52 protein-coding genes, 1 pseudogene and 1 riboswitch (1 of these 54 running past the window's edge) are annotated in these 57671 nt (G+C 41.3%); of the genes and pseudogenes, 16 read left to right on the top strand and 37 right to left on the bottom strand.

What is annotated here, in order from left to right:
- The 9 genes and pseudogenes from EDD57_RS00245 to fadH all read right to left on the bottom strand — a co-directional run.
- Nucleotides 1-256 carry the beginning of a metallophosphoesterase gene (locus EDD57_RS00245; protein WP_131847174.1) on the bottom strand. 485 nt of this gene lie to the left of the window's left edge, so only the first 256 of its 741 coding nucleotides appear in the window; its start codon is at nt 254-256; the stop codon falls past the left edge of the window.
- Nucleotides 257-353: 97 nt separating this feature from the next.
- Nucleotides 354-2108 carry a serine/threonine-protein kinase gene (locus tag EDD57_RS00240; RefSeq protein ID WP_131847172.1) on the bottom strand — a complete coding sequence of 585 codons (1755 nt, stop codon included), beginning with the start codon at nt 2106-2108 and terminating at the stop codon, nt 354-356.
- A gap of 198 nt (nt 2109-2306) precedes the next feature.
- Nucleotides 2307-3125 carry a lipoate--protein ligase family protein gene (locus tag EDD57_RS00235; RefSeq protein ID WP_131847170.1) on the bottom strand — a complete coding sequence of 273 codons (819 nt, stop codon included), beginning with the start codon at nt 3123-3125 and terminating at the stop codon, nt 2307-2309.
- Between the two features lie 264 nt (nt 3126-3389).
- Nucleotides 3390-4004 (bottom strand): annotated as a pseudogene (locus EDD57_RS00230) (nuclease/transposase family protein); the annotation flags it as partial.
- Between the two features lie 4 nt (nt 4005-4008).
- Complete coding sequence (gene tnpA, locus EDD57_RS00225) at nt 4009-4407, bottom strand: IS200/IS605 family transposase (RefSeq protein WP_131847168.1); 399 nt, start codon at nt 4405-4407, stop codon at nt 4009-4011.
- Nucleotides 4408-4553: 146 nt separating this feature from the next.
- Nucleotides 4554-4769 carry a hypothetical protein gene (locus EDD57_RS00220; protein ID WP_131847166.1) on the bottom strand — a complete coding sequence of 72 codons (216 nt, stop codon included), beginning with the start codon at nt 4767-4769 and terminating at the stop codon, nt 4554-4556.
- A 30-nt stretch (nt 4770-4799) separates the two neighbouring features.
- Complete coding sequence (locus tag EDD57_RS14270; protein WP_165873611.1) at nt 4800-5708, bottom strand: alpha-helical endospore appendage domain-containing protein; 909 nt, start codon at nt 5706-5708, stop codon at nt 4800-4802.
- A gap of 339 nt (nt 5709-6047) precedes the next feature.
- Entirely contained in the window at nt 6048-7994 is a 1947-nt protein-coding gene (gene ptsG, locus EDD57_RS00215) for a glucose-specific PTS transporter subunit IIBC (protein WP_131847164.1), read from the bottom strand.
- Nucleotides 7995-8129: 135 nt separating this feature from the next.
- Entirely contained in the window at nt 8130-8897 is a 768-nt protein-coding gene (fadH, locus tag EDD57_RS00210; protein WP_131847162.1) for a 2,4-dienoyl-CoA reductase, read from the bottom strand.
- A gap of 262 nt (nt 8898-9159) precedes the next feature.
- Between fadH and EDD57_RS00205 the strand changes: the two genes are divergently transcribed.
- A complete protein-coding gene (locus EDD57_RS00205; RefSeq protein WP_131847160.1) occupies nt 9160-9510 on the top strand; it encodes a hypothetical protein in 351 nt (116 codons plus the stop codon).
- Between the two features lie 23 nt (nt 9511-9533).
- On the opposite strand, the gene gcvPB is transcribed toward EDD57_RS00205, so the two are convergent.
- Genes gcvPB through gcvT form a run of 3 tightly spaced genes read right to left on the bottom strand, consistent with a single transcriptional unit; the run spans nt 9534 to nt 13457 of the window.
- Nucleotides 9534-10991, bottom strand: coding sequence for an aminomethyl-transferring glycine dehydrogenase subunit GcvPB (gcvPB, locus tag EDD57_RS00200; RefSeq protein WP_131847158.1), 1458 nt, complete (start codon nt 10989-10991; stop codon nt 9534-9536).
- Nucleotides 10988-12334, bottom strand: a complete 1347-nt coding sequence (gcvPA, locus tag EDD57_RS00195) for an aminomethyl-transferring glycine dehydrogenase subunit GcvPA (RefSeq protein ID WP_131847156.1) — start codon at nt 12332-12334, stop codon at nt 10988-10990. The genes gcvPB and gcvPA overlap by 4 nt, the downstream gene beginning before the upstream one ends.
- 28 nt (nt 12335-12362) lie before the next feature.
- Complete coding sequence (gene gcvT, locus EDD57_RS00190) at nt 12363-13457, bottom strand: glycine cleavage system aminomethyltransferase GcvT (RefSeq protein WP_131847154.1); 1095 nt, start codon at nt 13455-13457, stop codon at nt 12363-12365.
- 153 nt (nt 13458-13610) lie between these two features.
- Nucleotides 13611-13716, bottom strand: a riboswitch (glycine riboswitch).
- Nucleotides 13717-13880: 164 nt separating this feature from the next.
- Here gcvT and EDD57_RS00185 point away from each other — a divergent pair.
- Entirely contained in the window at nt 13881-15605 is a 1725-nt protein-coding gene (locus EDD57_RS00185) for a DEAD/DEAH box helicase (RefSeq protein ID WP_131847152.1), read from the top strand.
- Nucleotides 15586-16407 (top strand): YqhG family protein, encoded by an 822-nt coding sequence (locus EDD57_RS00180; protein ID WP_165873610.1) that lies wholly within the window; start codon nt 15586-15588, stop codon nt 16405-16407. Before EDD57_RS00185 ends, EDD57_RS00180 begins: the two co-directional genes overlap by 20 nt.
- A gap of 47 nt (nt 16408-16454) precedes the next feature.
- On the opposite strand, the gene EDD57_RS00175 is transcribed toward EDD57_RS00180, so the two are convergent.
- The 5 genes from EDD57_RS00175 to EDD57_RS00155 all read right to left on the bottom strand — a co-directional run bounded on the left by EDD57_RS00175 (nt 16455) and on the right by EDD57_RS00155 (nt 24740).
- Complete coding sequence (locus EDD57_RS00175) at nt 16455-17801, bottom strand: lanthionine synthetase C family protein (RefSeq protein WP_131847148.1); 1347 nt, start codon at nt 17799-17801, stop codon at nt 16455-16457.
- 19 nt (nt 17802-17820) lie between these two features.
- Nucleotides 17821-19674, bottom strand: a complete 1854-nt coding sequence (locus EDD57_RS00170) for an ABC transporter ATP-binding protein (RefSeq protein WP_131847147.1) — start codon at nt 19672-19674, stop codon at nt 17821-17823.
- Between the two features lies 1 nt (nt 19675).
- A complete protein-coding gene (locus EDD57_RS00165) occupies nt 19676-22900 on the bottom strand; it encodes a lantibiotic dehydratase (protein WP_131847146.1) in 3225 nt (1074 codons plus the stop codon).
- A 612-nt stretch (nt 22901-23512) separates the two neighbouring features.
- Entirely contained in the window at nt 23513-23968 is a 456-nt protein-coding gene (gene ribD / locus EDD57_RS00160) for a bifunctional diaminohydroxyphosphoribosylaminopyrimidine deaminase/5-amino-6-(5-phosphoribosylamino)uracil reductase RibD (RefSeq protein WP_131847145.1), read from the bottom strand.
- A 124-nt stretch (nt 23969-24092) separates the two neighbouring features.
- Complete coding sequence (locus tag EDD57_RS00155) at nt 24093-24740, bottom strand: hypothetical protein (protein WP_131847143.1); 648 nt, start codon at nt 24738-24740, stop codon at nt 24093-24095.
- A 95-nt stretch (nt 24741-24835) separates the two neighbouring features.
- Between EDD57_RS00155 and tyrS the strand changes: the two genes are divergently transcribed.
- Nucleotides 24836-26080: a tyrosine--tRNA ligase gene (gene tyrS / locus EDD57_RS00150; RefSeq protein ID WP_243649388.1), complete on the top strand. Its 1245-nt coding sequence runs from the start codon at nt 24836-24838 to the stop codon at nt 26078-26080.
- 23 nt (nt 26081-26103) lie between these two features.
- On the opposite strand, the gene EDD57_RS00145 is transcribed toward tyrS, so the two are convergent.
- The 4 genes from EDD57_RS00145 to EDD57_RS00130 all read right to left on the bottom strand — a co-directional run bounded on the left by EDD57_RS00145 (nt 26104) and on the right by EDD57_RS00130 (nt 30113).
- Nucleotides 26104-26631 (bottom strand): hypothetical protein, encoded by a 528-nt coding sequence (locus EDD57_RS00145; protein ID WP_165873609.1) that lies wholly within the window; start codon nt 26629-26631, stop codon nt 26104-26106.
- Nucleotides 26632-26833: 202 nt separating this feature from the next.
- Nucleotides 26834-28507 carry an NUDIX domain-containing protein gene (locus EDD57_RS00140; RefSeq protein ID WP_165873608.1) on the bottom strand — a complete coding sequence of 558 codons (1674 nt, stop codon included), beginning with the start codon at nt 28505-28507 and terminating at the stop codon, nt 26834-26836.
- A 140-nt stretch (nt 28508-28647) separates the two neighbouring features.
- A complete protein-coding gene (locus tag EDD57_RS00135; protein WP_131847135.1) occupies nt 28648-29598 on the bottom strand; it encodes an NAD-dependent epimerase/dehydratase family protein in 951 nt (316 codons plus the stop codon).
- 182 nt (nt 29599-29780) lie between these two features.
- A complete protein-coding gene (locus tag EDD57_RS00130; protein ID WP_131847133.1) occupies nt 29781-30113 on the bottom strand; it encodes a hypothetical protein in 333 nt (110 codons plus the stop codon).
- A 240-nt stretch (nt 30114-30353) separates the two neighbouring features.
- Here EDD57_RS00130 and EDD57_RS00125 point away from each other — a divergent pair, with 240 nt between their 5' ends.
- Complete coding sequence (locus EDD57_RS00125; RefSeq protein ID WP_165873607.1) at nt 30354-31712, top strand: helix-turn-helix transcriptional regulator; 1359 nt, start codon at nt 30354-30356, stop codon at nt 31710-31712.
- 285 nt (nt 31713-31997) lie between these two features.
- Here the strand turns inward: EDD57_RS00125 and EDD57_RS14265 are convergent, their stop codons facing one another.
- From EDD57_RS14265 to zwf, 11 genes are all read right to left on the bottom strand, one after another.
- Nucleotides 31998-32150 carry a hypothetical protein gene (locus tag EDD57_RS14265; RefSeq protein WP_165873606.1) on the bottom strand — a complete coding sequence of 51 codons (153 nt, stop codon included), beginning with the start codon at nt 32148-32150 and terminating at the stop codon, nt 31998-32000.
- A gap of 67 nt (nt 32151-32217) precedes the next feature.
- The gene (locus EDD57_RS00120; RefSeq protein WP_131847129.1) at nt 32218-32640 is read right to left on the bottom strand and encodes a hypothetical protein; all 423 of its coding nucleotides are present in this window, start codon (nt 32638-32640) and stop codon (nt 32218-32220) included.
- The gene (locus tag EDD57_RS14260; protein WP_165873605.1) at nt 32633-32779 is read right to left on the bottom strand and encodes a hypothetical protein; all 147 of its coding nucleotides are present in this window, start codon (nt 32777-32779) and stop codon (nt 32633-32635) included. The genes EDD57_RS00120 and EDD57_RS14260 overlap by 8 nt, the downstream gene beginning before the upstream one ends.
- 15 nt (nt 32780-32794) lie before the next feature.
- Nucleotides 32795-33184 (bottom strand): hypothetical protein, encoded by a 390-nt coding sequence (locus tag EDD57_RS00115; RefSeq protein ID WP_131847127.1) that lies wholly within the window; start codon nt 33182-33184, stop codon nt 32795-32797.
- A complete protein-coding gene (locus EDD57_RS00110; RefSeq protein WP_131847125.1) occupies nt 33181-33384 on the bottom strand; it encodes a helix-turn-helix transcriptional regulator in 204 nt (67 codons plus the stop codon). Before EDD57_RS00110 ends, EDD57_RS00115 begins: the two co-directional genes overlap by 4 nt.
- 148 nt (nt 33385-33532) lie before the next feature.
- Nucleotides 33533-33964, bottom strand: a complete 432-nt coding sequence (locus EDD57_RS00105; RefSeq protein ID WP_131847123.1) for a hypothetical protein — start codon at nt 33962-33964, stop codon at nt 33533-33535.
- 149 nt (nt 33965-34113) lie between these two features.
- A complete protein-coding gene (locus EDD57_RS00100) occupies nt 34114-34887 on the bottom strand; it encodes an amino acid ABC transporter ATP-binding protein (protein WP_131847121.1) in 774 nt (257 codons plus the stop codon).
- A 15-nt stretch (nt 34888-34902) separates the two neighbouring features.
- A complete protein-coding gene (locus EDD57_RS00095; RefSeq protein WP_341539657.1) occupies nt 34903-35598 on the bottom strand; it encodes an amino acid ABC transporter permease in 696 nt (231 codons plus the stop codon).
- A gap of 214 nt (nt 35599-35812) precedes the next feature.
- Nucleotides 35813-37432: an esterase/lipase family protein gene (locus EDD57_RS00090; protein ID WP_131847117.1), complete on the bottom strand. Its 1620-nt coding sequence runs from the start codon at nt 37430-37432 to the stop codon at nt 35813-35815.
- Nucleotides 37433-37593: 161 nt separating this feature from the next.
- Nucleotides 37594-38223: a cyclase family protein gene (locus tag EDD57_RS00085; RefSeq protein ID WP_131847115.1), complete on the bottom strand. Its 630-nt coding sequence runs from the start codon at nt 38221-38223 to the stop codon at nt 37594-37596.
- A 13-nt stretch (nt 38224-38236) separates the two neighbouring features.
- A complete protein-coding gene (gene zwf, locus EDD57_RS00080; protein WP_131847113.1) occupies nt 38237-39784 on the bottom strand; it encodes a glucose-6-phosphate dehydrogenase in 1548 nt (515 codons plus the stop codon).
- Between the two features lie 193 nt (nt 39785-39977).
- Between zwf and EDD57_RS00075 the strand changes: the two genes are divergently transcribed.
- Entirely contained in the window at nt 39978-40904 is a 927-nt protein-coding gene (locus EDD57_RS00075; RefSeq protein ID WP_131847111.1) for a DMT family transporter, read from the top strand.
- A 70-nt stretch (nt 40905-40974) separates the two neighbouring features.
- Here the strand turns inward: EDD57_RS00075 and EDD57_RS00070 are convergent, their stop codons facing one another.
- Nucleotides 40975-41415, bottom strand: coding sequence for a MarR family winged helix-turn-helix transcriptional regulator (locus EDD57_RS00070; protein ID WP_131847109.1), 441 nt, complete (start codon nt 41413-41415; stop codon nt 40975-40977).
- A gap of 172 nt (nt 41416-41587) precedes the next feature.
- On the opposite strand from EDD57_RS00070, the gene EDD57_RS00065 reads away from it, so the two are divergent.
- Complete coding sequence (locus EDD57_RS00065; protein ID WP_131847107.1) at nt 41588-42001, top strand: organic hydroperoxide resistance protein; 414 nt, start codon at nt 41588-41590, stop codon at nt 41999-42001.
- A gap of 69 nt (nt 42002-42070) precedes the next feature.
- Here the strand turns inward: EDD57_RS00065 and EDD57_RS00060 are convergent, their stop codons facing one another.
- Nucleotides 42071-42619 carry a nitroreductase family protein gene (locus EDD57_RS00060; protein WP_131847105.1) on the bottom strand — a complete coding sequence of 183 codons (549 nt, stop codon included), beginning with the start codon at nt 42617-42619 and terminating at the stop codon, nt 42071-42073.
- A 215-nt stretch (nt 42620-42834) separates the two neighbouring features.
- Between EDD57_RS00060 and EDD57_RS00055 the strand changes: the two genes are divergently transcribed.
- The 6 genes from EDD57_RS00055 to EDD57_RS00030 are packed head-to-tail and all read left to right on the top strand — an operon-like array spanning nt 42835 to nt 51259.
- Nucleotides 42835-44211 carry an aspartate aminotransferase family protein gene (locus EDD57_RS00055; RefSeq protein WP_131847103.1) on the top strand — a complete coding sequence of 459 codons (1377 nt, stop codon included), beginning with the start codon at nt 42835-42837 and terminating at the stop codon, nt 44209-44211.
- Complete coding sequence (locus EDD57_RS00050; protein WP_131847101.1) at nt 44208-45725, top strand: pyridoxal phosphate-dependent decarboxylase family protein; 1518 nt, start codon at nt 44208-44210, stop codon at nt 45723-45725. The genes EDD57_RS00055 and EDD57_RS00050 overlap by 4 nt, the downstream gene beginning before the upstream one ends.
- Entirely contained in the window at nt 45709-47559 is a 1851-nt protein-coding gene (locus EDD57_RS00045; protein WP_131847099.1) for an IucA/IucC family protein, read from the top strand. The genes EDD57_RS00050 and EDD57_RS00045 overlap by 17 nt, the downstream gene beginning before the upstream one ends.
- Nucleotides 47510-48097, top strand: coding sequence for a GNAT family N-acetyltransferase (locus tag EDD57_RS00040; RefSeq protein WP_279388923.1), 588 nt, complete (start codon nt 47510-47512; stop codon nt 48095-48097). The genes EDD57_RS00045 and EDD57_RS00040 overlap by 50 nt, the downstream gene beginning before the upstream one ends.
- Nucleotides 48087-49421: a lysine N(6)-hydroxylase/L-ornithine N(5)-oxygenase family protein gene (locus tag EDD57_RS00035; RefSeq protein ID WP_131847097.1), complete on the top strand. Its 1335-nt coding sequence runs from the start codon at nt 48087-48089 to the stop codon at nt 49419-49421. Before EDD57_RS00040 ends, EDD57_RS00035 begins: the two co-directional genes overlap by 11 nt.
- Before the next feature lie 14 nt (nt 49422-49435).
- A complete protein-coding gene (locus tag EDD57_RS00030; protein WP_131847095.1) occupies nt 49436-51259 on the top strand; it encodes an IucA/IucC family protein in 1824 nt (607 codons plus the stop codon).
- A 176-nt stretch (nt 51260-51435) separates the two neighbouring features.
- On the opposite strand, the gene EDD57_RS14255 is transcribed toward EDD57_RS00030, so the two are convergent.
- The 3 genes from EDD57_RS14255 to EDD57_RS00020 all read right to left on the bottom strand — a co-directional run bounded on the left by EDD57_RS14255 (nt 51436) and on the right by EDD57_RS00020 (nt 53848).
- A complete protein-coding gene (locus EDD57_RS14255) occupies nt 51436-51585 on the bottom strand; it encodes a hypothetical protein (RefSeq protein WP_165873604.1) in 150 nt (49 codons plus the stop codon).
- 39 nt (nt 51586-51624) lie between these two features.
- Nucleotides 51625-52419 (bottom strand): transporter substrate-binding domain-containing protein, encoded by a 795-nt coding sequence (locus EDD57_RS00025; protein ID WP_131847093.1) that lies wholly within the window; start codon nt 52417-52419, stop codon nt 51625-51627.
- 97 nt (nt 52420-52516) lie between these two features.
- Entirely contained in the window at nt 52517-53848 is a 1332-nt protein-coding gene (locus tag EDD57_RS00020; RefSeq protein ID WP_131847091.1) for an anti-phage deoxyguanosine triphosphatase, read from the bottom strand.
- A gap of 109 nt (nt 53849-53957) precedes the next feature.
- On the opposite strand from EDD57_RS00020, the gene EDD57_RS00015 reads away from it, so the two are divergent.
- From EDD57_RS00015 to EDD57_RS00005, 3 genes are all read left to right on the top strand, one after another.
- Complete coding sequence (locus EDD57_RS00015; RefSeq protein WP_131847389.1) at nt 53958-54656, top strand: response regulator transcription factor; 699 nt, start codon at nt 53958-53960, stop codon at nt 54654-54656.
- On the top strand, nt 54653-55633 hold the full coding sequence (locus EDD57_RS00010; protein ID WP_131847089.1) for a sensor histidine kinase: 981 nt from the start codon (nt 54653-54655) through the stop codon (nt 55631-55633). The genes EDD57_RS00015 and EDD57_RS00010 overlap by 4 nt, the downstream gene beginning before the upstream one ends.
- Nucleotides 55634-55808: 175 nt before the next feature.
- On the top strand, nt 55809-57665 hold the full coding sequence (locus EDD57_RS00005; RefSeq protein WP_131847087.1) for an FtsX-like permease family protein: 1857 nt from the start codon (nt 55809-55811) through the stop codon (nt 57663-57665).
- Nucleotides 57666-57671: the final 6 nt, after the last annotated feature.

The following is a 57671-nucleotide window of genomic DNA, read 5'->3' as shown; positions in this document are numbered from 1 at the left end:
TCCCAGGCAACTGATCAATCCATCCAAAATCATATAGGGCCTCTTCCAATCGTAGCGCCCAGCTAATATCTCCGGGAATGAGAACGGTATCTTCTTCTTTTACTCTCTCAATCCATTCATCTCGAATTCGATGATAATGTTGATCCCAGCCAAACAGCTCCATTGGCTTCCTGATATCTCTTTCGGGATCAATCTCGTATAAGTCAACAGGCCTTTGGAACGATAGATGTAGATCCGCAATTGAAAAGATTGCCATGCAAGTACCATTCCTTTCTCACAACTACACAATACTCTAATTACGAAAAAAAAAGCAAGAAGAGATCGATTGATCCTCTTGCTTTTTCATCTGTTATTTATTTTTCCAACAATTTATATGGTTGAGCCGATTTATCAATAAATAGATCACGTAATGATAGCGAAGTTTTTTCCGAATAACTTAAGGTTGCCTTCACTTCTGACCCTTGGTTAATGTTGATGACCATATCACTATTCGTTACATTTAACGAGAAGCCTATGGGCTTATTCTTTGCTAACTTCGGAATAGGAGTAGAGTCTACTTCTGTAATCTTCGTACCTGAGTTACGTAATAACGATACTTTCCCGTTCGACCACTCCACTACATACGTGATACCATCCACGGAATTCAATTTAATCTCAAATGGAGTATTTGAATCTTGAGACAGTCCGACCAAGAAATTGGTAAACGAACTTGAGATTGGGATGGCAATCTGCGTCTTAGGCATAACGGTTAAATCGGATCCTTTTGCAATTCCAATACCTGTATTCAACATCCACGGTTGATCGGGTAGAAAATCGCTATCTACTTGCGAAGTGTCGTCAATCTTTTGAAGACCAGGATTTTGTAAGGTTACTCCTTTACCCGCGGTAAACACCGGTTTTAACGTACCTTGTATCGGATTCGTCCCACGAAGTACAAATGCTTCCTTGGTCTCTTTATCCACGATTTTCACTCGTACGGGAGCAAGTGAGGTATGGTAGACATAAAACTCGTATGACTTACCTGGTTTAATAAAAGGAACTCCTTTTGCTCCAAACGTAGTGCTACGTGCACCTTGTGAAGATCCTGAGATAATTTGACCATCTCGTTTAATTAGAAGCTCAAAACGTCCTCCATCTGATTTTTCCATCGTTGCCTTGAAATCATCAAATGTTTCATCAAAATCAAGCTCTCCTTGTAGGACAGTAGACTCTTCCATCGAATCAAAGGCATAATCTGATTTGGAAGCAAAATCATGCTTCTTACCATTCGATTTGATCTGGAAAATCGCCTTTTTTTGTTCACTCTTCGCTGGATCTTTGGCATCTGATTGATTTAAATAATAATTCCCAACCAGTGCACCCGTTGCGATTAAAATGAGCGCTACAGCAGTCGACATGATGACTTTACGCAATCCTCCCGGGTTACGACCAGACTCAAGACTCCGATCTTTCAATAGCTTATCTACTTGCCCAATAACTTCTTCCAGACTCACTTTTGTTTTCCAAGACTTCAAAGCGAGTTTTTGTAATTTACGAGGAATTAGGTTATTTTCCAAGAATAATTTATTATTCTTCGGGTTCTTAGAGGGTTGATAGCCTGTGAGAAGGAAGAATAGGAGATCTCTCCACTTCTGATCACGCTGTACCTTGACTTCATCATGTAAATAATAGAATAAGAGCAAAGGTTCCGATCCACTTAATAAAATGTTTTTAGGATCTAGCGTAGTCCGAAGCGGGAAGTTTCTGCGTTGTAGTTCTCGAATGGTTTGTAGCAAGCTTTTCGCTACTTTTAAAGCTTTTAACGGCTTCATGGGGCGCTCTTTCGTCACGAGCAATGGGAGTGGTTCACCTGAAAAGGGGGCATGAACCAAGATGACCTCATGCTCGTCCACCATTACATCAATAATCGGGGCAAGATGAGGATGTTGAAACTTTAACGCAAGCTCTCGAAAATCCTCAGGCAAAGTTTGACCTTCTATTGGAATGCTTTGGAGAAATACACGCTTTCCTCCATGAGTACGTGCCTGCAAAAGCTTTCCAGATGAAAATTGAATCTCATCTTCTACTTGAAATCTCTTCACAAACTGAGAGTGAAATGATTTAGCCAACGGTAGTACCACCCTCACACAACAAATTTTTAGAAGTGATAATGATAGAATATAAATACAAATAAATTATTTGGGAATCCTCTTCATCCTAAACTTAAGTATATTAAAAATCAAGATATTGTTTAGCTGTAGAAATATTATAATGTGAACAAATTTCCACAAATGAGAATCAGAAGATGAAAATTAGAATCGTATAGGCTATCGCTTATAATTCCAATCGTCATTTGCGTATTTGTCTTGAACGAGTTGGTGCGCCATTTCTTCCTCATAGGAGCTAAGCGTTCCCACTTCAGTATCCAGCTCCAACCCTTCAATAAATCCTTGTGTAAAGGCATGTTCAACCTCTTGTATATCAAACTGCTTTGAACTACATTGATGAATTGAAACGGCTTTTTGCTCTAGATCCTGTTTTCTAGCATTTCGAATCTCTTCCGTTGAAAACGTCAGTACTTCAAATAATTGATCTATATCTAGGTCTAACAAAATAGAACCATGTTGCAGGACAACTCCTTTTTGGCGGACTTGCGCGCTCCCTGCCGCTTTTCGTCCATGAATAACTAGTTCGTAATCTGAGGGGGCATCAAAACAGGCTGCTGAATGGAGTTCTTTCGAAGCCTTTATCGGAGGGGCAAGCTCTGCTTCTATCCCTAGATTCTGATATCCACGGAGTAAACCTTGGCTTAGATAGCAGTAGGACTCTGACACGCTTCCTCGTACCGATGGATGCGTTTCTGGGGCAATGATGCTATAAGTTAGTTCAGAGTCGTGTAGAACAGCTCTGCCGCCTGTCATTCTGCGAACAAAACCCCAGCCTAACTCCTTCAATCGCTCAAGATTAACCTCTTTTTCAGATCGTTGGAAATATCCAATACTAAGAGTTGCTGGATTCCAGCCATAAAATCGCAGAGTGGGTGGAGCTTGGTTTTCGCTGATGGCTGTTAAAATCGCTTCGTCTAGCGCCATATTCCATGCCGGAGCGTGTGGTTGGTAGGGAATGAGCCGCCATTTGTTGTTCATTTTATTATCCCTCCTCGTGTATCTGTACACCGATAAATATTGACACTCCCATGCAGTTAGAAATGTACCCACATGGGCGACATACCTGTTACCAGTATGCTAGGCTACTTACCCAGATATTGCTTTTGCTAAATATCCCCATTCAGATCCACATGGCAGATATAGTCACACCGCTTACAGTGGAAGCGAAGTCCTTTTCGATTAGACTTATCTCGATTCCCGCGTATACAAGATTGCTTGTAGTTTCTTTGCTCTTCCTAATTATCGCCTTCTGGCTGCATATCGCCTACGATAATAAGCAACCTGCCCCTTTGAAGAAAAGTGATTTAGTCCCAACACTAGCAACCGCTAGATAACGAAGACCCAAGTCAACTCCCATTATCTTCTTATCTTGAGAAGGTTATTTCTTCCAAGTGATGGGGATCGCCAAATACCATTTCTTTTTCTTCTGATAAAGTTTTCCGGCTCCTTGTTTCACCGTTCCGTCCATAGTCCGATTCAACCACGCAATTTGGAATGGCTTCGCCACTACAGGAACACCTACACGCTTTCAAGCGTGGGGAGAGAGACAGTGAAAAATTCGCTACTCCTTTCCACCTTCAAATTTTGATTGTTAAAGCAACACCATATCTTACGAAAACTCTTCGCATGCTGTATTTTCTTTTGTGATTTTACTTAACGAATCGTTTGATTCACGACAGCAGAAGGAAATGAATCACTTGAGAATTCCTTAGAGATCGTACTAGTTGCCTTGTTTACCTCTGGATGCAAAAGAAGCCAGTTAGCAAAAGATGTATTCATCTCAGTTATTTGTGGATAGATTTGTTGCTTGGATTGAGTGGGTTTATGTAGTTCTAAACGTAGTGTGATCGTCGGTATAGGATCATCCCCTTTTCTTCTGTGCTTCTACAAAACGCTTAATCGTATCACTGGATACATTGCCTGCTGTACTAACAAAGAATGAACGTGTCCATAGACTCGGCAGATGCGACAAATGTTTGAATTCTTGTCTCAATCGTCTAGATGTCACTCCTTTCACTCTTGCCATGATATCTGATGGGGAATCTGTCGGAAGACAATTCAAGAATAAATGACAATGATCTGGCATGACTTCCATTGCCACAATGAGCCAATTATTTTCCTGGCACATTTCTGCTATGAATTGTTTGAATCGTTCTTCCACTTGATTTATCAATACCTTTCTTCGATAGCGTGTACAGAAAACAAAATGATAGTTGATTGAAGATACAGTCGTTTGAGTTCTTCGATATTCTTGTTCCATAAATCAATTGTATTAGTATACACTAATAACTGCAACGAATAAAACAAAAAATCAAAACTACATATTGTTGCTCTAAGCATCCCCTTGCAGGGATGCTAGAGCAACAATATGTAGTTTTTTCATCCCACGATTGAAACCGTGGGCTTTCAGTCAGCAAAATTCTGTAAGTTCGAATTACAGGTTGGACAAGTACACTCTTCTGGCGCATCATTTACATGAACAAGATCAACTATTTCGTCTTCTGCATCTTGAACCACTTTATCTTGCTTTAGTTCCATCCAAATCTCTTTAAGAAGTCCAGTATAACCAAGGAATCTTCTCCCTTTGATCGCTTCATCCATGTACTTTACTCTTTCATCCACTTATTTTTCCTCATTTATTTTACTACGTGATCAAGTAACTTGCAAAATAGTAATATTAGCTGTTCCATTATCAAGACCAGCTCCAGAAGCACCTAAAGCATTAAATGCCATGCTAAGGGTTTGACTCGGCAAAGAAACTTGAATAGTTTTTGCAACCGTAACACTTGAACTATTACTAGCAGCATATATATATCCATTTGAAGGCACGAACAATGGCACCCCATCTAAAAGTGTTTGATATAACGAAATATCATCGTTACCTCCATCAGGTTGACCAGTAATAGTCGAAGAAATTAAATAACTATGACCTCCATCAAGTACAATCGCACTAGAACCGGTTGCAATATTAATACCAGTTCCAACATATTCAACGATATCCCATATAACAGAAGTAATTGCTCCTACAGGATAATTCCTAGAAGTCGAATCCCCATTTGCAAAAGAAGAAGCAATTCCTCCAGTAGGTCCTATCGGACCTTGCGGACCTTGCGGACCTATTGATCCTGCAACCCCCGAAGGCCCTGCTGGTCCCTGAGGTCCCTGAGGTCCTGCAGATCCTGCTGGACCTTGAGGCCCTTGAGGCCCTGGAGGTCCCCCTGTTGGTCCTGGAGGCCCTGGCGGTCCCGTAGGTCCTATCGTAACAGGTGTTTCTAGTACATTTTCTAATTTTTCATTTAAGATATATTCTTTCTTTCCAATCGCATTAATGGTATCGCGAACACTTGCATTGATTGTCAGTAAGTCGCTAAGTGAAGGTTGAAAAGGAGTAGAGACTCCTGGAAGGGTTCCTAAAACGTATTGAAGCTTTTCCCCCTCTGCATTAATGATATGGCTAAGACCTAGTTCTTCTAATGCAATCGACGACAGTAGCAGGTTTACGGCATCTTCTCGGGTAATGTTTATGTTAGGTGAAATATTAGGTATATTTGCTTGAGACATACTTTCACTCCTTTGTTATAGAATATGATTTATAATATTCATCATATGTAGATATTTATGTTATGGAAACTCATGTATAGTCTAATTATCGATTTGATCTGGTGGAAGTTTTGGGAGTGAAATTCAACATGAGCCTATTAAAGGTGCAATTTCGTTATGTGTAACAAAAAGGCTCATTATTGGTACAGCTTTTCGATACGAAATTAAGTAACTAGAAATGGAATTGCACTATATCGTTCAGATGCTGGTTCCACGCCTATTAGAAGTTGGTAGCGTTTGGATGTAATATCCTGGACAAATGAAAAAAGCACCCTTGTTTTTGAGTGCTTTTTTCATTTGCTATTGAATGGTAATGGGTAATGGCTGTCCTTTTTGACATTGGGTTGTCTTTAGTTCGATTTTTTGTTCTTTAAGGTTGGTAAAGACGATTGGGGTGATGATGGATTTAGCGTGTTGTTTGACATAGTCGAGATCGAAAGTTACGAGCTCTTGTCCCGCTTTAACGTGATCCCCTTGTGCAATTTTGGCGGTGAATCCTTCTCCTTTTAATTGCACAGTATCAATGCCAATGTGGATGAGGATTTCCCGGCCGCTTTGGGAGCGAATGCCAATCGCATGCTTGGATGGGAATAAGTTTACGATTTCTCCATCTACTGGAGCTACTACGACTCCTTCTGTTGGATCGATCGCAAATCCATCACCCATCAACTTATCTGCAAAGACGGGGTCAGGAACATCCTTAATTGGTAAGACTCTACCTGTCATAGGTGCTAGGAAGATTTCCGTTTCAGACCCAGTCCCGATGGAACATGTCTCATTTGCCTTAACCGGACTTTCCACCTTATCTACCGGTTTAGGGGTATTCCCGGCTATAATGTCTTTCATTTGTTCCTTAATTTGATCGGACTTGGGGCCGAAAATCGCTTGCATATTGTTCCCAATTTCCATAACCCCCGCAGCTCCTAGCGCTTTTAATTTCGCCTTGTCTACTTTTGAAGGGTCTTGGACCTGAATACGGAGTCGTGTAATACATGCGTCCAGATGAGTCAAGTTTTCTTTGCCACCGAAAGCTTCTATCACTTCATAAGCGAGAGAATCAGGACGATCATCCGTATCAACCGAGTCGATCCCTTCTTCCGTCTCATCCTCCCGCCCAGGAGTCTTCAGATTCCACGTGCGAATCGCAAACCGGAATCCAAAATAGTAGACGACTGCGAAAGCAAGACCAACAGGGATAATCACCCATGAGTTTGTACTAATTTTCCAGTAAAGGAGATAGTCGATCACTCCCCCGGAAAAAGTGAGTCCTGCTTTTACGTTCAAAAGCGCCATGGTCATAAATGAGATTCCCGCAAATATACAGTGGATCGCAAATAATACCGGAGCTACAAATAAGAACGTGAATTCGATTGGCTCTGTAATCCCTGTTAAAAAGGAGGTAAGAGCCCCTGAAAGCATAATTCCTCCAACCACTTTTTTTCTTTCTGGCCGAGCTTCTTGATAAATAGCGAGCGCCGCCGCAGGTAAACCAAACATCATGAATGGGAATTTCCCCGTTAAAAATGTTCCTGCTGTAGGGTCGCCAGCGAAGAACCGGGCCACATCTCCTTTCACTACTTCTCCCGTGGATTTCACATACTCTCCAAACTCAAACCAGAATGGAGCGTACCAGATGTGGTGAAGTCCAAATGGGATCAATGCCCGCTCAATAACACCAAAGATAAAGGCTGATAAAGCAAGATTCGCATGTAATACCATGTGTGAAAATGCATCAATTCCGGCTTGAATAGGTGGCCACACAAACCCAAAAATAATACCGAGAACAAAAGCGGTAGCCGCTGTAACAATGGGTACAAATCGCTTACCCGCAAAAAAGCCTAGAAACGGCGGAAGCTCGATATCATGGAATTTCCGATATAATAAAGCCGCTACAACCCCGATGAGAATCCCACCAAAAACCCCCATTGAGATGGTTTTTATCCCTAGTACGGGAGTTGTTTTCAGGTGACGAAGAATGGCCATCTGTCCAAGCGTAGCATTCATGATTAAGAAACCAACCACGGCAGCTAAACCAGCTGACCCATCCCCGTTTGCTAGTCCGATTGCTACCCCGATCGCAAAAATGAGGGCTAGATTCGCAAATATAATATCTCCTGCTTGGGACATTAATCCAATTTCTAGCGCACTACCTATCCCTAATAGCAAACCTGCCGCTGGAAGAATCGCCACTGGAAGCATTAAGGATTTACCAATTTTCTGTAGGCTTCCAAATAGATTTTTAAACACCTTTTACCCTCCTGTTAACAAAAGACAAATTAGATTCTTGTATCATGTTGTTTATTTTGTCCAAGAATAGAAAAAGCATGAATGAGTGACGAATTCGTCTTGGTGCTCATTCATGCTTGGGTGTCTATTTACATCTTACAAAAAGCGGAAACCTGATAGCCAGTGGCCGCCATCTACAGTGATGCAATCTCCGTTGATAAAGCCAGCTTCTTCGGATAATAAGAACTTCGTAACGCTTGCAATCTCTTCCGGTGTGCCGAAACGTTTTAACGGTACTTGTCGTTCGACCATTTTATATGCTTTTTCGTCTTGAATCAGCTTATCAGTTCCACCTGTACGTTCGATTGGGCCTGGTGCGATCGCATTTAATCGAATGCCATACTTGCTACCCCACTCTACAGCTAGTGTCTGAGTCATCGCGAGTACGCCTGCTTTGGCAGAAGCAGAATGAACGACACCAGCCGCTCCAGTCCAAGCATATGTAGCCACAATGTTTACAATCGAGCCTTTAATTCCTTTTTCAATCCAATAGTTCCCAACTGTATTGGTACAATACCATGTACCATTTAAAACAATATCAATAACGGAGCGCCAGCCATTATTCGAAAGCTTTTCTGCTGGGACGACGAAGTTACCTGCCGCATTATTTACAAGATGATCAATGCTACCAAAGGTTTCATGGACCGTTTCGACCATCTCTTTTACTTTCTCTTCTTCTCTCACATCCAAGACAAAGGTTAATACCTGACCTGGAAACGTTTCATATTCCTTTTTCACTTCTTGCATACGCTCTTCATTACGAGCACAGATGACCACGTTCGCCCCCTCTTGACAGAAGCGCCCAACCATTGCTTTCCCCATACCGCTGCTTCCACCCGTGACGATGACCGTTTTTCCTCTCATCTTGCCGCCTCATCTCTATGAATATTGATTGTTTAAATAAATCTCTCACTTAAGCCTAGATGAGAGTTCTTCTCACGTCAAGGTAATGTTTCTTACTCCAGTTTGGAAGGTACCTATTTTTTTACAATTGATCTTTTCTTTATCTTTCTATAACATTTATAAAGACATCAAATACATACACCATGGAAGGAAGATATTTATCCGTAGTAACTTTCGGGTTCAATGGAGCCTATACGTAGATGCGAAAACACAAGAAAAGGCCATGCTTATCTTTCGATTAGTTTCAGAAGCAATTGATTTACCTCTACAAATTGAAAACTGTGAACCTTACTGGAGAAATCGCAGTCAATATGAAATTACATTTACAACAATGTGGGAAGATGTAACTCCTCCAGAAGCCGTTTTTCGAACATTAGCCGCCGCAGATACACTTGCATGGGAGTGGAATGTAAGGTGCCCAGTTGAATGGGAAGACGGATTGTTTGAATTTGGGGGACAGTCTGTTAAGACGAAATTAGCTAACTTATTATGGATTGGATTTGAATTAGAAAGAGAAGGCGCTCAAAAACAAACAATTCAAGAAGGCACTGTATACGAAACGAAAATCCCCTAGAGAGGGGATTTTCTTGTTTTCATTTATGATTTGCTATAACGTAACACAGGTTTCCGTGCCGCCATTACTTCATCAAGACGTCTCACGATCGTATGATGAGGTGCTTCTTGAACGACTTCAGGTGTTTCTTCTGCCTCACGAGCGATTTGGATCATCGCGTCAATAAATTTGTCTAACGTTTCCTTACTCTCTGTCTCGGTCGGCTCAATCATCAAGCATTCATCCACGATAAGCGGGAAGTAAATCGTAGGTGGGTGATAACCAAAGTCTAAGAGGCGCTTCGCCATATCCAAGGTACGAACCCCTTGATTCTTCTGGCGATTCCCTGATAGGACAAACTCATGCTTACAGTGCTGGGTAAACGGTACATCAAAATAAGACGCTAGGCGGTGCATCATGTAGTTCGCATTTAGCACGGCATACTCGGATACTTGCTTTAGACCGTCTGGACCCATGGTACGAATATACGTATACGCACGAACCAAGATACCGAAATTTCCATAATACCCTTTGATTCGTCCGATCGATTGAGGCATGTCATGATCGAAGAAATAGCTACCATCTTCACGCTGGCGAACCATCGGTTTCGGTAAATATGGAATTAAATCTTTCTTTACGCCTACTGGACCTGCACCAGGGCCACCACCGCCATGTGGAGTCGTAAAGGTTTTATGCAGGTTTAGATGTACCACATCAAATCCCATATCTCCTGGACGAGCATAGCCTAAGATCGCATTGGCATTGGCCCCATCATAGTAGAGGAGTCCGCCTGCTTCATGCACTAAGTCTGCGATCAATTTGATTTCTTCTTCGAAAAGCCCCAGTGTATTTGGATTGGTCATCATCAACGCCGCAGTATCGTTGCCAAGAGCTTCCTTTAATGCTTCTACATCGACTAAGCCCTTTTCATTGGAAGGGATTGTAATCGTTTCAAAGCCGGCCACAGTCGCGGAAGCTGGATTGGTACCATGAGCAGAGTCTGGCACGATCACCTTATTGCGCAAGAGGTCACCACGGTTTTCATGGTAAGCACGGATCATCATGAGTCCCGTCCACTCACCTTGTGCACCAGCTGCTGACTGCACTGTCACATCATCCATACCCGTAATCTCAGATAGATCCCGTTGCAATTCAAACAACAATTGCAATGCCCCCTGTGCGGTCTCCTCTGCTTGATACGGGTGAATCTTAGAGAATCCTGGGTAGCGAGCTACATCTTCATTAATTTTTGGATTGTATTTCATCGTGCAAGAACCAAGTGGGTAGAAACCGTTATCAATTCCGTGATTACGACGTGATAACTCGGTATAATGGCGCATGAGGTCTAGCTCTGCAACCTCTGGTAACTCAGCTGGGACTTCACGCATGAATTGTGCAGGAAGTCCTTCTGTTTCAGGTACATCGCTTGCAGGTAAGCTGTAAGAAATACGACCCGGCTTACTCATCTCAAAAATGAGTTGTTTCGCTGTCTCTTTGCTCATAGTAGTCCCTCCAATGCCACTGCCAACTGTTCAATTTCTTCTTTGGTGCGAAGCTCGGTTACGGCTACTAACATATGATTTTGATATTCTGAATAAGCCTTACCTAAATCATAACCACCCATAATTCCTTGTTTCAATAGCTTTTGATTGACCTCATCCACAGGGCCAGTTACTCTGATCACAAATTCATTAAAGAATGGTTTCTCATGAGCGATTTCAACTCCACTCACTTGTGACAAACGTTGCTTCGCATAATGGGCTTTTTTCACATTTAATGATGCTATATCCTGCATTCCTTGTTTCCCTAACGCTGACATGTAAACGGAAGCGGCTAGAGCCATCAGCGCTTGGTTCGAACAAATGTTAGAAGTTGCTTTATCACGCCTGATATGTTGCTCACGAGCTTGTAGGGTTAGTACGAAACCGCGTTTTCCGTCCTCGTCCACGGTTTGCCCCACGATACGTCCTGGTAAACGACGCATCAATGCCTTAGTTGTCGCGAAGTAGCCACAGTGCGGACCACCAAATTGCGGAAGAATTCCAAGTGGCTGTGCATCTCCTACTACGATATCCGCCTTAAAAGCACCTGGAGGTTGTAAGACTCCTAAAGAAAGTGGGTTAGAGCTTACAACTAACAACCCTTTGTGCTTATGTGCGATTTGCTCAATTTGGCCGAGGTCTTCCAGATTTCCGAGGAAGTTTGGATACTGAACGATAACCGCCGCTGTATCTTCATCTGCAACTCCTTCTAAGCAAGCTAGATCGGTCACTCCATCTTGCAACGGAATCTCGACTACTTCATAGCCAAGTCCTTTTGCGTTCGTCAATAGAATTTCACGAGCTTCTGGATGAACCGCTCTGGACACAACTACTTTTTTCTTCTTCGTATGAGAAAAAGCGAGGGCAGCCGCTTCTGCTAGAGCAGTTGGACCATCATACATCGAAGAATTCGCTACATCCATGCCTGTTAGCTCGCAAATCATTGATTGAAATTCAAAGATAGCTTGTAGCTCGCCCTGACTAATCTCTGGCTGATAAGGAGTATAGGCTGTATAAAACTCTGAACGGGAGATGACATGGCTCACTACACTTGGTACGTAATGCTCATACACGCCTGCTCCTAAAAAGGAAGCATATTGATCCAAGTTCGCATTTTTCCCCGATAAACGTTGCATATGCTTCACTAGCAATGGTTCTGGCAATGCTTTCGGAATCGCTAATTCCCCATGGAAACGGACATTTTCAGGAATCTCTGCAAATAATTCCTCTGTTGTCTGGACTCCAATCGTTTCCAGCATTTCCTTCCGATCTTGTTCTGTCATTGGTAAATAACGAAATGTCATCCTCTTCTCCTCCTTCAATCCGTAGATGCTATTTTGCTCGTTTGTAGAAAGGCGCTTTTACAATTTTCGCACGCACACGCTTCCCACGAATTTCAACCTCTACTTCTTCCCCTAAAACAGCAAATTCACTTTTAATGAGCGCTAAGCCAATATTCAATTTTAATGTAGGAGATTGCGTTCCGGTAGTTACTTCACCAATCAACTCTCCGCCTTGATAGACAGGATAATGAGTACGCGGGATTCCACGATCGATCATTTCCAGTCCAACCAATTTCCGAGGCGCTCCTTGCTCTTTTTGCAAAGCGAGAGCATCACGACCAATATAGTCCCCTTTATCCACTTTTACCGCAAAGCCCATTCCCGCTTCGATCGGAGAGATGGTAGCCGAAAGCTCTTGTCCATAAAGAGGTAACTTTGCTTCAAAGCGCAACGTATCCCTAGCTCCAAGTCCACAAGGCAAGAGACCGTCCTCTTTCCCTGTTTCGAGGAGTAGGTTCCATATAGCAGGAGCCTGTTTGCTTTCAAAATAGAGCTCAAATCCATCTTCACCTGTGTAACCAGAACGAGAGATAAGAATCGGAACTCCGCCAATCATGACATCATTTAGAAACGTAAATGGACGCAGACTACTCAGATCTTCTTCTGTAAGGCGTTGCAGAATCGTTTCCGCAAGCGGTCCTTGTATCGCAATTTGCGCAACCTGATCTGAAATATGTGTAACCGTTACATCCCCTGTCGTATGCTGTTGAATCCAATCCACATCTTTATCGATATTTCCTGCATTAATCACGAGGAGATACTTCTGTTCGCCTGTGCGATAAACCAATAAATCATCTACGGTACCGCCATCTGGATAACACATTAACGTATACTGAGCCTGCCCGATGGCAATCTTAGATGCATCATTTGTCGTAAGCTTCTGAACTAAAGCGAGGGCATCTGGGCCTGATACTTCCACTTCTCCCATATGCGAGACATCAAATAATCCAGCACGAGTACGAACCGCCTCATGCTCTTCTTTGATGCTCGAAAATTGAACAGGCATTTCCCAGCCGCCAAATGGGACCAATTTCGCTTGATCCTTGTACGCGTCAAATAGCGCAGTACGCTTTAATTGCTCCATGACCAGCACCTCCAAATAAAATAGACAGAGCCCTGTTCTTTGTCGCACAGTCTCTGTCATGGAACCTGAGAGTTCACCTGAATGCACCATTCAAGTTGCCCCTTGGGTGGCTCGTGATCATGACCAAAGCATCACAAGCACTCTCCAGAGTGGCGTCCAGCAAGCCTCCTTTTGCCTGAGAGATTCACTTCTTTATCAGAAGTTTGCTCCTTCGGCGCCGTCGATCAAATCGATCAACAGTCTCTCCTCTCACCTTCATTCGCCCGAACAATATGTATCTGTCACGTATATTGTGCCACATCTCCCTATACATTTCGATACATTTTTGTCCCAATATCCGGCACATACGATGAACGTATGAAATGAGGTTTCTTATGCATACTAAAAATTGGATAATATGTATATGAAAGGCGGAATGATTCTATGTTTTCTCTACCGATCCATTACGATCGAAGTTGGCTTTCCCAGATGGAAAAAAACATTGAACAAGATACCGGGTGGTCTAATTGGGAACGTTTTCAATTAGCCTTAGAAGCAGCCCAAGCGCAGGTGGTCCCTGCCTTTGACAGTATCCTTAGCTTGCAGCAAATCTATGGATTCGAACCTCTTCGCCATCAAATCGACGTCACTCGGCAAGTGATCCATGAGATGAGAGGGCGCGCGATTCTAGCAGATGAAGTGGGACTAGGTAAAACCATCGAAGCAGGACTCATTTTAAAAGAATATATCATTCGTGGACTCGTAAAAAAGGCCTTAATTTTAGTGCCCTCTTCTCTAGTCTTACAATGGACAAGAGAGTTAAATCAAAAATTCCAGATTCCAGCAGTGGCACAGAAGAAAGCATGGATGTGGGATAAGTACGACATCATCGTCGCCTCGATGGATACAGCGAAAAGGGAACCACACCGTGAATTTGTATTAAATAGTGAATATGATCTCTTGATTGTAGATGAAGCTCATAAATTAAAAAATCGACGGACAAAAAACTGGCAGTTTATTAACGAAGTGAAGAAAAAGTTTTGTTTGTTACTTACCGCTACTCCTGTACAAAATGAGATGGAAGAGTTATTTAATCTCGTAACCCTATTAAAACCAGGGCAACTAGGACGAGAATCACAGTTTAATAGTGATTTCGTAGAAAGTAAGCGAAAGGCCAAGAATGAAGAACAATTACGGGATGAAATCAGCCGTGTCCTAATTCGAAATCGGAGACGAGACGGGGATCTAAATCTAACAAAACGCATCGTTCATACGATCCCAATCAATCTAACTCCAGAAGAGCGTGATTTGTATGAAGGCGTGACCGAATTTGTCCGGTCTAGGTTCCAGAATGGAGCAGGCGATCTCAAAAGTATGCTCTCCCTCCTTGTCTTACAAAAAGAGGTTTGTAGTAGTCGTGATGCCGTCTTCCATACCCTCTTTAAACTATTTAAGCGGGGCGAAGAAGGAAACGAAGAGATTTCCCCTGAAGTGGCGCATCTTGTAGAATTACTTCGCAAGGTGAAAACTTCTTCTAAAGTAGAGGAAGCAGTACATATTATTCAGCAAATCCCGGATAAAGTCATCGTTTTTACAGAATATCGGGCCACCCAAGAAATGCTTATTCGCGCCTTACAACAACAAGGCATTTCTGCTGTTCCGTATCGTGGCGGATTTAATCGAAACAAAAAAGACTGGATGATGGAGCTGTTCCAAAAGCGGGCACAAGTGATGGTGGCCACAGAAGCAGGCGGGGAAGGAATTAATCTACAATTTTGTAGCCACATTATCAACTTCGATATGCCGTGGAACCCGATGCGAGTCGAACAGCGAATCGGACGCGTTCATCGACTTGGGCAAAAGAAAGATGTAAACATCTATAACTTCTCTACTTCAGGAACGATTGAGGAACAGATTATCTGGCTCCTACACGAGAAAATCCAGCTATTTGAAAGTGTCATCGGTGAACTCGAAACCATCCTTGAAAAACTGGAATCCGAAGAATCACTGGAACAAAGCTTGATGAAAATCGCCCTTACTTCCGAAGATCCACATCAAATTCGCAACCGCCTTCACACTCTTTCGAATCAATTTCATCAGAAAAAAGATGAAGTGGTTCGTACCAAACAAGAACAGGATGAACGATTCTATGGATCAACAACAAGTTAGATCTTTTACTGAACGATATCTTCAATATCAACAGTGTCAGGTGATCGAATCTGCCCCCTCACATATCTATACTCACCTATCGATCGAAGCAGACAAAGATTTGCTAAATCGTCCGATGTACTGGATGTACGTAGAACGCATGGGATTGCAACCAAACCCAAGCCATCAATGCTTTATCTTTGATGCAGAGAACCCTCCAGCTGACCTAAAAGGGGAGTATGTCTTTTATGGTTGCCCCAGATTTACCCAACTTCTCGATTCAGCCCAAAAGCATGGTAAATTTGTGAGAGTATACCAAGACACAGGCGTCTTTGGCATGGTAAGTCGCCAAACCAAGCCGTACTCTCCATGGTTAGTAATCAATTTCTTCGTTTCTTTCGTCTGTGATCGCAAACGGGACGAGATCTGGTCCTTAGGGATTGATCTGCAAACAGGGGCCATTCAGGAACAGTTTGATGATCAAATCAAGAACACCAACTGGCTTAGCCGAATACCCGCGAAACGTTATACAGAAGAAGCGAATATGTCGATTTCAGAGGCTGTGGGGGAGTTGGAGTATTATTTGCAGGATCGACTGCAAAATGGAGAACTTACATGGGCGATGGAGGCAGAAGAACGACTCCAGCAAGAGCTTGCACAACTGGATCTTTATTTCCCGGATGATGCGAGTTTAAGTGAGGAGCAGATTAAATCGAAGCAAGATCGCCGGAGAGAGCTTGTTTGGCAGTATCACCCGAGGGTGGAGACGCGGTTGATTAATGCGGGTCTCTTTTATCGGGATAAGGTGTTTCGATATCAATAAGAAAAACACCTGATATTGGTTGTTAATATCAGGTGTGAAAATAAATCTCAACAAATGAGAAACACACTATCCCAATCAGGGTCATAATCATGAATCAAACTAATGAATACAAGCGCAATCCCTGCTACACCGCCTAAGAGTCCAGCATTGGTATGGTTCATCTTACCTTCATTCATCGGAATGATATCGTAAAAACGAAGAGGAGCGTCTTTGTCGTACATGCTGATCATCTGATCGATTAGACGATCTCGATGTTCTTTCAAATCCTCTACTCCAGTATCAACATACATGCGATGCGTTAATTGTAGTAATCCTAGTAAACCATGACAAAAAGTGGGTGAATCGATTCCCCATATTTCCTGTGGACGTTTAAACGTAGCTAGGTAAGACTCGATTGCAACCTGTTTGTAGTCTTCATTCTCTAAAGCCCTTCCTGCTAAGTAGATAGATCGAGCCACGCCTGGAGAACCGTAGCACCACGCTTCACGGTGTTGTACTTTATCTACCATCCCTGCTTGGTGACCCTCTAAGCTAATTCGGTACGTCCAAAAGGGTCCATAATCATCCATCAGCTTCCATTGTAATAACCAGTCCGTAATACGACGGATCGCTTCCTTCTGTCCAGGTACTTCCACTCCATGTAGAGATGCGAGCGCTAATAGAGCTAGTGGTCCGGGAATGCCGTGGGCCAAGCCACTATTAAAGTTACCGTTTGGGTATTCTTGCTTTTCTTTTTCTAAGAATTGATTCTTCTGTGGCACATGCCATCCAGGGACTATCTGCCCGTTAACCTCTTTATACTGACTCAAAAGAACTAAGTAATGTAGGATTTCTTCTAATGATTTTCGCAACCCTGCATGTTCTTTTTGTAATAATAAGTATCTGCCAATTCCAGTCCAGCCTTGAATCACATCAAATTCCTGCATACGAACGTTGTCTTGTAGATTGTGAATGGATTGTTCGAGCATCGCTGGATAGCACTGCAGATAATATTGATGCAATTGCTCCAATAGATGCTGATATCTTTGCCCACCTTGAGACAGGGATCGAGCCGCCATGGCCATACTGATAACCCCGCCCCAAAGCGAGAGAGAATGAAAACCAGTCTTTTGAACCGACTCTTGTAAGGCCCGAAGATGCTGATATCCATGCTCATCCCAGGTATCACTAGGGAAAAAACGATCCATCTCACCCATAAGTAGACAGATACTCGGATATCCGTCCGCTAAACTCCCATCTTCCCACGAAAAATGCTTTCCACTCCCTAAATCAATTTCATTTCCCTTCGCATTTACGGTTTGAATCACTTTTTCGGGATCTTTTAGGAGATCAGCTAGTTCTATCAGAATCTCTTCTAATTTCTCATTTTGCTCTATATAGATCGTCTTCGTCATGATTCATCTCCGCTTCCCATCATGCATCGTTTTCATCTTCATTCATTACAAAGGAAGAAGCTTGCAAATGATATAAACCCGCGTAAATCCCATCTTCTTTCATTAGTTCCCGATGACTCCCTTGTTCCACTATTCGCCCTTGATCCATCACAATGATTTTGTCTGCAAAGCTCACAGACGAATAACGATGCGTAATAAATATGCCTAGCTTTCCTTTTACTAGATTGTAAAATTTATCAAATACATCCTTCTCTGCTTCTGGATCCAGATAAGAACTAGGCTCGTCCAATATATATAGGTCTGCTTTCCTCATAAAAGCTCTGGCAATCGCAATCCGTTGCCACTGTCCTCCAGATAACTGATGACCCTCCTCAAACCATAATCCGAGTCTCGTTTCTAGTTTTTGTGGCAACTCTTCTACCATCTCTTGGATCCCCGCTTGACTTGCCGCCTGTAACAACTCATCATCTTGATTGATCGAATCAATATCGCCAAACCCGATATTATGGCGCACATCCATTTCATAATGAACAAAGTCTTGGAACACAACGCCGATCTTCTTACGTAATTCTTCTATGTTTATCGTTCGGATTGAGATGCCATTAATCAAGATATCCCCTTGAAAATCATCATAGAGTTGCGTGATACATTTTAATAAAGTCGTTTTCCCCGAACCATTTTTCCCGACAATGGCAATGGTTTCACCACGTCTCAGCGTAAAGCTAATATCTCGCAAAGCAGGTACACCCCTACCCGGATACTGGAATGTGACATTCCGAAATTCAATCGATTCAATCCCAGAAACATCAAACTCCGCTGACGATGGTGGGAGTGAAGCAACACTTTTCTGCTCCAGATCGAGGTAAGCAAATAAGTTTTTCATATATAAATTATGTTGGCATAAAGACAAAATCCCTTGAACAATTCCTTGTGAAGTACCATGAGTCAAGTTAGTCGCCTGAATCATTCCTACTACATTTCCGACTAGTAATTGTCCAACATACGCCGTCCATAAAATAAGTAAAATAATAGCCCCAATCACCATTTGGTAAAAAATTTCAAAGGAAACAGAAGTAAGCGATCGTTTCCGAATGAGTCTTTTATCCTCTTTATAAAATCCTTGAAATAGCTCTTCATATCTAGCTTTCAAATAGGTTCCTAACTGAAACAACTTTACTTCTTTAAATGTGCTATCCTTCGTTAACAAGAAACCCAAGTACCAAGCCTCTCTTTGCCTCGGTGCTCGCTTATAGTTCAAGATGAACTCCTCCTTGCCCAAGCGCAAGAAAGAAACAAACGAAGACACCGGAATCAATATTAATAGAACTGCAACCCACGCATTCCAAGCAACAATCAGCGCTACGGTTGAAAAGAGCGTAATAAAGCTCGTCCCTAAAGTAAAGATGCTACTAAAGATTTGATAAGGTCGATAACTTGTCTCTTGTCTAGCTCGTTGGAGTTGATCCTGTATATCGGAGTCTTCAAACGCAGATAAGGATAGCTGAATGGACTTTTCCATAATCAAGATATTAATGCGATTGGTTAATAGCCTTTCAAATAGCGGATTTAAATAATTTTCAACCAACGCTAAACACTGGGAAAACAATCCTAAAACGACATAGATGGCAAACGCCCAACCAATCGCTTCAAACGTCCCTTGTTGATGTGACTTCGCGACACTATTAATCAGCTGGGTTGTCGTTAATAAAGCCACAACAGGGGTTAATCCTTGCAATATATTTATAACCGCGATGATGAGAAGGTACGCTTTATGGGTTTCCCACAGAATCCTAAAAACCCTAGGCCAGTATTGAATGGAGCGAAGGATATTGGAGAGAGAAATATCTTCTAGCTCTGCATCTTCTTTTTTCACCTTACTCCCCCCTGAAGTGACGCAAATTTCGTAGCGTATGCCTAGCTAGTATCATCACCTTATCTTCTTTTGCTCCGTCCAATCCAATAAAGCGATTTAAATGCAAATGAATCACACTCGCAATAATTTTATGGAATTGATTGTATAAACTCCCTTGCTTCTCCGCTTGCTTCAGACTGGCCGCATATCGTTGCACGTACTCTCTGCGCAAATTTAGCAATGGTAGAATCCGCTGACCCTCTTTATCCTGCCTCAAGCCATCCCAATCGTTCATGCTATTCGCCAAACGGAGATATTCTTTCCGATCTTTACGGAAATCTTGTAAATACAGCTTTGGGTTTACACGACGATCTAACCATGTAAGTTGCTCTTCAAATGAGAGGCCGAAACTCTCTAGGAAATCAACGACACTAATAACTCCCAGCATCTCCTCACTCATCTGCATTTGACCCCAACGCTTCCAACCAATCCATTCCGAAACGACGATACTATCCGCCGCAAAAACTTGCTCCGCTTCATTCATCCATTCAAGGCCACCGTATCGTTCAACCTCTGGGTCATATGTATCGATTACCAGACGTGTTAAAAGCCCCTCTCCTCGAAGAGACTCAGCCCATTCATATACTTCAGGAATCCCTCTAGAAACAAGCTCTTTCGGGTCTCCATGCAAGCGCAAACGAATATGGGTTTCAGGATCACCGTACCTCATAAAGTAAGAGTAATCCGACCATCCTGATTCCTGAACTTGTTGCACAAAATTCTTCAGATAACCGCCAATAAATTCCTCTTGCCGACTACCCAATCCATATAATTTCAAAAAAAGCCAGTTGCTACCGGGTAAGCTCGACCGTTCATGAAGATCGATCAAAGGCTTATCCTTCAGTTGAGTAATCCGACCCGCTACTTGCTCTCTCCGAGTCCCTCGCTCTTCTTTAATCGCTTTTTCGTTTTTGATTAAAGGGAACACACACTCCATCACAAAGTGACCATCTTCCCCTTCCACCCATACGTCTGAGGGATCATATCCCATCTCCGTCATAACAAGCTGTCCACCAGCAGGTAGCTTACTGAAATCACGACGTAACTCTTCTGCATGAAGAGGATTAGTTAAATCTAACAAGATCCGGTTATCTTCCACCGTTAAGTAGATAAAGCGAGGCACTCTCCACTTTTCCCGCCATGCCTGTAGCGCATGAAACCAAGCCTTTGATTCTAACTTCGAATCGAGCATTGTATCATTTAATAGCCATCTAGCGGGGCTTATGATCGCTTTTCCTATTCGCAAACGAGGCAGGAAAGCAGCTCGTTCCAATGAGCCCCACTTAAAGGACATCCACCTTCTCGTACCCTCTACGGATATCTCTTTTAAAAATCGATACACATTAGGAGAGCCTGCGTGATTCAGCATATGCCCCGTACATGGAATGACTTGTTTTTCTAAAGACTTGGATTTCACATAAAATCCATCATGAGTACAACCGACAACTAAGTCAGATAGAGCGATCGTTTGAGAAGACTCTTTCGAAGAATTGGTCCCCAATGCAATCTCATAAGGGCGCATATTCTTTGACAGCGAAACATTACCCGATCTCCCCGAAGTAGATAGATAGACTAACTCAGCGAAAACAGCATCTGGCTCCTTCTCTTGCTCCAAGCGATGGATATCCTTCCACTTCTCTTCTAATTCCGAATCAAATAGATCTAGAAAACGGCCAAATGATTTCCCAGCTCCATCCGACCCTGAATTAGGTGAAATCACTAATTGGAAGTCACCTTGATCCATCGCTTCTATAGAGGCAGTAGCCACCGTAAAATATAGCTCCATCGATGGCGGCGCTTGTTCTTCTCTTTGGTTTTCCGGCTCTAATTGTTTTATTTTTGCTTCCGTCAATTCAATCTCAATATCCCCTGTGGCCCAAGATTCGAGCATCCATTGATGCAACAAAGATTCTCTCTTCATCGAAAACGAAAATGGCTGGGGAATATACGGCCGGTGGCTAGGCGGATATTGGTAAGTAGGGGGTGCACCCAAACCTTGATCTTCATCCAGTAATTCAAGCAATGGAACTTCTTGATAGTAGCCATACCTCTCCTGAAAATCGCTACGATACGATTCTAGATGAGGATTAGTAGATTGATCGGGAGATAGGCGCCATAAAGTTTCAGCCACCCTCGCCACTTCCTCTTGGATAGAGCTAGAAAGAGTCACCTCTTTTTTACGTACAGCTAAATCTACTTGTAAGGGTGTTTTCACTTCTGCTATTTCTTTCATCTGGGTGGTTAGACGTAAATACTTCTCTTCTCCCTCTCCAATTGGAAGCTGATCATATTCGCGTAGCTCGATCGATAACTCCTGAAGCTGCTTTTTTTGCACTTCCATCCCCTGAACGGCAGATAATTTTTCTAACACATAAGCGAACGGTGACTCCACCATAAAAGGCGGGCGCAACTCACTAATGAGGAACTCCTGCTGAAAAAGTTGCCATAAAAATGGAGTGATTTGCTCCTCACTCGCTTCTGGATAATCCTTCACCAATTGATCCGTCAACATTTGAAATCGGATTGGTTGTTTTGCCAGTTGGAAAACACGCTCTACAACTTCTGTATATCGAATGGAGGCCATCTCCATCTTTCTATCTTCTTGTCCATAAAGCGTTTGATAAGGCAACTTCGCCCTAGCTCTATTTACATAGGTAGCATCATTTACTTGCACTTGAAGTTGTTTTACGATCTCAATGTTCATTTCAAACGATTGTATTACCTTTAGTAACCACTCCATATCCGGCCGGGAATGTTTCTGATAAGTGGATAAAGCATCAATCTCAATCCGGGACTCTTCTCCAAAAGAACCCGTTGTAACACCCGAGCACAAACCATATGGAGTCGATCTCGTTGTCATCCGTAAAAAATAGCGTAAAAACCCTTTTATCGCCTGATCTTGCTTGCGGGGCTGAGCGTCATTCGTCAGATTCGTGAGGGAATGAAGGAGGGAGGGGCTAGCAACAGCTACCACTTCTCTTATGATTTTATTTTGCGATAATGCAACTAATTTCGATAAAACCTCTCCCCGCATGCTCTCCCACTCTGTTGACGAACTCTCTAATGAATGTAAATATAATTCGAAAGGAAGAGCAGGAATTCGTAACATATAAAAATCAAGTGGTTTATATAAACGAGATGACTCTTTCGATTTATTTTCTACTTTTTCTACTGTTTGCAAAGACATACGAACCTCCAAGAAAATCTCTTATATATAAAATAATAATTAAACAATCTATAATTATTATACATTATCAAAATAAAAGTGATATAGAACAGGATTTTTTTACCAACGGAAATTTGAATCAAAACACGATTTTATATAACCTAATTATTTCCATCCTATAATATAGCAATGGAACCGGATAATCCGATTCCATTGCCAAACATTATTCATCTATTAGCAAACTTTAGCGGTCTTCCCAGCTCCTCCACAGAAGAACATGGTGCACCCAAAACCTTGTGTATGTGGTGTTGGCGGCGGGCAATCCGAAGAACAATCGTTTGTTCTAGCACATCGTCCTGACGCTCCACAGTCGGACCCACAAGTTCTTTGTTGCGTAACCAGTGGACCTTTATTACCTGTATCAATTGAACTTAATTGTAAATCTAAGTCAAATTTATTGTTAGACATTGATTTCACCTCCCTTTCAAGTACTTTTCTATAGTAAAGCGAATCCAGACAAATTCACACTTCACAAAGTTGCATTTTTACATTTCCAACTATTATTTTTCTATAGTGTGTATTTTAATTACAAAGAAAATGCGAATGAGTAGGTAATATACTCATTCGCATTTTTCACTTTCCACCGTTACTCTTCTCTCTCTTTACTCGATCCAGGAAGTCCTTTAAATCCTCCCGAATCAAGTCTTCACAGTAACCGAGACTCACCTCAACTCCGTGATCCCGTAGATGATCCATCCCTTTTCCATTTACCTGCTCATATGGATCACCAATCCCAATTACCACACGTGTCACCCCTGCATCCGTCAAAGCCACACAACAAGGGCCTGTCCTTCCATAGTGAGCACAAGGTTCCAATGTACAATACACCGTCGCGCCCACCGCCTTCTCCCCTGCATCCGCTAACGCATTTACCTCCGCATGCGGTCCGCCCAAATGGGAAGTGTGTCCTCGTCCGACAATCTCGCCATCCTTCACCACGATAGCCCCTACAGGCGGATTCGTCCCCGTCTTCCCTTGGGCTTTCCGTCCCTCCTCTATTGCAATGAGCATATATTCTAGGTCGGTCATGAGTTTTCAATCCTTTCCCAACGATGATGCAGATTTAATCCATTTGAAAATAATAACTTTTGTCATTTAACAAATACATTATACATATCCTGCATCTATGTATTATATCTATAATTTTATAGACTTAAGGAGTATGGGTCTTCATAGCCTCTTCCAGTCCCTCTAGATAATCCTCGATGCATTGCTCTTGAATAAACTTTTGAAAGACAATCCCTGATAATGGCTTCTTAGAAATATTCCTATGCATTGCGATAATTGCTTGACTAAATTGTCCAATCAATAGGACATTTGCTTGTTCCTTGACATGTTCAAATAACAACAACTCACATAAGGCATGCATAACTTCCCCAAAATGAAGGTCATGCAACTGTCTCCTCTTTTTTTCGGGCAAACAATGACTAAACTCATTAAATGGCACAGTTCTCCCCAATAACATTAGCGCAGAAAATAGCTGGTTATCATATCTTTCATTAAATAGATCGCTACTAAAAACAACATGACAGCCTAATGATGAAAAAAATTCCTGATAGTGTTTATTTATTTGGGCTTGATCATAAATACTTCTCCTTGTTACTAAAGCGGCACAAACGTCGTCTACATAAACTTGGAGAGGGTTAGACGTTATAGCTCTAGATAGGGCCACATGGCAACGGAAAAGCTGTTTTGGTTGATGACGAGCCCAGACAACAAGAGCCGGATTTAAAGGTTCTCTCAAATCACCGATTACTTTTAGAATAAACCCTTTCTCCATCAGAATTTGAATACTATTCAAAAAAATCCTCCTTTGGTAAGTTGATTTTCCACTTTCATAACAAGTAAACTGTTATCAGGACAAATGTAACTAGTCATCTTGGAGGTGAATGTTTGATGGAAAAGCGATACGATCAACATTTCTTTAAAAGAAGTCAAGAATCATGGGTTGGGATTGCTCCTAAGGAGCTTGTATCTTTTGTTCGTACCAAATGCCAAGAGATTCTAACTCAGGATCGACTCCTAGAGTTACTTTCAGAGGGTAGAAAATTGCGAGTAAAGTTAGGGATTGACCCAACAGGTGCAGAAATTCATTTAGGGCATATTGTCCCCCTTCTTTTGCTTAATCAATTTGCAAGAGCCGGCCATCACATTGATTTCATTATCGGCGACTTCACTGCTCGGATTGGAGATCCATCCGGTCGAGAAACGAGCCGTAAACCTTTAAGTACTGAAGACATCACAGAGAATACTAAAACCTACACTGATCAAGTAAGTACATATATTGATGTTGATAAAATGCAGGTTCACTACAACTCAACGTGGTTGAGTTCTACTACGTTGCCTGATATCTTTGCTATTTTTCAACAAATGAATCTAGCTGAGGCTACCCAACGAAACGATTTCCGCAAACGACTTGAAAATCACCAAGGGGTTTCTCTTGCCGAAGTTTGCTACGGTGTATTAATGGCACTAGATTCTGTTAATCTGAAATCCGATATCGAGCTAGGTGGTATCGATCAACTTCTCAACTTCCAACAATGCCGTAAAGTAATGGAGATTTATGGCATGAAGGAAGAGGTAATCCTGACGACTCCTATCTTAGAAGGAACTGCTGGAGATGGACGTAAAATGAGTAAAAGCTTCGAAAACTACATCGCCGTCCGCTCTACAGTAGAAGATAAATTCGGCAAGATTATGTCCATTCCAGATCACTTAATCATGGAGTATTTCCTTAGCTTTGCTGATGTCCATGAGAAAGAGATCGAAGAGTTGCAGACGTTCATATCTAGTCACCCACTCGAGGCAAAAAAGCAATTGGGAACCTATCTCGTTGCTTTAGAAACAAAACATCTTGACGGTGGATTAAAAGAACGAGAGCATTTTGAGCGCAAGTATTCTAAACGTGAAGTCACCGTAAATGATTGCATTCAACTCCCTACCTTCAAAGGAACAACCTACTTTGAAGTTTTGTTTGATAGCAAGAGCTTTTCCAGCAAAAGTGAATTAAGAAGAATGTTTCAACAACAAGGTGTACGAGCCATCGGTGAAAAAGAACAAATTCTATCAATTGACGATTCAGTTATAGAATCTGGAATGGTTCGCGTTGGAAAGCATAAGTATTTTCATATTACTATTTGAGCAAAAAGAGGGTAGTGAATAAGCTACTCTCTTTTTTGCTTGTTCCAAAATAATTTGAGTAAAACCTTCTCTACCTCATGATTCATCAAATTTTTATTATAAAAATACCCGAACATGTGGAGTACATCTTTTTCACTATCGCAACCTTTTGTGAATGTTTGTATGTTATCAATCATCTTCTTTCTCATGGGAAGGACTTCGACTTGATCTTTAATACATTCACTAAACAGCACCATAGAATGAATATCTGATAGAAACAAGCGATGGTTTTGTATAGGTGTAAAATCATAGTGAAGGGTATGCCCCCATGGATTTTCAGTTTCATGATATGAGAGCTCAAGAGGCGGAACATTTCGGCTGTGGGTAAAGGAGACTAATGTTTTCATGCTCAGTGATGACTGCCTATAACTACGAAATTGAATTTCTTGCATCAAGGTGATCTTTTCATATAACTCTACTGTCATAAACTTGACGTGAAGGGCATTACGCCCTGAACCATATTGATGTGTGACATTTACAATATCATAGTAACCATTCATATATTGTTCCACGATCTCTTTATTACAAATTTCCTCAAGTATTTTTTGGTTCTGTTTATTTCGTTTACATATGACTAAAATATCTAAATCACTGGCTCCATTCCGAAAGCATACAGCTCTCCGGGTAGGAAAAAAATATGATCCGCCAATAAACACACTCGCATGTAATAGAGGGGGTAAAAATCCAGTAACTTCCTCTTTTAACATTTCTTTTTCATTCTGAATCGGAAAGTTCAAATGTAACATAATTAATTCCCACACTTTCTAAATCAGCTAAAATATTTTCATAACCACGGAGAAGTTGCTGAATACCCCAAACTCTGGTCTGGCTATTCTCGCCCACTAAGGCAATAATATTAGCCGCGGCGCTTCGGAGATCCAAGCTCTGCGCATCTGTAGCCACTTTGGATTGCTTCTCATTCCCTTGTATCCACAATTGGTCATTATCTGTTCGGTATGAGAATCTAGGATTGACGTGTTGAATTTGTTCGATGTATCGATAGCGGTCTTCAAAAACTCGATCTTTTATAGATGATTCCCCATTAATTTTACAGAGAAGTGGGGCAATCAAGGGATGCCAGTCAGAACACGCTCGAGGTGAATGGCCGCAGACAATATTAATTGGGTGTAATCTCTGTAACGATGTCGGTGGGATGTGCAAAGTATGAGGTGTATAAGAAAATGGGATGTTCATACGTTCTAAGATATCTATAAAGGGAGCAAGGTATAGAGAACGTTGGGATGTGTGTACAAACTCATTCCCGGTTATAAGCGCAAGCAACGCTCGAGTGATTAATACATTACGATCTTCTGATAGTTTCCACCTAACAGGCGTAGTAACTCCTGAGTTTTGTACAATCAAATTTCGCTCAGATTGAAAAGTGATGTCTACACCTAAGTTTTGGAGTACTTCTACCATCTCAAGAATCTCAGGCTCTATAGAGGCATTTTGGATTCTAGTTTGTCCTTTAGCTATACTAGCAAGAATCAAGGCAGTGGACGTCCCTGTAAAAGACGGAAAAGGTAGATATATCGATGTAGGATGTAAAGTACAGGCATTCACTTCCACCATTCCATCTGGATGCGTTACCCATCTAGCACCAAATTCTCTCATCACCTCTAAGTAGAGATCGATTTTCCGATTTCCAATTTGACAGCCTTGTGGATTATGGAAGGTAATGATTGGATGCAAAGCAAGAAGAGCGGGAATGCAATTGATTATTGAACGTGAGAGATCCGTAATCGACCTCGGAATTGAGATTGGTGATCCTTTTTGCTGTTTTGAGTAGGTGAGTAACTGTCGAATCGCAATGGTATCGATAGTACCGGGAGTATTTATAACCTCTAAAGAGTCGAACAAAAAAAATAAGGGAGCAATCCTTGAAAAAGCATGCTTAGAACCTTGGATTGATGTTGATGAGATGGGGAATTTTACTTGCTTTAAAGAGCTATCTAATTTGATAACGATCTCTGAATGAACAATTTCATATAGTGGCGGCAGAAGATTTCGTGAATAGAACACAGAGAGTGATTCAATCTCATCTAATGTCATCCATTTTGCATCTACTAATTCATTATGATTCAATGTAATTTGAGTATCGCATGTAAAAGCCACGTAATAGATAGTATCCTTCTTGATCCGCTCACCTTTGGTTGATAGAAATTCGTATTTCTCAACGAATCGATATTTATTTGGATTTAAAATACCATTACAGGCTATTTGCGTTTCTTCCTGTAACTCCCTCCATGCCGCCTCTAATTCTGTTTCACCATCCTCGATACCTCCCTTCGGAAAACCCCAGTGCCCTTCTTTGTGCTGAACTAAGAGAAATGTAGAGTTTATTATAGAAAATACAATCATTCCAGCGCTCTGTTGATTCGTTTCCATCATTTCACCCCAATTTCTATAGATAAATCTGTCACATATTATCTACGATATACTGAATGGCTAGCTTGTCCACGATTGGAAGCATTCTTTCGATTGAGCTTGAGTCGCGAGAGAAAGCATGTTCGGAATAATCGCCTTTTTTATTTGCATTCTATCTTCCTCTCTAACACAGAATAAATCGTTTCCATTAATCCTTGTTGTAAAGAGGTTTGATAGCGCCAGCCTAGTTGTTTAAATGCTTGGTCACAATTCAGAGAGACTCTTTCTAGATCACCTTTTCTCTTTGGCTCCTTGATACATGGAACATAACATTTTAAACCATCCTGTAGGATCTGATAGACAGACTCTGTTGATGTTTCTACCCCTGTTCCAATGTTAAAGACTTGGTTATCTCCATCGTCTAATACCAATAAGTTTACACGTGCTACTTCCTTTACGAAAATGTAATCGCGAGTTGCACCACTAGGCATATGTGGAAACGTATAAATTTTGGATGGTTTACCTTGCATAAAATTTTCTAAAAAGATAGAAACCACTCCACACTCACCGTCTGGAACTTGGCGAGGTCCATACACATTTGCGTATCGTAATACAGTATAGTTCAAGCCGTGATGCTGATAGTAGAAATCTAGATATTTCTCCAATGTATACTTACTAATCGCATAAGGGGATACCAATACGGGAGTATCTACTTCACTAGTAGGAATTTTACTTATATCACCAGCAAGAGTTCCTCCAGAAGAGGCAAAAATGAATTTCTTTACACCATGCTCAACAGCGCTTTCTAGGAGATTTAAGGTTCCCATGATATTAATTTGTGCATCTATAATGGGATTTTCCATAGAAGCAGGAACTGACTTTTGAGCTGCATGATGGTTTATGATTTCAAATTTTTCTGATTGAATCAGATGCGTTAACGCTTCTTGATCGTTATAAATATCCAGATGATGAAACTTTGCTCTTGGATGAATATTACCTTTCTTTCCTGTAGATAGATCATCGACAACGTGTACTTCATGTCCATTGTCTATATAGAGATCTACAACATGTGATCCTATAAAACCAGCTCCACCAACGACTAGAATTTTCATTTGGCTATTCCACCTTATCTAGTAGAAAATAGTCTAAACGATTGGGATTACAACACGGAAATTTAAGATATTTCTCTACAAACGATTCTAATCTAAGAGGGGCCGTTATTTCAGACCCCTACCCGACCTAGATTTTCACCATTCGCTTCTTCATTGTAGTATAATAGAGTAACAACAGATTTTCACTTAGGCCATGTGCAGTGGCCTTTTTTGTTGTCTGCAAAGATATCATAGCTCTTACCACTTACGATCTGCATCTCATCCGTAATTTTCACCCTGATCACGTCTAGAAGTGGCAGACGAATTACCAAGCCATCAACTGTTTCCATCTCGATGATTTCAACTCTACTCCGGGGAGTATGGTTGATAGCACATTGGGAGTAAGAGACAACCTCTCCATTCTTGATCTCGCAATTTTCCTCCGACTCATGTAGTTCTATACTTGAATTGTGCTCCAACTCATACATAAAGGATTGAATTTGATTATTCGGGCCTTCTAATCGAAGTTTTAACAAAGGAATCACCTCGCTCTCAGTTTTATTAATTGAATTATATAGGAATTCGAAGTTAGAATTCTATAGATCTACTGTGCAACTTACACTTTGCACAACTGAATACATATACCAACATTTCCAGCCTACCGCCTCTCATTTTCTAGTAAAAATCACGTTTTGTTTACCAAAACAAATAAACGATTTGATTTTTTCTGTATGTTTATATATGTTGGTAACAAGAGCAATGAAAGGTGGGTGCACATGATTTTTCAGCTAGAGGATGATACCATCCGATATGTGTTGAGACGAAGAAGAATCAAAGAATTAGGAAAAAGCATGGGAGACCTAGAGGATCACCTAATCTCGAGATCTACCATTAGTAATATCGAAAGTGGTAAAGGAAAGATTAGTTCCCGAACCATTGAAATCTATCTGGAGAAATTGGAAATAACCGAGGACCAAGTAGTCGCACAATCTCTAGAATCAAAGGCCGAAGTGATGGAATATTATGATCAGCTAGAAGCAATCGAGCACATTATAAATCGGGGTGACCCATCTACTGCTACCGAGCTATTAGAACGATTTCAATTCGATGAGTACTTTCCTTTAACACCTTATTACCTTTCTATTCAAGGTCGTATTTGCTATGAAGAACATGACTATAAGAGAGCAGAGAAAAAATATCTTCATGCCCTTGAATTATGTATGAATAAGTACAAACACAATCCTTCAGATAATATTATTGCTATATGCTACAAAGAGTTAGCTCGATGTAGCTATGAAACAAACGATCTTAACCAAGCCTTAGTGTATGTAGATTTAGGACTGGATAGCTATGATGAAACAAAAGAAAAGAAAGAAATCAAGTATATCCTCTCCGGAAATAAGGTTATGTATCTTCTAAAATCCTCTCAGCAGGAACAAGCATCCCGATTACTCGACCAAGTTTGGGCCGAAGTAGAAAGTCTAGATAGTAGATTTGACGGCACAGCTTTAATCAATCTTTATAAACACAGAGCCATGGTATTGAGGGACTCAAAAATGTATGAAGAAGCCCATCAGTGTTGCAAACAAGGAATGCAAATCACTCGGAATCGGTCAGATGGTAGGATCGGTCACTATCTTGATTTTCTTATCATTTCTGGTAGTATTTATCTACAACAAAAAGAGTTAACTAAAGCATTTGATCGCTTCCAGTTGGCACTTGGCTCAGATGCAAGCTTTCGATCGCCTCGAAGACATGTGGATATCCATACCTACTTAGGTGTCTTGTTTAATTCTACAAAAGATTGGGAGCAATCCCTTTATCACCTAGAAAAAGCCATTCAGATCGAGAAGGAAAATCCAGACCCTTACCGGCTATCTAAGACACTCATCGTAAGAGGTAACGTCCATTTCTTCCAAAATCAATTTTCTGAAGCCCTCGTCTACTACCAGGAATCAGCAATAATAGCTGAAAAATATGGTTACAAGCAGAGGGCATATACGTCCTTGTGGAAATTAACGGATTGTTTTGATAAACTAGGCGATGTGAAACAGAAGCATGATTGTCTGGATAAAATGTATCGCCTTCAAAAAGAGCTCCATATCCGAAGTGAGGTGATCATTTGTGAAGCGTAACTTCCCATTATCATGGATGGGCGATGACGACGATGATGTATAAAATGTACATTCATTCATATGATTTATGCTAAAACAGGGGTACCTACTTGCAGTAAGAAATGGTTGAGTACGATCGTTTAAACAGGCAGAAGCAAAGCCATTTCCCGAATTAGAACAAATTCTTTTAACCTGCCTACAGAAAGAACGTAAGAATAGGTTTCAGTCATTTAATGAGCTGATGAATGCTTTTCAATCACTGAAATAGCACACCCAAACGAGCTAGAGATCTTCACTCTAGCTCCATTAATTTCTATTGAACTCCCACCAGTGAGTAATCCAGCGTTGGTCCCCTGTTACCTTCTTCATTTCCACTTCCATCATGTCACGTAATTCTTTTGCGAGACCAACCAAACTCTCTAATCTCGTCTCCATTAGGCAACTATTACAAAGCTCCACTAACTTGACTCCTTCTGGACACAGATGTTCAGCATGTTTGGCTAACCACTTATTATAAGCATAGGGTTTAGCATGAATGAGAGAAAAGGCCTGGAGTGCTACTTTTGATACCTGTTGCGGTGACAATTCCTCGTTTTGCAGACGAGCTAGTATCTAAGCGGCGAACGGAAAAAAGAACAAAATGATCTTTCCGTAACTGTTCTAGCTCCTGTTCAAATTTCAGTTGATACTCTGCAATCAACGAAGAAATACCTAGAGGGTCTTGGATAAAAGCACAATTCGTATAGATCCATAGATACAATGGCCAACTTCCGGGATGATTTCCTTCCAATCTTTCTAGAAGCCAATCATGATCATGGATTTGACCGAAGACAATTGGCTTATTCTCATGGTCATCAATAACATAATCTACTTCATATTGGTTAATAAACGATTGGTAATCCTCATTTCCTAACAAGATATGAAGATCCCAATCTGCTTTCTCATTCAAATAATCCCTCCGCAATCCCCCACCCCGCAGATCCACTTAGAACAACCGTAGCACGATTTTTTAGATCGTCAGGAAATACATCTTCGGAGAGATTTTGAAAATATGTGCTCACTCCACTTACAACATCATGATTAATCATCATTTATCGCCCTTCTTAATAAATAAATCTACTATAAACAAAAATAGACAAAGGAAAAGTGGCAGTCACTATGGATGCAGCAATTAGTAATGCATTTTTCACATCTAAAGATGGATATAAAGCAACAATCACATAAAGCGTACAAAAAAGAACTAGTGCCGAAGCATATCCGATCAAAGCGCTTTTTTGCCTGATTAATTGTGTTCTCTCATCATTCAAATCCAAATCTAGCTTCGAAAACTTATACAATAAAAGAACAGCCCCTACAACAAACATATTAGGAAAAGAACCATAATACACCCACTGAAAAATCCCGCCTATTATAGTCATACCAATAAATATATTAGGAAAGTTCCTTCCTAAAGCCATCAAAAGCTTTAAAAAGAACCAACTACTTTTACTCACTCTTCTTCCTCCTCAAATATAAATAAATCCTCGATCCTACACTGAAATAACTTTGCAAGCATAAAGGCCAATTTCAAAGAGGGATTGTACACTCCCTTTTCAATCGAGATAATGGTTTGTCTTGAAACCTGAACTTTATCAGCTAGTTGTTCTTGTGAAAGATCAAATACGCGGCGCTTCTCTTTTAGATAGTTTTTCAATAGCCCCACCTTTGTAAAGTTTCTTTTACATTGATGCTATTGTAATGTAAAAGAAACTTTACATCAATCCCTTTTCTACACACAAAAAAAGAACCAAGGCTCTCACCCCAGCTCTTCTTATCATCTCATTTATTCGTCCCTCAACAACCTACGGTAGCCAATATGGCTGACTTGCTGTTCCTTGAAAACGATTCTTCGAATCATGGAAGTCAAAACGTAGCTCTTGTAGATTTGGGAATTGTAGATACTTCACATATCTATGTACAATCCAGCCAGAAAAAGCTTTTGGATTCTTGAGATATTTCTCTCCGAGATGCTTAGGCAAAAGCAAAGGACCTGGAGCATCCATAGCTCCTTCAGGCGCTAGGCGGAGATATACTTCTCCTTCTTTAACAAATAGGTCTTTGGTGTTCAGCCAATCAGATCCTACATATTTGTAATCTTCTGGTTTACTTGTTTGTTCTTGAGCAACCGTGGTACTAGCTACTGAATCTTTTGCAAAGCTTGTCCCCGCAAAAGAGAAAACAAGAGCCGCCACACCTGCTACAACCAACCCTGCTAATCGGATCGATTTCTTCATATTCATTCCCCATTTTTCGTTTATTAACAACATTTTAATTGTATAATTTTTATAAAATTAAGTCTAGTAATAAAAAATTTTATTTTTATATAAAATTTACACATAAGATACAGAGTAGACTTTACACTTGTCTGAAAAAGAAAAAAGAACTAGAGTCCCCACCCTAAGTTCTTTTCGATTCCTACATATAGTTGATCTAAAAATTGCTTCGTTCTTGCATGAGTAGGGTGCCCAAACACCTCATCTGATGTTCCCATCTCGATGATTTTCCCCTCATCCATAAAAATCACTCGATCGGCCACCTCTCGGGCAAAATTCATCTCATGCGTCACGATCATCATGGTTTGAGTCTTATCTTTCGATAGCTCACGGATAATAGCGAGCACACCCCCTACTAACTCCGGGTCAAGTGCAGAAGTAGGTTCATCTAGCAGAAGAACAGACGGATTCATAGCCAGTGCTCTCGCTATAGCAACCCTTTGCTGTTGTCCACCCGATAGCTGAATAGGAAACGCATCTTGCTTTTGAGCTAGACCTACTTTTTCAAGCAACCCTTTCGCTTGAGTAGAAGCGGTTTCCCTGCTTATCCTCTGTACTGTAACAAGTCCTTCCATCACATTTTCTAATGCAGTAAGGTGTGGGAATAAGTTAAAGCTTTGGAAAACCATTGCCGTTTGGGAACGAAGAGATCGAATTTCTCTTTCTTTTGGTTTTTTATCATTAAATTTTAATGTATGAGCCCCTATTTTTATTGAACCAGCAGTTGGGGTTTCTAAACTATTTAAACAACGTAGGAAGGTGGATTTACCAGACCCACTCGGTCCTATAATGGCGATTACCTCTCCTTGCTCCACTGTTAGATCAATATCATGTAGCACATCTAATTTACCAAAACTTTTGCGTAGATTCTTTATTTCAATCAACGAATTCACCTCCACCTATGTGTTTGTAAAGCGATTATAATGTTTTTCTAACCTCTCTTGCAGGGCGTTCAAAACCGTACAAATAACCCAGTAATAAAGAGCTACGATTAGGTAAACGGTCATGTAATCGTATGACCTACCTCCTACAATCTTCGCATAGTAAAGCATCTCTGGTACTGTAATGACCGTCAAGAGAGATGTATCTTTTACAAGGCTTAGAAAACTGTTCATCAAGGAAGGCAACGCGACCCGAGTTGCTTGCGGGAGAATGACTCGGCGCATCGTCTGTCGATAACTCATATTTAATGACGTCGCTGCCTCCCATTGTCCACGAGGTATTGAGAGAATCGCACCACGAATCGTCTCCGAAGCATATCCACCTACCGAAGCTGTTAGTCCAATAATCGCCACAGTAATCGGCTCCAAGGTAATTCCAATCACAGGTAGACCAAAGTATAAGATAAATAATTGGACTAGTAACGGTGTACCACGAATAATCGAGATGTAGACTCTAGCGGGATAGCGAAGTAATCGATACGGTGACATACGAGCGATCGCAACAACTAATGCCACTAGTAGCCCCAATGTCATCGTGACCACACTAATCCACATCGTATTCCAAAGACCATTTTTTAAGATATAGGGAGCGGCTTCTTTGGCAAGTTGCCAGTCAAATAATTGCTCCCATTGAATAGTAGATAAAAGATTCATCATGAAGACTCCTATAGATCAAGTAAGAAACAAACGAATTATTCATAGTAAGTTTATCGGATTTTATTTAAAAAGAAAAGGATTAAAAAAGCGAAATTGGAAAGATGTAACGAGGTGATAATAAAAGAGCTAGGGTCGAACTACGCACCCTAGCTTGAAATGGTAGTGATGTCAAATATGATCATGACCATTTTTTCAAACGTATATACATTTATTATTTCCCTATATAAACAGATTTAACAAGAGTCCGCTCAAAGGATTTTCCTGATTTCTTTTTACCATTTACTTGAACCGTGAGATTATATAGACCTGGCTTTACATTAGTAGCTACTGGTACTGTGTATTCATCTAATGAATCAAGATCTCTCTTCTTTCTCGAATGTAAGCCTACTTCGTGGGGTTGCTGCTTGACTTCTTTCCCCTCTGAATCCATTAGTTTCACATCTACATTAATCGATCCAAGATTATAATCCTTCTGTTGGTCTATTTTTACCTTCAACGAGGATTCTTTCGTACTTGTCTGACTAGGAAGATCTAACGCAAGGCCTTGTGAACCTTTATATGTTGTAACAAGGAAATAGGCATCTTTACTTGGACTTTGGATTCGAACTTTCCAATTACCCGGTTCGGCATCTTTTAATTGAAAGCTTTGATCTGTCACATCACCAAAAATCTCATCACCTTTAGTCAGAACATAATTACTGCTATTTTTATCGTATGTTTTACCGGAAGGAGATTGTAAAGTCACTTTCACATCAGGTGATTTTGTCATTACTTGAACAGACGCCTCTTTTGCATCAATCGAAATTGATTTCTCGACCGGTTGATTTGCTAACAATGCCCCACCCGCTAGAGACTGATCAGCTACTTGAGTTGATGGAGCAGGTTTTGCTTGACTGAAGAATGCCATTTTCGGTGGTTTCATAGGAGTAGCATTACGCAAAACAGGTTCCATCAACTTAAATGAAACAGAGCCCTTGCGGATGCTATCGTGGTCAGCAGGGATGGTAAATAAATGGTTTCCATATGGTAGGTATGTACTTGATGTATTAACAAGCCCATCATTTTCTCCATAACTAGATAAGGTAAATCCCGCTAACCAAAGCGCTGTCGCAGAAGGCCCCCAGCTCGTTCCTGCTGTAGTATAGTATTCATTTTTCATCACGTTTGGGTGATAATCGGTTTGCCTACGAAACTTCTCCATTTCTCCTGTTTGCAGCGAGTAAGCTCCAGCATCTTGCTCTCCAACTAATTTGGTTAACCAACTAGCATACCAACTATACGCCATGTCTGCTAAATGCGACCCATAGTTTGGAGAGCCTAAAGTTACTATTTTACCCACATATGGATACGCATTATAGTGAACAAGTGCAGCTTGGGCATCGATCCCACCTTTACTATGTGCCACGATATTTACTTTTTGTCCATAATGCTGAGAAATCTCTTTTAAAGACTTAGCTATCAATTGACCGTTATCATAAGGGCTAGCTGTACCTTTGCCTGCAGAATCGTGCAAGTGAACAAAAACCGTTCGATATCCAGCATTATATGCCATCTCATACATGTCGTTGATGCCATGATATTCTGTCTTGCCCCACCAGTCTTGAGCATGCCTACTTCTACCTTGAACGAATACAACAGGTGGCTTGTTCAAATCTACATTCGGAGGTACAGCTCCGAGTTGCCATGTTCCAGGCGTCTCTGTTAGTTGAAAACCTGCAATTTCTTTAGGAGTAGGTAATGTAACACGATCTTCAGCTCGTACCTGAAAAATCGGAAAAAAGGTACCTATAAAAAGAAGAAATGAAATAAGTAATCTAGAGAATTTAGACATGATAGAATAATCCTTTCTGGTTGAATTGATCTAAGATTTTTATGTAATATCATAACGTGAATAAACTGGGTTGGCTAGTAGCTATTTTTCATTAGAGATAAAAATGCCGGCATTCCTCTGCTCCAATGAATGAGCGAGTCCTGCCGGCATATATCGCGAATCTAATCTTGAATCCCTTCAAATAATAATACACGTGCAGGTGCTGCTTCCGTCTCCATCACTTTCAGAGGTGCGGCAACCATGAAATACTCTCCCTCAGGTACTTCTGCTAAACGAAGCCCCTCTATGATGAGAACCCCCGCGTGAAACAACGTTTTATGGGTGGGGTGTCCAGGTTGTGCTCTCTCTACTCCTAACGCGTCAATCCCTACGCCACGAATCTTTTTTTCAGCGAGATACTTCGCACCACATTCTGCCAGATAGATAAAATCAAAGTTAAACTCTTCCTCCATCGAGTTACGCGTTTTAAGTAGGATAAAATCTCCCTCACCAATCTCGTGTTTTTCTAGATCTGGCTTACGCACTCCATCTGTTACATGAGTCATATCAAGGACTTTAGACGATCCGATTAATGTTTCGAGTGATAATGTCTCCATCGTCCCACCTTCAGGCAACATATGTAGTGGGGAGTCAATATGGGTTCCGGTATGAACATCCATCTCGATTCTAGACTCGCGGGCAGTAGCTTTATCAAAATCTTGAACCACGCGAATCGAAGGCTTCTTCTCTGGTTTGTTTTTATAGACTTGCATGTTTTCGCTGATCGCCATCGTTACATCATATACTTTCATATTAGCTCTCCTCCTATTTCAATCGCTTTTTGGTTTTGGTTTCATATGCTGGAATCGTTTCTGTATCTCTATTTGCTCCAACTGACCACCAATGGTGACCCTCTGCTTCGAGCAACTCATCTGCCAATTTTGGCCCCCAAGACCCACTCTCATATGTTTCTAACGAGACCTGGCCCTCTCTAAATGCTTGTTCAAGCGGATCAATAAATTTCCAAGCCAAGGAGACTTCATCCCAGTGAGCAAAGTAAGTAGAGTCTCCCATAATCGCATCGTGAATTAAGGATTCATACGCCTCTGGAGATGCATCAATACAATTGTTACAGTACTCCATTTCAATACGAGCTAATCCTTGAATCCCCCCTGATTTCTTCGCATTTAAAACAAAACTAATCCCTTCTTGCGGATTAATCTTGATGATAAGCAGGTTCGGCTCTAATGTATTCTCGCGATTGAAGTAGAGATTTGGGGGCATATTTTTAAATTGGACGATGATCTCTGTTGATTTCTCTGACATTCGCTTTCCCGTACGCACATAAAAAGGAACTCCAGCCCATCTAAGATTATCTACATATAGCTTAGCTCCCACATACGTCTCTGTCTGTGAATGAGGGTCTACTCCCTTTTCATCTAGGTACTTCGGAACCGCTTTCTCTCCTATCATCCCTGCCCCATATTGCCCGCGCACTACGTACTTCGCCGCCTCCTCTGGCTGTATATGGCGAAGCGAACGAAGAACTTTTACCTTCTCATCATGGATCGCTTCCGTTTTTAAGCGGCTTGGGGGCTCCATCGCTACAATCATGAGCATTTGAAGGATATGATTTTGAACCATATCTCGAAGAGCCCCCGCCTCCTCGTAATAACTTGCACGCTCTTCTACACCTACGATTTCCGCGGCGGTAATTTGGATGTTTTCAATATGTTGATGATTCCATAGAGGCTCAAATAACGTATTAGCAAACCGAATCACCTCTATATTTTGGACCATCTCTTTTCCAAGATAGTGATCAATTCGATACGTTTCATTTTCGGCAAATGACTGCTTCACTTGTTCATTTAATTCTTTAGCGGATTCGTAATCATGCCCGATTGGTTTTTCGATAATGAGTCGTTTCCAGCCTGGCGTCGTCGTTAATCCCGACTCTTTTAAGTTGATTGCTACAGTTCCAAAGAAGTCAGGTGCGATTGCCATGTAAAATAGGCGGTTACCCGGCAGGTTCCACTTGGACTCTTCCTCTTCTACAATCTGTTTGATCGATTGGTATCCTTCTGGATTTCGCACATCCGAGGTGGTATAGAAGAAGCGCTGTGCAAACTTCTCCCACTCCGATTCTGAGTCCATTTCCTTCTGTGAAAAAGTCTCAATTGAGTGGCGAAGATCTTGGCGAAACTGCTCAGTCGATATTTCAGAACGCCCTGTACCTACAACCGTAAATTGCTCATGTAATAACCCATTTTGAGTAAGACTATAAAGTGCAGGGAACAGCTTTCTCTTGGCTAAGTCACCAGTAGCCCCAAAAATGACAAGGGTAAAAGGTTCGGTTTTTCTTTCGATCCCCATTTTGAATCCTCCTCACAACTACTTCATCGTTGGATTTATTATGTGTTAGATCATTTGGAATATGTAGCCATGCTAAATAGTAATTGTATCAGGAAAAAGGGACAAATGATAAAAATATGTTTATCTAGTCTAAAAACATTCTGTAGTTTATAATGTGTTTATTACGAAAAACGAAATTTTCAATGGAGGAATTATGCTATCTAAGAAACAAACCATTTACCTCATGCTACTCGCAAATATGATTCTTTGGGGAAGTTCATTTGTAACCTCCAAAATAGCCATTAACTCTGTACAAGCACCTGTTTCGGCTTCGATTCGTTTTGGATTATCCGCCATTATATGTGGACTTTTCCTCATCATCCAAACCAAGCACCCTCGCAAAGTAAGTAAGAAGAACCTTGGAAAATTGTTCCTCATGGGGATATGTGGCATATCCATTTACAATTGGCTTTTCTTCGTTGGACTATCCCACACACAAGCCTCTGATGGAGCGGTTATCATTCCAGCAATGAGCCCCGTACTTACAGCTTGTCTCGCCTATTTTCTCTTAAAACAGCGGCAACCGATTTCACAGATACTCGGACTCGTCCTAGCCCTAAGCGGAGCGGCCATTTTCTTCTTTTCAACGGCTTCAGGCTCTCTCGATCAAGCTCGTCTATGGGGCGATCTCATGTTTATCGGTTCTTCAGCTTCTTGGGCTGTCTATACGATGATTGGACGGACTGTATTTGAGGAAGTTCACCCATTAGTTGCCACTTCCTACGCACTTATCTTCGGTGGAATCTTGCTAGTATTAGTTGCACTCCCTCAATACTCCCAGGTATCGTGGGAACAAGTGGATACAAGCTTTTGGATCGTCCAACTTTACACTGCCATCTTCCCTACTGTGCTCGCAAACTTCTTTTTTTCATACGGAGTAAAAAGCATTGGACCTACTTCTACAGCCATGTTTATGTTTTTCGTCCCAATATCGGGTCTTGGTCTATCTATCATTTGGTTACATGAATCCTTAAACCAACTGCAATTGGTGGGCTCCGTTGTGATTATTTTAGGTATTTGGTTGATGAATAAAAAAGTAGCCACAGCGAAGGATCCAAAACCGAGGGTGAGAACGAATTGAAGAATATTACGTTAGCTGATGGTCATAAAAAACACCTCCTTCTAAAACGCGTTTAGAAGGGGGTGTTTTTTTATGACTTTTTGGTTAGCGCTGCAAATAACTCTTTAAAGTTATGACTATACTCTTCAAATTGTTCCGGTGTTAAGCCTGTCTTTTCGAAAATCTGCGAAGGGATGGATTCAGCCTTTTCTTTTAATCCAATCCCTTTCTCTGTTAGTGAAATAAGCACACTTCTCTCATCCTCTTGAGACCGTTTACGGATAACTAATTGGGCCTCTTCCAGCCTTTTAAGTAGTGGTGTTAATGTACCTGAATCTAGACAAAGTTGGTTGCCTAACTGTTTTACCGATAAAGGTTCATGTTCCCACAAGGCAATCATAACCAGATATTGAGGGTAAGTGATTTTTAACTCTTTGAGAATAGGTGTGTAGAGCTTCGTAAATTCCCTGGAACAGGCGTATATTGAAAAACACATCTGATTGGATAGTAGCAACGGATTTTCTATATTCATACTGTACCTCCATATTCATTCTCTCTATATTGTAACCCATTTTATTACAACAACCAACTAAATTATACAAAATACAATTACACATAATTATGTTGACACGAAATAACGGCTTATGTTATATTTATTTTACGAAATTTAATTTCACAAAATACAAATGACAAGGATGAGATATATGCAAAATTTATATACGGCTGTTGCAAAAGCAACTGGAGGAAGAGAAGGAAAAATTCAAACGGATGACTTGCAATTGGATTTAAAAATTGAAATGCCTAGAGCATTAGGCGGATCAGGAAAAGAAGGAACCAACCCTGAACAATTATTTGCCGCAGGATATGCAGCATGCTTCGATGGAGCCCTAAATCTAGTTGCTCGTACAAAGCGAGTTAAAGTAGGCACTACAGAGGTTACTTCTCATGTAACAATCGGAAAAGATGCTTCTGGATTTGGCCTAAGTGTGGTTTTAGAAGTTCACGTTCCTGGCGTATCATTAGATGAAGCAAAAATGTTAGTGGAAGAAGCTCATCAAGTTTGCCCATATTCCAAGGCAACTAGAGGAAATATCGAAGTAGAATTAAAAGTAGTTTAATCAAAGAAAAGGCTGTAGACAATGTCTTAAAAAACATTGTCTACAGCCTTTCTATCTCATTTGTTTGTGTTACATGATCGTCAAAAGTTCATCTACCGATTTACGCTGAGTCGCTATTGGGGCATCATCAAAATATCCCATTTGCAAAATACCAACTATTTTTTCATCTTGATGCACACCTAGATACTCTTTTATCCGACTCGTCATCTGCTCGCCATATGTTCTCAAAACCATTCCTACTTGCTTCTCCCAACCGACCAGTTGTATGTTTTGAATCAAAGTAGAAGTGGCGCATAAATCATCTTCCCAATGTTTCCGATTCTCTCTTTGCTCCATCACCACAACCAAAAAGGCAGGAACCGTTTTAAGGTATGAAATAAAAGCGGATAACGCCGTTTCAGATAAATGTGTGTACGTTTTTTCTGCCATATGAATAATCTGCTGGCGTTGTTCACCGTGGAATAAGATCAGTCTCCAAGGCTCCGTTTTTGCATGATGAGGTGCCCATCGAGCCACATCAATAATGTCTCGAATCGTATCGATCTCTAATGGTTGATTGGAAAATTGGCGAATTGTTCGTCTTTCTTGTATAATTTGCATAATGGAAGTAGTAATCACTGTTTTAGTCCTCCTATTAAACAATCGGGCTTTCTGATTGAGTGAATTCAGGTGTATTTCGGTTACCTCTAATCTAATTGATAGTGATTATCACTGTCAATTTATTTTTTTAATAAAAACATATTTACAAACAATTTTTCCTAGGCTATAGTGAGATCGTATCCACGATGATAATGATTCTCATAATCATTTTCTACCTTTTAGGAGGCATCTCTATGAGTTCTAATACATATAACAATCAACATTATTTAGATCGGCAATCCATTCGTGAATCGAATGCTCGCTCCTATCCCAGACGAATTCCCATTGCGATCCAGAAAGCAGTAGGGATTCAGATCACAGATGTAGAAGGAAAAATTTATTATGATTGTCTATCAGGTGCAGGTACACTTGCGCTTGGTCATAATCACCCCGTTGTCCAAGAAGCCATTTTAGAAACCGTTCAATGCGAATATCCCCTACATACATTAGATCTTACGACACCGATTAAAGATGAATTTGTCGAAGAGCTATATTCTGTGCTCCCTCCCTCATTTGCTCAGAATGCCAAAATCCAATTTTGTGGCCCAGCTGGGACGGATGCAGTTGAAGCGGCTCTAAAGATTGTCAAAACCGCTACTGGAAAACGCTCCATTCTCTCTTTTCAGGGTGGCTATCACGGGATGACTCATGGAGCACTTAGTTTAATGGGGAACTTGGGGGCTAAGGAGGATATCCCCGGCCTGATGCCTGATGTTCATTTCCTTCCGTATCCCTATCCCTATCGTTGTCCTTTCGGCATCGGAGGAGACAAAAGCGTAGAAGTTCATCAACATTTCCTAGAGCGCTTTTTAGATGATCCTGAACGGGGCGTCACTCAACCAGCAGGGCTCATTTTGGAAATGGTACAAGGTGAAGGTGGCGCGATCCCTGCTCCAGATGAATGGGCTAGACATGTGCGCGAGGTAACAAAGAAGCATCATATTCCCATGATTGTGGACGAAATTCAAACTGGTTTTGGCAGAACCGGTAAAATGTTTGCCTTTGAACATGCTGAAATCGAACCAGATGTACTCGTCTTATCAAAAGCAATCGGAGGTTCCTTACCATTAGCTGTGGTGGTATATCGAGAGGAACTAGATAAGTGGAATCCTGGAGCTCATGCGGGTACATTCCGTGGAAATCAGATGGCGATGGCCGCTGGACTTGCGACGATTCGCTTTATTCGTGAAAACAACCTTGCGGAGCATGCCGAGAAGATGGGCGAGCTTCTACGAGGGAAATTACACCTCATCCAAGATGTAACGAATTCAATCGGGGAGGTTCGTGGAAAAGGTCTCATGGTTGGAGCAGAAATCGTCAACTTTAATCAGTCTCCTGATCATTTAGGAAGCTATCCAGCTCGTCCAGAGCTAGCGCGTCTCATTCAACAAGAGTGTTTCAATCGCGGGTTAATCTTAGAGTTAGGGGGTCGTCATGGTAGCGTTGTACGATTCTTGCCCCCACTCATCATTACTTCCGAGCAGATTGAAGAGATTACGAACATTTTTGGAGAAGCCGTTCTCGCAGCAGAAAAAACGCTTTCTCCACGTCAGGAGGTAACGATTTCATGAAAGAACAAAATTGGGATCATTGGTTCCTAAATAATTCAGTAGGTTCCATCATCAATCAAAATTTAGCATCCGAGACGACCCGAGTCGCCATTGAAGAACAGTTCGCCAAACTTTCACAACCATATAGCGGAGCTACCATTTCCGAATTAAAGGAAATGGTAGAGCAAATTGAGATCTATCCAAAAGAGGGACTTCCTTTAACGAAAGCCCTCTTCGAGCTATCACAAAACGTCCTAAAGCACTCTATCGCCGTTCATCATCCACGCTCGATTGCCCATCTCCATTGTGCACCTTTGATCCCTGCTTTAGCAGCCGAACAATTTATCTCGGCCACTAACCAGTCGATGGATTCTTGGGATCAGAGCTCTGTGGGATCCTTTATCGAAAATCGAATGATTGAATGGTTATGTAGGCGATACGGCTACCACCCAACAAGCGATGGCGTATTTACAAGCGGAGGAACCCAATCAAATTTCATGGGCATCCATCTAGCCCGCGATCACTATGCTGAGTCAAGATGGAAATGGAATATCCAACAAAAAGGGTTGCCTCCAGAAGCATCGAAACTACGAATTCTATGCTCGGAGAGAGCCCATTTTACCGTTCAACAATCAGCTGCATTGCTAGGACTCGGTTCTCAATCTGTTATCCCGATTCCAGTCGATCAGCATCAACGAATGTCAATTCCTCATCTACAGGAGACCATTGAACGCTTACTTAATGAAGGCTTAGAACCATTTGCTATCGTAGCAACGGCGGGAACCACTGATTTTGGTAGCATTGATCCTCTGGCTCAAATTGCTGAGATTGCCAAGCGACACTCGATATGGCTTCATGTGGATGCCGCATATGGCGGAGCTTTAATCTTAAGCGAGCGAGAATCTACCAAACTAGCTGGCATCTCTCAAGCGGATTCCATCACAGTCGATTTTCATAAGTTGTTTTATCAACCTATTAGCTGTGGAGCTTTTCTTTTACGTAATCAGGAGCATTTCCAATTCATTCGCCTTCATGCGGACTATTTAAATCCAGAAGATGACGAAGAGCAGGGCGTGCCGAATCTCGTAAATAAATCGATACAGACCACTCGCCGCTTTGATGCGTGTAAGTTATTAGTTAGCTTGCAGGTATTAGGAGAAAATCAGTTCCCTAAGATGATTGAAACCACGATTGATCTAGCAAAAGAGGTAGCACACGATATAGCTCAGCATTCTTCCTTTGAAATAATTAATCCAAATCCGGAAATAACGGCTATTGTTTTTCGATATAATGGTGTCAATCAAAGCTACTCTGATCTTCAGCTAGATGAATTGAATTACCAAATTAGACAAGCACTCTTGCAATCTGGCTCAGCTGTCATAGCAAAAACGAGGTATCTGGGGCATGTCTATCTCAAATTTACCTTATTAAATCCACGAACCAAACGATCTGACATCCAAGCACTATTAACCGAAATAACGAAGATCGGGAAGAAATTAGAAGGAGGACTTATCGTACATGCAATCACCAAATAGACAAATCGCTCAGCAACACAGCATGCAAAACCTGCTAAACTGCTTTTTACGTGAGACCCAAATCGGATCGATTATCGATCGTCATTGTCTATCTCCTTCCATCGCAATGAATCAAAACGTGGAAACGATTTTTGAAATTCCACTAAAATCAATTGGCTTTACTATTTTCGCGCCTACCTCCTATGTTTCACAGACAGGGCGACATCTCTTCGCGTTCCCTCTCTATGTGGAAAGGGATTCGAAGATGGAAGAGTTAGATTTTGTGTGGTTAGCTACCTTGCTGGCCAAAGAGGCGGCTGCATTAGAGGGAGTTGGCTCCATTCCAAGTGATCTACTTGTGCGAATCTTGCAAAGCGAGCAACTGATGGCCCAGTTTATTGAAAACCGTTCGATGGATCAGGAGTCGCTTACACAGACCTATTTTAGCTTTATCGAAGCAGAACAATCACTCATAGTGGGACATCTCCTCCATCCCACACCCAAAAGTAGACAAGGGCTACATGAATCAGAGCAAGTTCGTTATGCACCTGAGACAAAAGGAGAGTTTGCACTCCACTACTTCCGTGTTCATCACTCACTTGTACTCGAAAAATCGAGTCTAGTCGAAAGCGCAACCGATTGTATCAAACAAGAATTACGCAATGATGAAGCGATTTCCGAAGAGTGGAAAAATACGTATTGCCAAGAAAATGATGATTTTTCGATTATCCCCATTCATCCATTGCAAGCAGAGCAACTACTCAAGCAAGAATGGGTGCAGTCCGCTATCTTAAACGGAATGATTCATGATCTAGGAACCATTGGCAGAGCATACCAAGCAACCTCTTCATTACGCACTTTGTATCATCCAGAAGCTCGCTTTATGATCAAAGGGTCTGTTCCGATTCAAATTACAAACTCCTTGCGAGTAAACAAATATAAAGAATTAGAGCGGGGTGTAGAAGTTTCCAGGATCGTAAAAAGCTCTATTGGTAGTGATTTACACGACCGTTATCCAGACTTCCACATCATCACAGATCCAGCTTTCATCACGGTAAAACATCCAACTGAAGAAGAATCTGGGTTTGAAATCACACTACGTTCCAATCCATTTATCTCAGGATGTAACCAACAAGTTACCTTAATCGCTGGTTTAGGACAAGACGTCTATCCAGGTCAAGGCTCCCGAATGAAGCAGATTATCGAAAATCTGGCTAAGATTGAGCAACGATCGGTAGCAGAGGTAAGCCGAAAATGGTTCCAGCGCTATCTCGGAATCTCGCTCGAACCGATGCTTGATCTCTATTTGCATCATGGGATCGCACTAGAGGCTCATCAGCAAAATAGCTTAGTACAACTTTCCATGGCCGGGTATCCTGTAAAGTTTTTCTATCGCGATAACCAAGGATACTATTACGCAGAATCGATGTTTAAAGAATTACAAAAGTTGATTCCAGACGTAAGTATCTTAAGCCAAACCATGTGTTCCGATGACGTTGCAGATGAACGTTTCCGATACTATCTCATCTACAATCACATGTTTGGATTGATTCAAGCATTTGGAAATGCTGGCTTAATCGAAGAAGAGATTCTACTCTCTGATCTACGTGAAAGTCTCCAAGCATGGCGTGTTCATGATCGCCCTTCTTCTCAATTCTTAACGAGTCTGTTGGAGCATGAAAAGCTACCTTGTAAAGCCAATTACCTAACCCGTTTCTATGAGATGGACGAGCTTGTTGGTTCACTAGACACCCAATCCATTTATACCATGATTCCAAATCCGCTTTGGAAAGGAGACAGTTCCGTTGGTCAAACACCAGTTACCCCGTCAAATCATTTGGGATCAGGCAATTGAGAAAGAAATTTCATTTCGCCCTGTTGAATTGGAAGCTGATTTCGAGATGCTCTATCAGTGGCATCAAGAGCCACATGTGATTCCTTACTGGAATCTAAACATCTCACGCGAAGCGTATCACACGCACTTAACACAATTTCTCCAAGACCCCCATCACAGTCTCCATATCGGGTTGATCGATGGAGTGCCGACGAGCTATTGGGAGACTTACTGGGTAAAAGGAGACATCCTTGAAAATAGCTATGAGTATCATCCAGCTGATCAAGGAGTCCATCTTCTCATTGGGGATACTCAGTATCTGGGAAAAGGATACGCGCTTCCCTTATTACGTGCGATTACCAAACTCCTGTTTGAAAACGCTGAGACAGAGAAAGTAGTTGCGGAACCCAACTTTTTAAATAAGAAAATGATTCATGTTTTTGAAAAATGTGGGTTCCAATTTCAGAAGAAAATTCCCCTACCTGGTAAGGAAGCGGCTCTTCTCTTCTGTGATCGAAATGAATTTAGACAAAGGTGGCACGATATCCATGCAATCTAACACTCTGTATGATGTGATTGGAGTCGGCCTCGGACCCTTTAACTTAGGGTTGGCGGCCTTATTAGACCCTGTAAAAGAGGTAAATGCTTTATTTCTCGAACAAAAACCAGAATTCGCTTGGCATCCTGGTTTATTAATCGAAAATACGACCTTACAAGTTCCTTTTTTAGCCGACCTCGTTACCATGGCAGACCCGACAAGTCCCTATTCGTATTTGAATTATCTACGCCATCAAAAGCGTCTTTATCACTTTTATTTCTTAGAACACTTTCACGTGCCTCGTAAGGAATATAGTCATTACTGTCAATGGGTTTCGAAGCAATTAAACAGCTGTCAATTTGGACAGCAAGTAATCGGATTTGAATTTCATCAACAAAAAGATCCATCGCAAAACTACTATGAGGTTTGTGTGCGAGATACCAAGAGTAAAGAGATCGAACTTCTACGTTGTAAGCACCTCGTTCTCGGTATCGGAACCGCTCCGATCATCGATGAGCGTTTCCAACAATTCTCGGATCAAGATATTTTCCATTCTTCCCTGTTTCTCGAAAGACAGAAACGATGCCAAGAAGCGAAGAAGATTACGGTTATTGGCTCGGGACAAAGTGCGGCAGAAGTGTTTCTAACCCTTTTCCAAGACCAAACGAATCATTCCTATGAACTAAGCTGGTATACCCGATCGAATGGATTTTTCCCTATGGAGTATTCAAAGCTGGGTCTTGAGCACTTCTCACCTGATTACACTCGTTATTTTTACTCGCTATCCCAAGAACAAAAGGATGAGCGAAGAAGCAAGCAAGATTTGCTCTATAAAGGAATTAGTGCCTCCACGATTGCAGATATCTATGATCTATATTACGAACGCACCATAGGCGGACAATCGGTTCCTGTTACCTTACAAGCTATGACCACATTAGAATCGATCGAACCACGGTTTGACGGAACATACGAATTAAAGCTCACCCATACCGAACAGGAAGTTAGCTCCACTCATCAGAGCGACGTGGTAATCCTTTCAACTGGATATGCCTCTCAAGTGGATCTCATGCTTCATCCTTTTGGCGAATACATCCAGCGCGATGAAAAACAGCGTCCCATCATCCAAGAGGATTATCAAATTGCGACACAGGGCTGTCAAAACAATCGAATCTATATTCAAAATGGAGAGCTTCATAGTCATGGTATCGGCGCACCCGATCTAGGATTAGGAGCATATCGAAACTCGGTCATCATTAATTCTTTGCTTGGTTCTGAAGTGTATCCTGTACAAGAGAAAAATGTATTTCAACAATTCGGCACAGCTCGTGTTCCTAGCTACATTTAGAGGTGAGAAAAACGATGACAATCAATCCATCTATCCAAAACATAAAAGAAATCCTAACCCCAGCCGTCTGGGAAGAAGTTTCTGTACGATTGCTAAGTAAGATGCTTTCCGAAATGATGTATGAAGACATCATTCAACCAAAAGAAATTTCTTATGATATGAAACAAAAATCCTATTTATATGAATTAGAAGTTGCGAATCAAGTCATTTACACTTATGAAGCGACGAAGCATTTATTTGATAGCTATCAAGTCATCCCCTCCTCTATCAAACGTGTGCAGGGAGATACCACCACTACAGCTACCAACCCATTACAATTTCTATATGAGCTACAACCAACGATCCCGATGTCTGGAGAAACGGCGGCTCACTTGATTCGTGAATATCAACAAACCCTGATCGCAGATGCTCATATTCTTCATAAAAAGAAAACCAAGCAAGACCTTGATCTGACTGCACTAGACTACTCCGATCTAGAAGGCATGATGGAAGGGCATCCTTGGATTACTTATAACAAGGGAAGAATTGGTTTTAGCTATGAAGATTACCTCACATATGCACCCGAACAGCAACAAGCCACTTCATTTTTATGGATTGCCGTTCGCAAAGATCATACTGACCTTCGCTTCGTCGAACAGGTTGACTTAGAAGCCCTCATTCAAGAGGAAATAGGAGCAGAGCTTGCTAATGAGTGGAAAAACCAACTCGTTCAAGATGGACATCTGACGGATGATTATATTTTTATGCCGGTACATGAATGGCAATGGGATCAATACCTGATTCAAATGTTTGCTGAGCAAATCGCAACCCACGTCATCATCCCGATGGGTCGTGGTACAGACGAGTACCTACCGCAACAATCCATACGTACCTTTGTCAACATAACCCGAAAAGATCGCTACCATGTAAAACTGCCAATGAGCATCCTAAACACGCTCGTTTACCGCGGGCTCCCAAGTGAGCGTACGGTCTTAGCGCCTGAGATCACCACGTATATCCAAAACATCTATCGTCATGACACCTTCTTACATGATGAGCATCGAGTAATTCTACCTGGTGAAAACGCAAGTATCAATCTCAGCCACCCGTACTTTGAAAAAATCGCTGGCTCCCCTTACCAATACCTAGAGCTACTCGGCTGTATCTGGCGAGAAAGCATCTATAACTTGATTGATGAAGGCGAACAACCGATTACCTTAGCTTCCCTTCTCTATGTAGATGGGAGCGGGAAACCCTTCATTCAATCCCTAATCGAGAAATCAGGTCTGTCCGTAGAGGAGTGGATGAAAGAACTATTCGCCGTCCTTCTCCCTCCACTCTTACATTATCTATATCAATACGGGGTCGTCTTCTCCCCACACGGACAAAACACGATCCTAGTACTAAAGGACCACCGTCCACACCGCTTAGCCATTAAGGACTTCGTGGACGATGTAAACGTCAGCAAATACCCATTGCCAGAACTTGCAACCCTTTCCGACGAACTTCGCCAAGTACTACGAAGCGAAGAGCCAGAAGGATTATGCCAGTTTATCTTTACCGGGCTATTCGTTTGCCACTTCCGCTATCTAGGGCAACTACTAGAAGCACATACCGGTTGGAGTGAGCAATGCTTCTGGAAAGAAGTACGAAGCGTAATTGAATCCTATAAAAAACGCTTCCCACAACTAGAAGAGCGCTTTGAAGTCTTCGATCTATTGCGACCTGAGTTTACCAAACTATGCCTCAACCGCAATCGGATGCTCGATTACGGATACGGCGATGATGCCGAGCGCCCTCATGCATCCGAGTTTGGCAAAGTACGCAACCCGTTGGCGATGGTGGCAATCAATCAGTAAGTGAAATAAAGGAATGTCTAGAATTACTCAAAGCTTGAATAACAAAAAACGTGTGCGACTTCCCGCACACGTTTCTTTATTTACACCCTCTACTAAAGAACAAATCTAATGTTAACCAGTAAATTAGAATGGACTAGGGGCAATGTATCTGACCACTGCGATGTTAGTGAGCCTGCTTAGCGCAGTCCTTCGTAGCTAGGGCGTTTTGTGGCAATGTTTGAGCGTTCTTTGCGAGTTTTGCCACTTGCCCGAAGCGAAGAAGGACGGAGCGGACTTGCTTTTCCACATCCTTGCAGGCTCACTATTTGAGTTGTGGGCAGATACATGCCCCGGTGCATCCTATTGTAGTTAAGCTATAGATGTTCTTACCCCTTCGATACATCCTCACCAAAATACTTCTTCGAAATCTTCTCCAACGTACCATCTTTCTTCATCTCATCAATCGCCTTATTCACCGCTTCTAACAACTTAGAATTCCCTTTCGGAATTGGAAACGCACTTTCTGCACGTTCCATCGGTTCACCCACTGTTTTAACCGGCAACTTATTTGTCTTCATCATCTCAGCAATCGCCAAACGATCATTCATACTAAAGTCAATTCGTTTCGCCGCCACGTCACGCATAGCCGTCATCATATCTTCATATGCCTTAATCTCTGCTCCAGCATCCGTTGCCATCTTTCCATAGTTACTAGTTGGCGTCTGACCTGCTTTTTTCCCTTTTACATCGGCAATTGCTTTAATCGTATTGTTATCTTGCGCAACCACCATTTGGGCAAATGAAATCGTATACGCTTGGCTAAAATCAAATTTTTCTTTTCGTTCCGGCTTAATCCCTACTTGATTCGCAGCAAGATCTATCTTTTTCGTTTGAAGGCTTGTCAACATACCATCCCAAGGAATCTCTTGAAACTTCGCTTGAACGCCTAAACGTTTGGCCACTTCTTTGGCTACTTCTACATCATAACCTGTTAGTTCATTTGTTTTCTCTTCATGATAACTAAAAGGTTTATAGGTGCCTTCTGTTCCAATCGTAATAAACCCTTGTTTTTTAATTGTATCGTAAAGGTCAGTGCCTGTTGCTTTTTCTCCTTGGCCACCACCACAACCGGTAACCACCATTGAAAAACTCAACACTACACCTAAAAGCCACTTCTTCATTCTCGTATCCTCCTAAAAAGCTAATCCCTAGTATATTAATATGAATTTAAGGTTTTACAAAGAACAATCTTACGCCCCTTTCGAATAGCTGTCAACTCTAGTGATCAAAAAAGCTTCGACTATGACCAAATAGGCGTGCATGCATCTTAGTAGCAAACGAATCCGTCATCCCTGCGATATAATCACAAACCACCCTGGCGCGATCGGAATCGGAAGAAACTTGTTGATACAAGATGCGATCATTTTCAGAAAGGAGTAGATGATTATTCATCATCGCTTCAAAAAGTTGATGGATCATGCGCTGGCCTTTAAAGGCAACCATCTGCACTTTCTGTGAATGAATAACCCGATCCATGACAACTTGGCTGAAGCTCTCCAAGATAGCTTGTAAATCTTCTGGCATCGAAACGATATGAGAAATTCTCATCGAAGGAACTTGGTCCGCAGAAAAAAGCTGATGCACTTCTAAATTTTGAATAAATGTGGAAATAATAGCACCAAAGACTCGATTTAGTTGGTATTTTAAACTGTCTCGATCTGATTCCAATTGCTTTAAATCAGAAATGGCTTGCTGAAGAACGGGTTCTTTATTGTATTTGAGGAATACTTGTACTAGATCAACTAATTCCTCCACCCGCAAAAAGCCGAGATTAATAGCATCTTCGAGGTCGTGAGTCGCATAGGCGATATCATCGGCAAGTTCGATAATGGAACATTCTAATGGTTTATGTACTGTTTTTAGATATCCATTCGGCAGTTCCTTGGTACGAGTTAGAAAAGCACGTTCTTCCGTAGTAAAAGGAGCTAACATCCAATCAAAGGCTTCTTGATCACTCTGGTAGGCACTTGCTTTGGGAGGATGCTGGGTTAGCGCTGGATCTGTAACATCTGCCATCGCTTTGTTAAGCAGGATTGGATACTTTAAAATAGACATCAGTAAGCCCCGAGTCGGATTCAATCCTAGCTTTTTATCTCCTTCTAATCGGGTTAAGATACGAAAGGTTTGAGCATTCCCCTCAAAGCCACCATAAGGTTTCATGCATTCATGCAAGGCGTATTCTCCATGATGTCCAAAAGGAGGATGCCCCAAATCATGAGCAAGGGCGGCCGCTTCTACGAGTGAAGCATCTAAACTTTTCTTTTCTTGGAATACAGCATTATTCTCATTGAGATGAATCACAATTCCCCGGGCAATTTGTGCCACTTCCATCGAGTGTGTTAATCGAGTCCGATGAATATCACCTACATCTAAGCCGATTACTTGCGTTTTCGCTTGTAATCGCCGAAATGCTGCACTGTGAACAATTCGGCCATAATCTTTTTCAAACGGATCTCGGGCATCGGGTATACTACTCATACTAGAAGGACCACGGCGCTCATAATCACTGGTTTGATAACATGTGTTATACTCATTACGTTCCAATATCATTCCTATACACCCCTATTTTTCTTAATAATTTACATGTTGGTTTCTTTATATTCTCAAGTCAAATATTTTTATTGATTGTACCATGAACAGAAAAGAGGGAACGAACTTGATGTACAAAATTATGGTTGTAGAAGACGATCCGAAAATTGCTCAACTCTTACAAGACCACCTAACTCGCTATGAATTTCAAGTAGAAATTGCAACTCAATTTAACCAAATTACCGAAGAATTTATGAGAATGCAGCCTCATCTCGTACTGATGGATTTAAATCTGCCAAGCTTTGACGGATTCTATTGGTGCAGACAGATTCGTCAGACCTCCAAATGCCCTATTCTCTTCATCAGTGCTCGTGAAGGGAGTATGGAGCAAGTGATGGCTTTAGAAAATGGAGCCGATGATTATATTACAAAGCCATTTCACTATGAAATCGTACTAGCAAAAATCCGCAGTGCCCTGCGTAGAGCATATGGAACGTATGCGAATCAAGGGGAGCGAACCGTAGAGGTAGAGGGTCTAGTTTTATATCCTGAACGAATGTTACTTACACTAAAAGATCAAAGTGTTGAGTTAAGCCAAAAAGAAGCCATTTTAATAGAAGCACTCATGGAAAAGAAGATGCGTGTGGTGAGTCGAGATCAACTATTAGATCGGCTGTGGAATGACCAACACTTTATTGATGATAATACATTAAATGTTTACGTAACCCGTGTGCGCAAGAAGTTTCGGGATCTAGGTATCCAAGAAGCAGTTGAAACAGTAAGGGGCTCTGGTTACATGCTAAAAGTAACATGGAGCAAGGAAGCATGAGGTTATTTTTTCGTGAACATATCCCGTTGTTGGTCTTCTACTTTATCCAGATGGCTTTATTTCCACTACTCTACTGGCTAGATGGCTATAAGCATTTGCCGATCATCTTTTACTCCATGGGATTAAGCCTATTTTTCTTAACGGCTTATTTACTGCAACGCTTTATCAATCACAAAACATTTTATCGCCGTATGTCCCAAACGATCGATGCCTTAGATGATGCAATGCAAAAATCGGGGGACTCACCGCTTCCAGAAGCATTGGATCATTTAATGGAGAGGCAATTCCAATGCTATCAAGATGAAATCATTCACTATAAGAAAAAATTACAGGATCACATTACGTTTATTAACCAATGGGTTCATCAGATGAAAACACCCATCTCTGTAATCCATCTAACGGTTCAGGATGATGATAACCCGCAGAGTAAAAGCATCCAAGAAGAGTTAGACCGTCTCCGAAAAGGCCTCGACATGGTACTATACGCTTCTCGCCTAGATGAATTTGAGCATGATTTCCATGTAAAATCGATCTCCTTAGCATCCTTGGTCAAAAAAGTGATCTCAGAGAATCGACGCCTCTTTATCCGGAATAAAGTATATCCTGACATTCAAGTTCCAGATGATCTCACCGTTTATAGTGATGAAAAATGGCTGGGCTTTATCTTAAATCAATTATTAACCAATGCAGTTCGATACTCCGCTGGAAAAGGGCAAAAAATTGCCTTTCAGGTAAAACAAGCGGAGAGCACTTTAATGTTGGAAGTATGCGATCAGGGTATCGGGATTCCCCAGCAAGATTTACGTCGTGTGTTTGATCCTTATTTCACTGGAGAACATGGTAGGGAGTATCAAGAATCTACAGGAATGGGCTTGTACTTAGTACGGGAAATCTGTAAAAAACTAAATCATAGAGTGGTAATTGAATCAGAAGTCGGAGTAGGGACAACGGTGCTCCTTATCTTTGATCGTGTCTGATAATGTGGAATAGAACCCCTTTCAAACTGGAGGGGGTTCTATTCCACATCATCTTACAGAAAAGTAAGCAAATATTAATCTAATTACATAGTAGCTCTCCTCATTTCCCTCTATATTTAAGACTAGAAACAAACATCAACTAGTCAGTCATCCTAGAGGGGAGTAAGTACACATCATGAATTTTCGACAGTTCGCTTTTTATAACGTACGTAGAAATATATACACCTACATCGCCTATTTTCTCAGTAGCTCATTTGCGGTCATGACCTTTTTTACATACCTTATGTTCATCTTCCACCCCGAAATCTCCAATGCTCCATTAGGTGGATTTGTATCAATTGGAATGAAGCTTTCCTCCTATGTAATCTTCACCTTTTCCATCTTATTTGTCATGTTTTCTCTAAGCGATTTTCTCAAAGCACGTCTTAAGGAATTCGGAGTCCTAACCATCTTAGGAGCACAGAGAAAACAACTAAACTATTTAATCTTTCTAGAAAACTTGATCATCGGTACAGCCGCTGTTATCACGGGAATATCAACAGGATTCCTATTTTCTAAACTATTTTTCATGATCGCTTCCCATATCTTAGATATGAAACCACTACACACATATCTATCCATGAAAGCCATCTGGATCACAGCTACTGCCTTCATGAGTCTCTTTGTCATCATTTCCATTATGACAAACGTCTTCATCCGTCAGAGCAAAGCAATCGAAATAATAAAAGGAACGATTAAACCAAAAAAAGAGCCAAAAGTATCGATCTGGCTAGCACTACTATCCGTAGTCACCCTTTTGATATCGGTTTTCCTTCTACAGGGATCCCTGCCACTCTTAGCAATCCCATTTGATATTATCGGGCTCTACTTCTTCTTCACTCAACTAACGGTACTCATCGTTCGTCAATTGAAAAAGAATCGTCACTACTACTGGCGCGGACTTAACTTACTATGGATATCCGAAATGGCCTACAAATTAAAAGATAATGCTCGCATGTTCTTCATCGTTACCGTTGTAACGGTTATGTCATGTACCTCTGCCGGGTTGATCTTAGGGGTACAGAAACAGAGTCATCAAGAATTTACTAAAATGCCATTTGCTTTCACGGTTAACTCTGACTATCATGGGGAAAATGGGCAGAAGACTACACAACTCATGCAAAAAATAGAACAAACTCTCCATCAACAAAAAACAGAGCACCAAAAAATTTCGAACAAGAGAATGATCACTCCGTTTACAAACACAAAAGGAATCTTCTTTCTCACAAGACAATCTGACTATGTAAACTTAGCGAAATCACTTTCTCTACCGAGCATCTCCCTACAGCCAAATGAAGCACTATTAATCAGCTCCACGGTGAGCAAAAATAAGCCCGAAAAAGATTTACAGCATCTATCATTTAAAGAATCTGGACTCCCTACCCTCCAGATTAAAAAACAAATAGAACAAACTATATTCGGGACCTATAATCTTGTCATAGTAAGCGATCAAACCTATGCACAAGTAAAACCCACTTTATCATTGCTTGCAGATGAAGTGGTTACGTACCAATATGCGATCCCTAGTTGGTCCAATCCGAAGGACATCATCTCATCCAACTCAATCGAAGCTAAAATCGGGATGGAATTAAAAAGCTGGTACCAATCCACTTATGGAAACAAGCAACTGGATAGCGACTTCTCAACACGGGCCGCGGATTTCCAACTCTTTAAACAAGGAATCAATTTTACAATGTTAATCGGATTATTTAACGTTGCCATCTTTCTCATTTTCACAGCAAGCTTCCTCTACTTCAAGCTATTTACAGACTTGCGACATGATCAACGGTATTACCATGGCTTATCCAGAATGGGACTAAGCAATAAAGAAATGCGAAACGTAGCAACCAAGCAAATCGCGCTTCTCTTCTACATCCCACTCTTCTTTGCTGGTATTCAGACATTAGGGTGTGTCTTAAAACTATTTTCTATCTCACTGAGCCAGTCTAAAAATGGAAGCCAGATATACAAACGCCAAAAAAGAGGTGGCTAACTTGTC

Origin of the sequence: Baia soyae, from assembly GCF_004341445.1 — a bacterium.
Taxonomy (GTDB): domain Bacteria; phylum Bacillota; class Bacilli; order Thermoactinomycetales; family Thermoactinomycetaceae; genus Baia; species Baia soyae.
Note: the sequence above shows the minus strand (reverse complement) of the source record. Positions and strands in the feature narration are given on the sequence as shown.

Excerpts from the sequence above, each read along its gene's own strand:
- EDD57_RS00235 (WP_131847170.1), bottom strand. The coding sequence starts at position 3,125 with ATGAACAACAAATGGCGGCTCATTCCCTACCAACCACACGCTCCGGCA.
- tnpA (WP_131847168.1), bottom strand. The coding sequence starts at position 4,407 with ATGGAACAAGAATATCGAAGAACTCAAACGACTGTATCTTCAATCAAC.
- EDD57_RS14270 (WP_165873611.1), bottom strand. The coding sequence starts at position 5,708 with ATGTCTCAAGCAAATATACCTAATATTTCACCTAACATAAACATTACC.
- fadH (WP_131847162.1), bottom strand. The coding sequence starts at position 8,897 with ATGAGAGGAAAAACGGTCATCGTCACGGGTGGAAGCAGCGGTATGGGG.
- EDD57_RS00205 (WP_131847160.1), top strand. The coding sequence starts at position 9,160 with ATGCTTATCTTTCGATTAGTTTCAGAAGCAATTGATTTACCTCTACAA.
- gcvPB (WP_131847158.1), bottom strand. The coding sequence starts at position 10,991 with ATGAGCAAAGAGACAGCGAAACAACTCATTTTTGAGATGAGTAAGCCG.
- gcvPA (WP_131847156.1), bottom strand. The coding sequence starts at position 12,334 with ATGACATTTCGTTATTTACCAATGACAGAACAAGATCGGAAGGAAATG.
- gcvT (WP_131847154.1), bottom strand. The coding sequence starts at position 13,457 with ATGGAGCAATTAAAGCGTACTGCGCTATTTGACGCGTACAAGGATCAA.
- EDD57_RS00185 (WP_131847152.1), top strand. The coding sequence starts at position 13,881 with ATGTTTTCTCTACCGATCCATTACGATCGAAGTTGGCTTTCCCAGATG.
- EDD57_RS00180 (WP_165873610.1), top strand. The coding sequence starts at position 15,586 with ATGGATCAACAACAAGTTAGATCTTTTACTGAACGATATCTTCAATAT.
- EDD57_RS00175 (WP_131847148.1), bottom strand. The coding sequence starts at position 17,801 with ATGACGAAGACGATCTATATAGAGCAAAATGAGAAATTAGAAGAGATT.
- EDD57_RS00165 (WP_131847146.1), bottom strand. The coding sequence starts at position 22,900 with ATGTCTTTGCAAACAGTAGAAAAAGTAGAAAATAAATCGAAAGAGTCA.
- ribD (WP_131847145.1), bottom strand. The coding sequence starts at position 23,968 with ATGACCGACCTAGAATATATGCTCATTGCAATAGAGGAGGGACGGAAA.
- tyrS (WP_243649388.1), top strand. The coding sequence starts at position 24,836 with ATGGAAAAGCGATACGATCAACATTTCTTTAAAAGAAGTCAAGAATCA.
- EDD57_RS00140 (WP_165873608.1), bottom strand. The coding sequence starts at position 28,507 with ATGGAAACGAATCAACAGAGCGCTGGAATGATTGTATTTTCTATAATA.
- EDD57_RS00135 (WP_131847135.1), bottom strand. The coding sequence starts at position 29,598 with ATGAAAATTCTAGTCGTTGGTGGAGCTGGTTTTATAGGATCACATGTT.
- EDD57_RS00125 (WP_165873607.1), top strand. The coding sequence starts at position 30,354 with ATGATTTTTCAGCTAGAGGATGATACCATCCGATATGTGTTGAGACGA.
- EDD57_RS14260 (WP_165873605.1), bottom strand. The coding sequence starts at position 32,779 with ATGATTAATCATGATGTTGTAAGTGGAGTGAGCACATATTTTCAAAAT.
- EDD57_RS00105 (WP_131847123.1), bottom strand. The coding sequence starts at position 33,964 with ATGAAGAAATCGATCCGATTAGCAGGGTTGGTTGTAGCAGGTGTGGCG.
- EDD57_RS00095 (WP_341539657.1), bottom strand. The coding sequence starts at position 35,598 with ATGAATCTTTTATCTACTATTCAATGGGAGCAATTATTTGACTGGCAA.
- EDD57_RS00090 (WP_131847117.1), bottom strand. The coding sequence starts at position 37,432 with ATGTCTAAATTCTCTAGATTACTTATTTCATTTCTTCTTTTTATAGGT.
- EDD57_RS00085 (WP_131847115.1), bottom strand. The coding sequence starts at position 38,223 with ATGAAAGTATATGATGTAACGATGGCGATCAGCGAAAACATGCAAGTC.
- zwf (WP_131847113.1), bottom strand. The coding sequence starts at position 39,784 with ATGGGGATCGAAAGAAAAACCGAACCTTTTACCCTTGTCATTTTTGGG.
- EDD57_RS00075 (WP_131847111.1), top strand. The coding sequence starts at position 39,978 with ATGCTATCTAAGAAACAAACCATTTACCTCATGCTACTCGCAAATATG.
- EDD57_RS00070 (WP_131847109.1), bottom strand. The coding sequence starts at position 41,415 with ATGAATATAGAAAATCCGTTGCTACTATCCAATCAGATGTGTTTTTCA.
- EDD57_RS00065 (WP_131847107.1), top strand. The coding sequence starts at position 41,588 with ATGCAAAATTTATATACGGCTGTTGCAAAAGCAACTGGAGGAAGAGAA.
- EDD57_RS00055 (WP_131847103.1), top strand. The coding sequence starts at position 42,835 with ATGAGTTCTAATACATATAACAATCAACATTATTTAGATCGGCAATCC.
- EDD57_RS00050 (WP_131847101.1), top strand. The coding sequence starts at position 44,208 with ATGAAAGAACAAAATTGGGATCATTGGTTCCTAAATAATTCAGTAGGT.
- EDD57_RS00045 (WP_131847099.1), top strand. The coding sequence starts at position 45,709 with ATGCAATCACCAAATAGACAAATCGCTCAGCAACACAGCATGCAAAAC.
- EDD57_RS00035 (WP_131847097.1), top strand. The coding sequence starts at position 48,087 with ATGCAATCTAACACTCTGTATGATGTGATTGGAGTCGGCCTCGGACCC.
- EDD57_RS00030 (WP_131847095.1), top strand. The coding sequence starts at position 49,436 with ATGACAATCAATCCATCTATCCAAAACATAAAAGAAATCCTAACCCCA.
- EDD57_RS14255 (WP_165873604.1), bottom strand. The coding sequence starts at position 51,585 with ATGTATCTGCCCACAACTCAAATAGTGAGCCTGCAAGGATGTGGAAAA.
- EDD57_RS00025 (WP_131847093.1), bottom strand. The coding sequence starts at position 52,419 with ATGAAGAAGTGGCTTTTAGGTGTAGTGTTGAGTTTTTCAATGGTGGTT.
- EDD57_RS00020 (WP_131847091.1), bottom strand. The coding sequence starts at position 53,848 with ATGATATTGGAACGTAATGAGTATAACACATGTTATCAAACCAGTGAT.
- EDD57_RS00015 (WP_131847389.1), top strand. The coding sequence starts at position 53,958 with ATGTACAAAATTATGGTTGTAGAAGACGATCCGAAAATTGCTCAACTC.
- EDD57_RS00010 (WP_131847089.1), top strand. The coding sequence starts at position 54,653 with ATGAGGTTATTTTTTCGTGAACATATCCCGTTGTTGGTCTTCTACTTT.
- EDD57_RS00005 (WP_131847087.1), top strand. The coding sequence starts at position 55,809 with ATGAATTTTCGACAGTTCGCTTTTTATAACGTACGTAGAAATATATAC.